Here is a 42,767-nt window from a genome sequence, read left to right on the forward strand (position 1 = left end):
ATAGTTCGCGTCGACCAAAAGATACCAACAAATTTGGCCAACATGCGTTCCAGTCGTAATGTGCAAAAGATAGTTATTTTTTTCGGTATCAAATGAATATGTTTTTACAAAATCATATAGCGCACCATAGACCTCGGCAAAATCCCAAGGATCACGAATACTCACTCGATAACCTGATATTGTTGTTGATGGAGACACATTCTTTGCGTCTTCAGCAATAAAATTCACCAAATTATGATGTTGTCGATCATGCAATAAGACCAGTTCATCTACAATTAGATCTTCATGCATCAATAGACTCAAGGTGGGACGCCAACGTTGCCAGCGATCAGGACGTTTTCCTTGATCTAAAGTAGAGCCTACAAAGCCAATCACAACGGTTTTTTTATTCATTTAAATCTATCATGTTGAATATTTAAAATAGCTTGATATTTCCCTGATTCAGGAAGAAAAGCCTTAAACTGATTATTTCCAATACCTATCCATAATCGCCCACATTGCGTACATTCATACATATCTGCAGAATATCTTATAAACCTATCTATAATCTGCTCAGAAAATGTCTCTTTATGATTTAAAGAAGTATTCATCGTGTCATCTACTGCATCATAAAAATCAAATAAATCAACATCAGTAATAAAAGAAGCTTTGTATGGAATTTGATCTGTCTGATCAACAATCACATGACCACATACACATCCTAGTTTACTCATTTGAGGCTATGCCCTTAAATCTTTTTATTGATCTTATGATCTTTGCACATCATTTTCTATAAAATTTTATAGTTTCATATACAATGACCTTTTCATTAAAAAATACCAACAAGATGCTTCATTTTACTTTTTTAGGCACATCATCTGGTGTACCCACACTGACACGCAACGTTTCTGGTTTAGCCATCCGCAACAGCAAGAATAAAGACTGGATATTGGTCGATGCTGGTGAAGGCACACAACACCGTATTCAACAAGCCAAACTTTCTTTACAAAATCTGATTGCGGTCTGTATTACCCATGTACATGGCGATCATTGTTATGGGTTGGTCGGCTTATTGGCAAGTGCTGGCATGAATGCACGTACTGCTCCCATAACGATTATCGCCCCCAAAGAAATTCAAAAATGGTTTGAAGCAACTACAGAACTCACCGATCTCCACCTTCCGTATCCGCTCAACTTTATTGATGTGAATGAGGCGACTCAAATACAGCAATTGACGGATGAACTTTCAATTCAAGCCCACCCACTTAGCCATCGAGTACCCAGCTTTGCATTTAGTATTATCACGCAACACACCCAAAATAAATTAGACACACAGGCTTTAATTCAACTTGGTGTACCTAAAGGTAAAGCTTGGGGTGATTTGCAACAAGGTAAAGATATCCAGTTGAATGATCAAACCTTAAAAGCGAGTGATTTTATTCAAATGCATATACAGCGCGTTCACGCGATTGTTGGTGGTGACAATGATCGTCCTGAGTTATTAGCTCAGTCATGTCAAGATGCTCAACTGTTGATTCATGAAAGCACCTATACTCAAACAGTTCTAGATAAAGTGGGGCAAGGTCCGATGCATAGTTCGGCAAAAATGGTGGCTGAATTTGCCCAACAACAAGGATTAAGCAATCTCATTCTCACGCACTTTAGTCCGCGACATCAAGATAGTGCTGGGCAGCAGGCCATCGCGGAGGAAGTCAGAGCGTTTTACAAAGGCAATTTTTATTTAGCACATGATTTTGACCAATTTAGTTTAGATGAAACTGGTCAGCTTTTGAAAATCAGCAAATCATCTTGATGGCATACCGACCTAACTAAAAACACACATATATCTATAAAGATATTTTAATATCTTTATAGATATATTTTTATTTATAAAAAACTTCACAAACTCCGTTTCAAAATCGATTTAAAATATTTTATTTATAATTATCAATGCATTAAAAGTATATAATTTCATTTTTATAAAGTTGGCACAATCACTGCAACAATATAAGCACACAACATCATTGGGATCTTGTGAATAACACCTGCCTGCAAACGCTTGGCAGGCAGGCTTTGAAAGGAAATATGAAAATGTCTGTCATTGAACAAGTCAATCAACAAGCTCAAATTGAACAAGAACAGCAACAACGTGCTTATCAAGTTCTACATAGTGAAAAAAGTATGCCTGTGAAAATGTGGACCAACGGCGTACTTGTTGATGACAACTCAAAACAACAATTACTACAAACTGCCCAAATGCCCTTTATCTATAAATGGATGGCGGTAATGCCAGACGTGCACTTTGGTTTAGGGGCAACCATTGGAAGTGTGATTCCAACCAAAGGCGCGATTATTCCTGCGGCTGTTGGCGTCGATATCGGTTGTGGAATGATGGCAACTCGTACGAACTTAACCGCTTCTGATTTACCAGATAACTTACACGGATTACGTACTGAACTTGAACGTTTAATTCCTCATGGAATGACTAAAGGCCGAGGACGAGATCGTGGGTCTTGGGAAAACCCACCTGAAATGGTGGATCAGGCTTGGGCGGACTTAGTGGCTGACTTTGAGTTGATTTGTGCGAAGCACCCTCGCCTTAAAAACACCAACAATCGCAAACAATTGGGAACTTTAGGGACGGGAAATCACTTCGTCGAAGTCTGTTTAGATGAACATGATCATGTTTGGATTATGTTGCACTCAGGCTCTCGCGGTGTAGGTAATGCCATTGGTAATCATTTTATCGAACTGGCTCGTAAAGATATGCAGAAGCACTTTATTGATTTGCCGAATAAAGACTTGGCTTATTTAGTGGAAGGAACAGAGTATTTTGATGACTACTGGTTTGCTGTGGGTTGGGCTCAACGCTTTGCCATGAAAAACCGTGAAATTATGATGCAGTCAGCCATTAAAGCTTTAGCCATGATTATTCCAAAGCCGTTTAATGCCAAATTGGAAGCGGTAAACTGCCACCACAACTATGTGGAAAAGGAAGAACACTACGGCGAAGAAGTGATGGTGACACGTAAAGGCGCTGTAAGTGCCAAACTTGGACAATATGGAATCATCCCTGGTTCAATGGGTGCTAAGTCTTTCATCGTTCGTGGGCTTGGAAATCAGGAATCGTTCTGTTCGTGTTCGCATGGTGCAGGTCGTGTAATGAGTCGTGCTGAAGCAAAACGTCGCTTTACCGTAGAAGATCAGATTGCTCAGACTGAAGGTGTGGAATGCCGTAAAGATGCTGCTGTAATTGATGAAATTCCATCAGCTTATAAACCAATTGAAGATGTGATGAATGCGCAAAAGGATTTAGTTGAAGTGGTTTATACATTAAGACAAGTGGTATGTGTTAAGGGGTAATGATGGATGAAAAGGATTGTTTAGATATTCGGAGCTATAGAATCAGGGCAAATGAAGAAGCTCATCTCGTACTACCTAAGCAATCCTATTACATCATTCTGATTGTGGGTAGTAAGCAAATCCTGTCTGAATGGCGTAATTGGATTTGTGAGCAGATTGTCTATTCAAAACTATGCACTCAAGCAATGGTGACAGGATATGAGTGCTCTATTTGGGATGATGTCATAGATGAAACATATCTAGGTTTTTATAACTATCAACCACCAGCCAATAATTGCTTCATGACAACTTGGCATGAAAATGAAACTTTAGATGAAGTTATGGAGTTTGCAAAATTTAGTATGGAATTGGAAGATGTTTCAAACTTAGTTATTGTACATATTGAATAAAAGGTAAATAAAATGAAACTCGCAGAAGCACTTTTACTGCGAAGCGATCAACAAAAAAAGCTCGCTTCATTAAAACAACGGATTAATGCAAATGTCTTGGTACAAGATGGTGATGAACCGAGTGAAGATCCAAATGAACTGATCAAACAAGTCTTTGCTTTAACCCAAGAAAGCAATCAGTTGATTTGTCGTATCCATTTGACCAATGCACAAGCAAAATTGGAGGATGGCAACATATTGCTGTCCCTATTAAGCTTACGTGATAGTTATGCTGAACAACATAAGATTCTCATTGATGCGATTGCAAATACGCATCGTGAGCCGGACCGTTATAGCTCACGTGAGATCAAATGGAAGAAGGTTATCCCTGTTTCTAGCTTGCAAAAACAAGCCGATGATATCAGCGCGAAACTACGCGATTTAAATATCAGAATTCAGGCTGCAAACTGGCAGATTGATTTAGTCGAATAGACAACAGATTTTGTGAATTTAGTTCACAATCACAGTTTGGACATACTGGGCGAGTACAAGATCCTGCATTACTCCGATCTGAGGGATTGAAAATAATTCAGGCGGCTATGGCAGTATGTGAGTCGTGCATCAATCTTCACTGATTAGGCTCAGCACCATGTACCTAATAAAACTTTGCCAAAAGCAAAGTCACGCGTTACTTCGCATTACCATGTACTGACAGTATGTTCATTTAAATAGAAAATAAGGAAAATAGAAGTGAATAAGGCTTTGGCAAATATGCCAGCAACCATCCAGATTGATGGTTCACAAGGTGAAGGCGGTGGACAAATTTTAAGGACCGCCCTCTCTCTTTCAATGATTACAGGTCAAGCATTTGAATTAATCAACATTCGTGCTGGGCGTAAAAAACCGGGCTTAATGCGTCAGCATTTGGTCTGTGTACAAGCATCCCAACATATCAGCCAAGCCTATGTGGAAGGTGCTGAACTTCATAGCCAGCGTTTGTACTTCGTACCACAGCATGTACAAAGTGGAAAATACCAATTCCAGATTGGTTCGGCAGGAAGCACGACACTGGTTTTGCAAACCCTATTACCTGCTTTGTTATTACAAAATGAAGCGAGTGAATTGACGATATCTGGGGGTACTCATAATCCACTTGCACCAACAGCAGATTTTATTGAGCATTGCTTTTTGCCTGCATTAGAAAAACTTGGAATAGAGGTCGAGTTTAAATTAAATAAAGCAGGCTTCTTTCCGATTGGTGCAGGTGAAATTCAAATCAAAATTCAGCCGTGGCAACATCGAAACAAGCTAAGTTTATTAGATCGTGGTGCTTTACAAAGTACTGGAGCTTTTGCAGCAGTATTGAATCTTTCCGAAGAAGCACAAATCGTACAACGGGAATTGGCAACTTTAAATAAAAAACTGAATTTAGACACTCAACAGCAATTCCATTTAAATGGGATCAGCCAAGGAAATACGGCGTATGTCAAAGTTGAGCACGAAAATCACGCTCAGCTATTCACTGCTTTAGGCGAAATGCGTAAAAGTGCCGAACAAATAGCAAATCACTTGTCAGAAAAAGTGAAGCTTTATCTTACTTCCAAAGCTGTCGTTGATGAGTTTCTCGCTGATCAACTCCTCTTACCTTTAGCACTGGGTCAAGGTGGTGAATTTACCGCACAATGTATGAGCGAACATACTCGTACACAAGCAGCAATGATTGAAAAATTTATTGATTGTGAAATTGACTTTATCGAGTTAGATAAGGATCTGTTTCAAATTAATGTAAAAGTTTAAGAAGCTCGCCCTTGAGCTTCTTCTCAATCATCTTTTTAAAATACCAACACTGAAATCTTAATCGATATCTTTTTTAATTGTATTTCTCAAAACCTATATATGAATTAGCCAGCATGCAGGTTCAAGTAACTAACTTTTCCAAACAAACTGAGAGAAACTATGCTCTGCTTTTAAACTATTTTCAACAGCTTGAGCCAACTGACGGATAATACTTTGTGTCTCAATCTTTTCAAACCAAGCTTGTTCTTGCTGAGGATTTGCTGTGATCTCACACAAAATATGCCCCTCAGTATCTTGTAGTGAGCATAAGATAGAAAGTGGTAACTGATGATTATCAATACACACCTCAATTTTTTCATGCTCATGACGCATATGTTGTGCATCAAAGCCATATTGTTCTAATTGTTTATATAGTAGTGCAGCCACGTATTCTTGCGTGATATAGCATTCATTGGGTGGATGATCAATTACCCCATGTTTAGGGCAATCTGCTATAAATTGCAGCTTTTTCATGGTATTCCCTCTTTTTTTATGTTTTTAGTTCTGGATCACAGACTAAAACCGACTAGTGCACTAAGGATTATTATATATACAATTGTCTTTAATTGATTAGCTGATTGTCTTAGTTCTCATATTAAATTGATAAATTTCGACCCAATTAGATATGTACATATTCAAACTGTTATTTTTTTATTCATCAGACTCTATTAGACCAACAGTATCATATGTTGCAACAGGTCATTTTGCTGATTGTGCCCCATTGAGATAAATGACACTCATTTTGAAAAAGCATCTTAGACGAACTTCTTGATGCGGTTATTCAAAATCATATATCAATCGAATTTCAAATATATGAAACAACAAAAAACCGAGCGTATTTTTCACTCGGTTTCTGCAATATTTACTTATTAAACAACTATTGTTAAAGCCCACGCCAATCGACTCGCGCATTACGCTCAGTGGCATAAATGCGTTGTACATATTGTCCAAGGGGCAAATCATTTAAGTCATCGTGATATTGTTTCAGCTCACCCGTGAGTAGATCAACATCTTCATTTTCCAGTTCCCAAGGCGTACCTTTAATCATCAATAAAGGTGCAAGCATTGAACAAACAGCAATATCAGCCAAACCAAGGCGATCTCCCACCAAATAGCGCCCTTGATTATCAATTAATCGCTGGTTTAAATCAGTGATGAGTTCGGTCATACGAATTTTTGATTGAGCGACTTTTTCAGGGTTCAGCTTATAATTCGTCGAGACTAAACTCTTTAAAATAGGTTTGGAAATCTTTTCAAACTGACGTAGATAGCCCTGCTCACCCATCATAATTTCAAGGGGATGATCCCCCACAGATAGTGCCTGAGCCAAAGACCAACGGCGTACATGGATACCAAGTTCTCTAGACAGTTCATCAATCTCCAAAGCTTGATCACGTAATTGTTCATCACGTCTTAACAGAGCATGTTCTGGATAAGTGGTATCTAAATACAAAGCAATTTGAGTTGAATCAGCGATCCACTGCTTGTCATCTTTTAACATCGGCAATAAATATTGCCCTGACTTTAGATAGGTAAACGCACGATGAAAACCAGGAATTAAATTATGTGCCACATAATCCAATTCCTTATGATCTAACAACCAGCGAGCTTTTTCACAATAATGAGATAAAGGAAATTGGTATAAAACCCGCATATATACTCCAAATTTATTTTTCTATTCAATCAAACATAAGGTTTTTCATACTTTAGAAGTAAAATCTAATGAATACAATGTCCTTTTCGCTCTATCTTTTTTTATTTTGGCTAAAATACTTTATATCTATTTCTGGAGAGATTATTCATTTCTTTCATAGAAAAATACTTTTCCGTAGTGACCAACCAAACATCACGCCTAATAAACAATTGTTTTAATTGAAAATTTAATATCACTTTTTCTGTTATTTTTCTCACAAAAAAAACTTAAGAATTATTGTGATATATAAGCCACAACTGATGGTTTAGTGGAAAAGTAAAATTTTTGTAAAGTCCCTCTTATCTATTAGAGGTGCTCACATGTCCAGTAATCCATCAGTGATCCAAGCTCCAGTACAACTGATTTCAAATGATCAGCAGGCCATCAATGCTGCCTATCAAGTTGCTGACTTTGCATTAGAAGAACGAAATGAACGTGATCAAGATCGTATTTTACCGACCGAACAAATTATTCGTTTTAGTCAAAAAGGTTTAGGCGGCATTCGTGTACCGCAACAATATGGAGGAGCTTTTGTATCCAATAAGACCTTGGCCCATGTGTTTCGTATTTTAAGTAAAGCCGATGCCAATGTCGGACAAATCCCGCAAAACCAATTCGGGCTGTTAAATTTTATTAATATCACAGGTTCAGATGCTCAGAAGCAGTTTATCTATGCTGAAATTCTTGCAGGCAAACGAATTGCCAATGGTGGGCCTGAGAAAAATTCTAAAGATACTAAAGCCATTCAAACCACTTTAACTTTGGAAAATAGTCAATACCTTTTAAACGGGGAAAAGTTTTACTCTACAGGAACCAGCTTTGCAGATTGGTTAGCGATTCGAGCACTACATCCAAATGGTCATACCGTACTAGCGATTATTGATCGATACGCTGATGGTATCGAGGTCACTAATGACTGGAATGGTTTTGGTCAACGTACCACAGCCAGTGGAACAGTTAGATTGAGCAATGTTATTGCAGACCCAGCCTTATTTTTTGATGAGCGCATTATTGCCGACACCCCAAATGTTCGCGGTGCGTATTCTCAACTTTTACAGGTTGCGATTGATGTTGGCATTGCCGAAGCCGCTTTTGATGACACCTTATCCAGCGTGCGTAAAGCTCGTCCGATTATTGATGCAGGCGTAGAAAAAGCCACTGAAGAACATTACACCCTACAAGAAGTTGGTAAGCTCAATATCCTGCTCGATGCAGCCATTTTATTACTAGATGAAGCTGCTGAATATCTGGATGAGCTTGATCAACTCACCGAGCTTTCTGCTAAGCAAGCCGCTCGCGCTTCTATTTTAGTAGCCGAAGCAAAAATCTACGCCAATGATGCAGCCCTGCAAATCTCCGAAAAACTATTTGAACTCGGCGGTAGTCGTGCCAGCTTAAGCAAACATCACCTCGATCAGCACTGGCGTAATGCCCGTGTGCACACCCTACATGATCCTGTGCGTTGGAAATCCCATGCGATTGGCGACTATTACCTCAATGGTACACACCCTGCCCGCCATGCTTGGATTTAAGGAGCAAATCACCGTGACCTCATATCAAGAATTACAAGGTTTCGCCAAAACCAATTTTAAAGCAGCTCATATCATTCAAAGTGATGCAGAAGCATTGGAAATTGCCACAAAGCTGAGTCAGCAGTTTAAACAAGCTGCGGTTGAACGTGATGCCAATCGGAACTTACCTTTTACAGAAATCGAAACCTATAGCCAATCAGGCTTATGGGCAATCACGGTACCGAAACAATATGGTGGTGCAGACGTTTCAAGTCTAACCGTTGCCAAAGTCATCGCTTTATTTAGTGGTGCGGATGGTTCAATTGGTCAAATTCCACAAAATCATTTCTATGCTTTGGAAGTGCTGCGTAATACAGGCGCGGAACAACAAAAGAAACGCCTATATCAAGAAGTATTACAAGGTGCTCGTTTTGGTAATGCACTGGCAGAGTTTAAAACCCGCACTTCTGCACATAAACAAACTACCTTAATCCCAAGCGAAAACGGTTATCTGATTCAAGGGGAAAAATTTTATTGCACAGGCAGTTTGTTTGCGCATCGTATTCCAACCTTAGTGGTGGATGAAACAGGTCGCGAATTTTTGGCTTTTGTACAACGAGACAGTCAAGGTTTAAAACTGATTGATGATTGGTCTGGCTTTGGGCAACGTACCACAGGTAGCGGCACAGTAAAGTTTAATCAGGTCTTTGTTGCCAAAGAGGATGTGATTCCTTTTGACACAGCCTTTAAGCAACTATCTTTAGTGGGTCCATTTGCTCAGATCATGCATGCTGCGATTGAAGTTGGGATTGCGCGTGCAGCGTTTGAAGAAACCCTAGAACGTGTCCGTGTGGCTCGTCCTTGGATTGATGCCAATATTGAATCCGCGACGCAAGACCCATTAACGCTGTCTGAACTCGGTCGCGTGGCAACCGATGTCAAAGCCAGCGAACTTTTACTGAAACAGGCAGCTCGATCAGTCGATGCGGCTAAATATGAACTCAATGCAGAGAGCTTAGCCAAGGCCTCGATTGATGTGTCCAAAGTACGTGCGCATAGTACTGAAACCGCATTAAAAGCCTCATCTAAGCTAATTGAGTTAGCAGGTAGTCGTGGTAGTCAACGAACGGACGGTCTTGATCGTCATTGGCGTAATGCGCGTGTACACACCTTACATGATGCTGCACGCTAGAAATATTACTTCATTGGCAATTATGTATTGAATGGCGTTCTGCCGCCTCGTCGGGGGACTTTGTAATGAGTCAAACGACTGCTAAAAAAATCTTGTTAAATGCCTTTGATATGAACTGTGTTGGCCATATCAATCATGGCTTATGGACGCATCCGCGTGATCAATCACATCGTTTTAATGAACTGAGTTATTGGACTGAATTGGCACAAACTTTAGAACAAGGTTTGTTTGATGGTTTATTCCTCGCGGATGTTACTGGGGTATATGATGTCTATCAAAATGGTATCGATCTGACTCTTAAGGAATCGATTCAATTACCAAGCCATGATCCCTCTACCCTAATTTCGGCCATGGCCTTGGTCACGCAAAATTTAAGTTTTGGTGTAACCTTCAATCTAAGCTATGAACAGCCTTATCAATTTGCACGGCGTTTTGCCAGTTTAGATCATTTAACCCAAGGCCGTTTGGGCTGGAATATTGTCACCGGCTATTTGGATAGTGCTGAACGTTTGATCGGTCAAAAAGGCTTAAAAGATCATGATGCCCGTTATGATCAGGCCGAAGAGTTTTTACAGCTTTGTTATAAATACTGGGAAGGTTCTTGGGAAAATGATGCTTTAAAGAAAGATAAGCAACAGCGTGTTTTTACTGATCCAAATAAAGTTCACTCGATCAATCATCAAGGGCAATACTACCAAAGCCAAGGTGTGTTTCAGGTTGCGCCGTCTGTACAGCGTACACCAACCTTATTCCAAGCAGGTGCTTCACCGAAAGGACTACAGTTTGCCACGCGCCATGCGGAATGTATTTTTATTGGTGGCGATCAACCCGAAAAGATTCGTCAACAAGTCAATAAAATACGACTACAAGCAAAGCAACAAGGCCGTGATGAGGATGCAATTAAAATCTTTGTCGGTATTACCGTTGTAGTCGCGGAAACACATGAACTCGCCCAGCAAAAACTGGCTGAATATCGCCAATATGCCAGCCCTGAAGCAGGATTAGCGCATTATGCCAGTTCCGTCGGCATCGACCTTGCTAAGTTTGAAGATGATGAAGCAATCCCTTATCAAAAGAGCAATAGCATTGCTTCCGTTAATGAGAAGTTTAAAGAACAACGTATCAGCAAAAATGATCTAAAAGCGCAGCATGTTCTGGGTGGACGTTATCCCCTGATTGTCGGTAGTGCTGCTGAAGTTGCGGAATATCTGATTGAGCTGCTCGATCAAGCAGGCATTGATGGTTTTAACCTGACCCGTACTGTTGCACCTGAATCACACCATGATTTTATTCGCCTAGTAATCCCTGAGTTACAGCAGCGTGGACGTTATAAAACTGAATATGCCACAGGTTCATTGCGCAATAAGCTTTTTGCTCAAGGTGATCATTTAGCAGCAAGCCATCCTGCCGATCAGTTTCGATGTAGCAAATATAAAAATAGCAACGAATTGAAAATAATTGAAAACCTAAGTGCTTAACTAAATAAAGAATTGGAGAAATATATGGCTCAAACAGCCTCTAAAAAATGGCTTAGTATCGGTCTTGTCGCAGTTGTCGTGATTGTTGCCTTATTGATTTGGAATAAACAAAGACAAAATCATAGCAGTGAGCTGGTGATTGGGATTAGCCCTTCTTTTGCACATCCACTACAAGCCGCTGCGGATGAAGCAAAACAACAAGGTTTGAATGTCAAACTCGTCGAGTTTTCAGATTGGAATACTCCTAATATCACCTTAAATCACGGGGATATTGATGCGAACTTTTTCCAGCATCAACCATTTTTGGATAACGCGATTAAGGAAACAGGTTTTAAATTAAAACCCTTTGCTGTGGGTGCGGCATCGCATGTCGGGTTGTATTCAAAAAAATATAAAAGTTTTGATGAACTTCCGAATGGAGCAACTGTTGCCATTCCCAATGATCCAGTGAATCAAGGTCGTGCACTATTACTATTGCAACAAGCGAAGCTAATTGAACTGAAAGACAGTAACAATCACCTTTCGGCACTCAAAGATATCACAGCAAATCCGAAGAACCTGAAATTTACTGAAGTTGAAGGTCCTCAGACTGCGCGCGCGATTGATGATGTTGATCTCGCTTTTGGCTATCCACATTACTTACGTTTAGCCAAAACGGCTGATCCTGAAAGTGCCTTATTGTTTGATGACAACACCAATAAGCGCTATGCGATTTTATTTGTGGTACGTGATGATTATCAGGACAAGGACAAAAAACTACAGAAATTTGTCGAGATTTATCAAAACTCACCAAAAGTTAAAGCAGCACTAGATAGTGATTTTGGTCCAACGCTCTGGTTTTCTGGCTGGAAATAAGGAGAACAATAATGGTGAGTTTTGGTTCACAAGTTGATTTTTCAGTTCCACATCTGAAAATACGCGGTTTAAATAAGTTTTATGAAGTACAAGGCCAACGCTTACACGCTTTAAAAGACATTAACCTCGATATTCCCAAAGCACAGATTGTTGGCATCATTGGAAAAAGTGGCGCAGGCAAATCCTCCCTGCTGCGTACCTTGAACGGTTTAGAGTCGATTGATACTGGCAGTATTTTGATTCATCAAAAAAATATCGCTGAACTGAATCATACCGAACTGATCAAAACTCGGCAGAAAATCGGCATGATTTTTCAGCATTTTAATTTAATGTCTGCCAAAACCGTTTGGGAAAATGTGGCTTTACCGCTACGTATCGCAGGTTATGCTAAGGCCGAAATTGAGCAACGGGTCAGTGATGTACTGACACTGGTTGGCTTAGAAGCAAAGCTCAATGACTATCCTGCTCAACTTTCTGGTGGGCAGAAACAACGTGTCGGGATTGCTCGTGCCTTGGTTTCTCAGCCAGAAATATTGCTCTGTGATGAAGCCACCTCAGCACTTGATCCTGAAAGTACTGCCAATATTCTGGCTTTATTAAAACAAATTAACCAAGACTTGGGTTTAACCATTGTCTTAATCACCCATGAAATGCAGGTCATCCAAGAGATTTGTGATCAAGTCATCGTGATTGATCAAGGTGAAATTGTTGAATCGGGGCAAGTCTGGTCAGTATTTTCCAATCCAAAACAACAGATTACGCAGGAATTACTCAAGCTAGAACAGCTCAATTTACCTTTTGAATTGAGCCAAACTTTTGATCAGCACACGACGCATCAAATTTTAAAACTGAAATATGTCAGTGAATCTAAATCGGTTCCTGATTTATATGAGTTACTCAACTTCTTTAAGCATCCTGTTCAGGTCTATCACAGTCAAATCAATACCATTCAGCAACATACGATAGGTTCACTGATCGTTGGTATTCACAGTCTGGAATTAGACTTAAAAAAGCTACACAAAGAAATGCATCATGCAATAACGCAACTTGAGGTGATCGGTTATGCACAATCAACTCATTGACCTGTTACTGATAGGCACAACCGATACCTTAGTGATGGTCGGTGTTTCCGCCATTTTTGCTTTTCTGATTGGTCTACCAATTGCCTTAATTTTGGTGAGTACTGCTGATTTTGGGATTTATCCTTCCAAGAAAATTAATCAGCCTCTAGGATGGGTGATCAACATTACCCGTTCTGTACCTTTTCTGATTTTAATGGTGGCTTTGATTCCGTTTACCCGTTGGATCGTCGGAACCAGTTATGGTGTGTTAGCGGCAATTGTGCCTTTGACCATCGCCGCGATTCCCTTCTTCGCCCGTATTGCTGAAGTCAGTCTTCGTGAAGTTGATCAAGGCTTAATTGAGGCAGCACAAGCCATGGGTTGTAATCGCAAACAAATTCTTTGGCATGTGTTACTTCCCGAAGCCTTGCCGGGCATTGTTGCGGGCTTTACCGTGACCATTGTCACCATGATCAGCTCCTCTGCGATTGCAGGCGCAATTGGTGCTGGCGGTCTCGGTGATATCGCCTATCGTTATGGTTATCAACGTTTTGATATGCAAGTGATGTTGGCGGTGATTGTAGTGCTAATCGTTTTAGTCATGTTGGTTCAAAGTACAGGCGATAATATTGCCAAACAGCTAGATAAACGCAAAGTTTAACCGCGAATTGATAATCCACTTAAGCCATGACCTGACTTTGTCATGGCTTTCATGTAAAATCAGCAACAATTTTTAAATAACACATTTGTGAGTGGTTTCATGGGTTTTAATTGCGGTATTGTTGGTCTGCCAAACGTAGGTAAATCTACATTATTTAATGCGTTAACAAAGGCGGCTATTGCTGCTGAAAACTTTCCGTTCTGTACCATTGAGCCCAATACAGGGATTGTTCCTGTTCCAGATCCACGTTTAGACAAACTTTCTGCGATTGTAAAGCCACAGCGCGTTATTCCAACCACAATGGAGTTCGTTGATATTGCGGGTCTGGTTGCTGGTGCATCCAAAGGTGAAGGTTTAGGAAACCAATTCCTTGCCAACATCCGTGAGACCGATGCGATTGCACACGTGGTACGTTGTTTTGAAGATGAAAATGTCATTCATGTAAATGGCAAAATTGATCCATTAGATGACATCGCAACCATCAATACCGAGCTTGCACTTGCTGACCTTGATACGGTTGCAAAAGCACTTTTACGTTTAACAAAGTCAGCTAAAGGCGGCGACAAAGAAGCGCTTGCAACCAAAGCTGTTTTAGAAAAAATCCAGCCTATTCTTGATGAAGGCAAACCAGCGCGTGCTGCTGATCTTTCTGATGATGATCGCAAATTAGTTCGTGGTTTTGGTTTAATGACCCTTAAACCAACCATGTATATTGCTAACGTGGCTGAAGACGGTTTTGAAAATAACCCACATCTTGACGCAGTACAAAAACTTGCTGCTGAAGAAAATGCAATCGTTGTTCCACTTTGCAACCAAATCGAAGCTGAGATTTCATTATTAGAAGATGAAGATCGTGCGGAATTTTTAGAAGCAATGGGCATGGAAGAACCAGGTTTGAACGTGGTGATTCGTGCAGGTTATAAATTACTTGGTTTACAAACTTACTTCACTGCGGGCGTACAAGAAGTTCGTGCATGGACCGTAAAAGTTGGCGCAACTGCACCACAAGCGGCTGGTGTGATTCACACTGACTTTGAAAAAGGCTTTATCCGTGCTGAATGTGTTGCTTACGATGATTTCATTCAATACAACGGTGAAAGTGGTGCGAAAGAAGCAGGTAAATGGCGCTTAGAAGGTAAGACATACGTTGTTCAAGACGGTGACGTGCTTCACTTCCGTTTTAACGTTTAAATGAGTTTTTGATTTTCCAAGCCGCTAATAAAGACCTTATTAGCGGTTTTTTTTGAATCTGTATTTTAAGAAACAATCTGCTGCTTCATATCCATCGCTGCACGTTTCATTTTTGCTTCTTTTAAAATACGTTGATGTAATGACTTGCGGAATCCGAGTAAGAAGATGAACTCTGCTAACACAAATAGAGGCCCAATTGCTAAACCAACTAAATCATCAACAAATGCAGGTTTTTTCTTCTCAAAATAATGTCCGACAAATTGAAATACCCAACCTACAACAAAAATACCGATACTCACACCTAACCAACTCCACATTGGTAATGCTGCTATTTTGACTGCAAGTGGATATGCTGCAATGAATATAATCAGCATTAGAATTCCAAACAACTTATCCAATGAAATATAGTAAATCGTACTTAATAAAATCAGTATCGATGCCAAAGTCACTGAAACGCCTGAAACTTCAACACCAGCACGTGCGGTTAAACATAAAATAGAAAAAACAATTAAAGGAATCCCTATAAAATGGGTCAAAATATTATTTCGATCTAAATGGTAAGCAGCATATTGACTGAGTAGACGTTCCAAATTTGTCATTATTTATTCCTCTTACAATTGGTTTATGCTGTTAATCTATAAGAAGTATCATCATGAAGTTGTAATGTAGCTGACAAATGGATTTATTTTTTGCAAAGGAAATTTTGTGTTAGAAGCAACTTACATCAAACATTTGCAGCAAAACTCATGGTTTAATCAACTTTCAGAAGCTTTCCAGCAATTTATTATTCAACATAGCCGAAAATATACGGTAGAAAAAAACGCTGCTGTGTTTAACGCTCAAGATCCTTTTGATGGTGTATATGCTGTACTGGAAGGTTCAATCAGCTTGGGTTATATAGATGTAAATGGTAATGAGGCGATTGCTGCCATTGCTGAACCGATTATGTGGTTTGGTGAAATTTCATTGATCGATAAACAACCGCGTTCACATGATGCAATAGCTCTCAGAAAAAGTGTAATACTACAAATACCTGCTAAGCCATTGAGTGATATCTTGGCGGAATATCCATACTATTGGTATTACTTTGCCTTACTCACCAGCCAAAAATTACGCTACGTCTTTTTAGAACAAATCGCAATTCAAACACAAAGTCTCACGCAACGCTTGGCGCAACGTTTACTGTTTATTTTGGAAGGCTATGGCAATCGTGCTTCTATTAATGATCTGAATATTCAAATATCTCAGGATCAGCTTGCCAACATGCTGACTGTTTCAAGGCAAACCATCAATCAAGCACTCAACCTGTTCGAGAAACAAAGCGTCATTCAACTTGGTTTTAAAAAGATTGAGGTGATTGATCTTGAAAAATTGATCGCATTAGCAAAAGTAGGTGATCTAAAAGAATAGAATCACCTACGCAAAAGAAGTCTAAAATATAGAAATAATAATGTGCTATTAGGCTAAATTATTTCAATGCCGATTTATATTATCGACATTGATGCTGTTACGATTGTGAAGGTGGGTCTAAATGAATACCCATTTTCCCAACACGTTTCTCCCACAACTGTCTTGCTAGTTTTTGCATATCCTCGACCTTGTCACCTTCATCAAGAATTTCAATACCAAGTAAAGTTTCAACCACATCTTCTAATGTGACCACGCCTTTGGTATCGCCATACTCTCCAACCACAAGTGCAATATGTTGACGTTGCTCCAGTAAAATTTCCATTAATCGAGATAAAGGTGTTTTTGCCATGACCGTTATGATTTCCCTGCGGAACTCATTAATCGAATGCCCACCTTGCCCGTGGTTCTTAGCAACCAACAAATCTTCACGTAGTACAAATCCAACCACACTATCCAAATCATTATCATAAATTGGTATACGTGAAAAATTAGAACTTGTCGGCATAGATAACACTTCATCGACCTTCAAATCTTTCTGTAGTGCAGAGACAACGATTCGTGGTGTCATCACCGTACTGGCATCAAAAGACTTAAAAAGAAAAAGGTTACGGATAATTTTAGATTCTCGATCATTCAACATCCCCTCTTCTTTACCAATACCTGCCATCGCAACAAATTCATCACGGCTAAATTGCTGAACTTTTTTTCCACCTGAAATTAACTTGGTTAGTTTTTCTGAAATGAGAATTAATGGATACATGATTTTGATTAGGAAATTGACATAAATCACTGTCAAACCAGCAAGTTGACGCCAATACACGGCACCTAATGTTTTTGGAATGATCTCTGAAGCAAATAAAATCAATAAGGTCATAACCGCGGAAAAAACGCCAAACCAGACTTGACCAAATACGGTGACTGCTTTTGCACCAGCACCAATCGCCCCTACTGTATGCGCTATTGTATTTACCGTCAGAATCGCAGCGAGCGACTGATCGATATTATCTTCTTTTAATCGTCTTAATTGTTCGGCTTTTTTAGGATCGGTTTCGTTTAAACCTGCGACATAACTCGGTGTGATACTGAGTAAAGTTGCTTCTGCAATCGAACATAGAAAGGAAAAGAATAATGCTAAAAAAACATATAGTAAAAGAAGCAATGCATCCCCACTAAGGGCGGAAGCGAAAGAGAATTGACCAACGGTTTCAGAAATTAAACTGGGAGTATCCATATGAGAACTTGGCTTTTAACCACAGGTTCCTTACGTAATTGAGGAAATTCATCCTACTTTTTCCCTTCAAATGAGTCAATGCCTTCAGCATTTTTTAAAGATTATTCTTTTACAATTTATGATTTTATTAAACCTCTCAGCATCAATAGCTCAGTTGACCTGTCTATCATTCGTTGCGTAATTGTCTAAAAGAACACACATACGGTATAAAACGTAGGCTATGGTTATTCGCTATTTTTATTTCAGCTTTATCCATAATAACGGCAGAACAAGATTTTTGTTCTGCCGATGAATCAATCAACAATATATATAAGCTATAAATCTGAAAATTGAGGAATGTAAGGGATTGCTAATTGAATGCTTAGCTTATTTAGGAGATGTATTCCCCAAAGCAGGATTATCAATCGCATCTTTGCATTGAGCTTTATCACGCTCATAGCTTACTTGCTTTTGCGTAGCGGCATTTGCATTATCTCTCACATCTCTTGCCCAGCTATCTAAACTGGTTAGAGCTTTACGACAGAGCGCGTATTTCCCTTCGGTGACTGAGTCTGTCATTTTGACATTGATCCGCCAATCTGTACTCAATTGACGTATAGGTTTTCTTACTTTTTCTTCGATATCATCAACTTGTTTATTATAAATAATAGGATCAATTTCATTGATCAGTTGCCATGCAGCATTTGCATAACTGGTTGCATCATTGGTCAGTTTCGGCGCAGGTTTAATCTCAACTCGTTTTTCGGTTTCGTTGTTTGAATTACCGCATGCAGCCAATAAAAAAGTGCTGCACAACATCATTGTCGCCACACGAGTTTTGCTATTAGACATATCAGATCGCCGATGAAACATTTGGGCTTTATGCTAGTCAATTTAAACAGAATTCTCAATCATTGTTACTTATTTACCAAGCGAACGATTCGCAGACTCAATTCACTGATTCTATGTTACTGTTTTCAATTCTTTTTCGACTTTATTAATTTTGAATAGACTTCTTTCATAAATCCCCTTGCGGAACTTCAATCGTTCCTCATTCTCCCGATGGGAAAAGTCCAAAGTGGCTAACAGAAGTTTAATCATCAGCGATATGTATAAACACAGTCACGGAGCAAATAAAAGATGTCCCAAATAAAAATTTATGCGTTGAATAAAACGATCATTCAATTTAGAGATCAACTTTCAGATGCCATCCATCAAGCTTTGGTGGCATGTTTGAGCTATCCAGTAGAAAAGAAATTTCAACGCTTTATTATTTTAGAGCAAGCCAATTTCATCTACCCTAATGATCGTAGTGACAACTATACGATTATTGAAATTTCAATGTTTGAAGGTCGTACAACTGAGGCGAAAAAGCGCTTGATCAAAACAATATTTGATAATATTCAACGACAATGCGGCATTCTTCCTCAAGATATTGAAATCACAATTTTTGAAACACCGAAATCTCACTGGGGAATACGGGGGCTAAATGCAGATGAATTACAGCTAAATTATCAAGTGAATGTCTAAAATGTCTAAACAGATCACAGTCATTTTAAGCTCTATATTTTGTCTAACAAAAAGCATGTTTTTTGTATCAATTAGAGCTTAATTTAACCTTAAGTTCTGCTATGCTTAAACACAAATTACTCAGGATAGGATTATTCGCATGAGCGTCACGCTAGGAACTCCACTTCAATCTTCGGCATTTAAAGTTTTAATGTTAGGTTCTGGAGAACTAGGTAAAGAAGTCGTCATTTCTTTACAACGCTTAGGGGTCGAAGTTCACGCCGCAGATCGTTATGATCATGCACCCGCCATGCAAGTTGCACATTTCGCTTATACCTTGAATATGGCTAATCCATCTGAATTAAAAAAACTGATTGCCAAAGTTAAGCCAAATCTTATTATTCCTGAAATTGAAGCTATTGCGACTGAAGTTTTAATTGAAATTGAACAAAACCAAACAGCAACAGTGATTCCTTCCGCCAAAGCAGTCAACTTGACCATGAATCGTGAAGGTATTCGTCGCTTGGCTGCCGAAGAACTCGGTTTACCAACCTCTGCTTACCGCTTTGCAAATACACTAGAAAGCTTCCGTGCTGCTTGTGACGATATTGGTTATCCAAATTTTGTAAAGCCAGTGATGTCTTCATCTGGTAAAGGTCAGTCTCGCGTAAAAAGCTTTGATGAAGTCGATACCGCTTGGGAATATGCGATGCAAGGTGGACGTGTCAATCAAGGCACGGTCATCGTTGAATCACAAATTGATTTTGATTTTGAAATTACCTTATTGACAGTTCGTGCTAAAAATCCAGAAACAGGTGAAATCGAAACTCACTTCTGCGATCCAATTGGGCATCGCCAAGATGCGGGTGATTATGTGGAAAGCTGGCAGCCTCAAGCCATGACTGCGGCTGCATTACAAGAGTCAAAACGGATTGCCAATAAAGTAACAACCGCTTTAGGTGGCTGTGGTATTTTTGGGGTAGAGTTATTTATTAAAGGCGATAACGTGTGGTTCAGTGAAGTCTCACCTCGCCCACATGACACTGGACTCGTCACTTTAGCATCACAATTTCAAAACGAATTTGAGCTGCATGCACGTGCAATTTTAGGTTTACCTGTAAATACGGCTCGTCATAGCATTGCTGCAAGTGCGGTGATTTATGCAGGCGTAGATTCAAATAATCTAAGCTTTACTGGCTTAAATCTTGCTTTAGCTAATCCAGATACTGACTTACGCTTATTTGCTAAACCAGAGGGTTTTAAACGCCGCCGTATGGGTGTTGTCACTGCTCGTGCAGAAAGTACAGATTTGGCGCGTGAACTCGCACAACACGCAGCTGACCAAGTGAGCGTAAAAACAAACGTTTAAACTTCCCTTGCATTGCAACAATCACAACTCGCCCTCTTGTATAAAGAGGGACTTTGATAGAAGACCATTTTCATGATCAATACTTCTCCATTGTTGAACTACGTCACCAGTCATCATGATATTCAAGCCATTAATCAATGGCGAAAAGATGTAGAAAAGCAATTACAAGAGAGTTATGAAAATGGTCAATCTATTCGTGACGTTATTAAAGCCCGTTCTAACTCGATTGATGAAGCACTGATATTTCTATGGAATCATGCTGGTCTCGATCAAACTGAATTAGGTTTATTTGCTGTCGGTGGTTATGGCCGTCGCGAAATGCTGCCTTATTCAGACACTGACATTATGATCTTGTCAGACGATGAGTTCAGTGAAGAACAAGAAAAGCTGATTTCTACTTTTATTTCATCGCTTTGGGATGTCGGTAATTTTAAACCGGGCATCAGCGTTCGTACGATTCAAAACTGTGTAGAACAAGCAACCAATGATTTAACCGTAGCAACCACGCTGATCGAAGCCCGTTTGATTACTGGAAATGAACAACTGGCAAAATGGCCACGTCGTATTGTTGCACAAACATGGACAGATCAAACCTTCTATGATGCCAAAATGGCAGAGCAAGCCAAACGCTATGCTCAACATAACAATACTGAAAGTAATTTAGAGCCAGATATCAAAAATGCACCGGGTGGTATCCGTGATATCAATCAAATTGGTTGGATTGCAAAACGCCACTTTCGTGTCAACCGTATCTACGACCTCGTTCATTTAGGCTTTATTACTGAATTTGAATTGGGTGTATTAGAGGAAGCTGAAAGCTTCTTATGGGAAATTCGCAACCATCTACACCGTTTAGCAAAGCGTGATGAAAACCGTTTGTTGTTTGACCACCAACGTGAAATTGCTGCAAAATTTGGCTACGTTCGTAAAGAAGGTCAGTCAGTAAATTTTGGCGTTGAACAGTTTATGAAGCGTTATTATCGTACCGCACAACAGGTTTCCACGCTAAGTGAAATGCTACTGGCATATTTCAACGAGTCAGTCATTACCCCTCGCTTGACTGAATATGACCGTCAAATTATAGAAATCAATGAACGATTTAAAATCGTAGATGGCAAACTTGCAGTTCAACATCATAAAGTTTTTTCCGAAACACCAAGCGCAATTTTAGAGCTATTCTATTTATTGGCAAATCACCCTGAAATCACAGGCATACGTGCTCGTACGTTAAGACTACTCGTGCTTGCAGCGAAACGAATTGATCAGCGTTTTAGAGATGATCCTGAACATCAAGCGCTCTTTATGTCGATTATTCGTTCACCCAATCGACTGTACGAAACAATGGTGTCCATGAAACGTTACGGCGTTTTAGGCAATTACATCCCCGCTTTTGGACAGATTACCGGATTGATGCAATACGACCTGTTCCACATCTATACAGTGGATGCACATACGTTATTATTGCTTCGTAATTTAAGCCGTTTTAAAGAACCAGAATTCGCCAAAGATTTTCCCGTTGTAAGCTCAGTTTTCCAACGGATTTCTAGACATGATATTGTCTACTTAGCTGCAATTTTTCATGATATTGCCAAAGGTCGTGGTGGTGACCACAGTGAGTTGGGTGCAATTGATGCAATTAAGTTCTGTCGAACACATGGTTTTACTGAGCGTGAATGCAAACTGGTTGCGTGGTTAATTAACAACCACCTACTCATGTCTCTCACCGCACAGAAAAAAGATATTTCCGATCCTGACGAAGTAAAGGAATTTGCTGAAAAAGTCGGAGATATGGAGCATTTAGATTATCTCTATACGCTAACTGTTGCTGATATTAATGCGACTAATCCAAACTTATGGAACACTTGGCGTGCCTCTTTGATGCGTCAACTTTATACCTATTCGCGTGATGTGGTACGTTCTGGTTTAGGGCGCCCAGTTGATTATCAAATGTTGATTGAAGACACCAAATTTGCTGCCAGCGAATTGCTCGTCAATGATTTCTCATTGGCTGAAGTTGAGAAAGTCTGGCAAGAGCTCGGCGATGACTATTTTGTCAAAGAGTCAGCAAACGAAATTGCATGGCATACACAGGCGATTTTACAGCACGGTGACAATCCTGAACCTTTGGTACTTTTACGCGCGCATCGTAATGCGGCTGAAGATGCAGTTCAACTCTTTATTTATACACGAGATAGACCTAATCTGTTTGCGACAACTGTTGCAGTATTGGACCGCATGAATCTCGATGTTCAAGATGCAAAAATTATCACCGCAAGTACAGCCTTTAGTTTAGATACCTATTTGGTTTTGGATCGTTTTGGTACTTTACTCACTGATCCTGAGCGTGAACACAAAGTAAAAACGGCATTGGTTGAAGCACTTAATCATTCAGACCAATACCCAGGCATTATGCAACGCCGTATACCACGTCATTTACGCCATTTTGATATACAAAATACGGTTGATATTGTACTTAACCCAACGTTACAACAACACATGGTCGAGATATCAACACTTGACCAACCGGGTTTACTTGCACGTATCGGCGGGCTATTTATGCTGCAGGGTCTAGACATTCACTCTGCTAAAATCGCAACACTGGGCGAACGTGCCGAAGATATTTTCTTTGTCACCAAGAAAAATGGTGTGTTGCTAACGGATGAAGAAGTTAAAGCGTTTGCGGAAATGCTCAAAGCAGCTTTGGACGAAGCATCAAATCAGATCTGCAATCCAACTTAACTTTTAATTTCCATCAATAATTGGGCGTATTCGATACGCCCCTACATGTGGTAACTGTTTAAATGAACTCAAGCTTGTCATTATTGCATCCCTATCCTTTTGAGAAGTTAACGCAACTTTTTAAAGATGTGCAACCTGCCAATTTACCGTTGATTCCACTCTCAATCGGTGAGCCTAAACATCCTGCTCCTGAGTTTGTTAAACAAGCGATTATTGATAATTTTTCACATTTATCGACTTATCCAAACAGTAAGGGCTTACCTGAACTGCGCCAAAGTATCGCAAAGTGGCTGACTCGACGTTTTAAATTGAATCAAATCAGTGCAGACGATCACATCTTGCCAGTTTCCGGCACACGTGAAGGCATCTTCTCTTTTGTTCAAGCATTGATTAAACGTGAAGATGCGCCCTATATCGTGATGCCAAATCCTTTTTATCAAATTTATGAAGGCGCAGCATTACTATCAGGTGCAAAGCCTTATTTTATCAATTGCACAGAAGAAAATGGATATTTGGGTGATTTTGACGCTGTACCTGCCGAAGTGTGGCAAAAAACAGCTTTATTATTTGTCTGTACACCTGGCAACCCAACAGGTGCTGTACTGTCTAAACAACAATTTAAAAAGTTGATTGCACTTTCAGATCAATATGATTTTGTGATTGCGTCTGATGAATGTTATTCAGAACTTTGGTTTGATCAAGCGCCAATTGGTTTGCTAGAAGTTTGTGCGGAAATGGGACGAGATGATTATAAAAACTGTATCGTGTTCCATTCACTCTCGAAACGCTCAAACTTACCGGGCATGCGCTCAGGCTTTGTTGCAGGTGATGCCGCATTACTCAAACCGTATTTGCAATACCGTACTTATCATGGTGCTGCGATGCCAGTACAGAATCAATTGGCTTCAATTGCAGCATGGAATGATGAAGCACATGTTGAAGAAAATCGTCAACAATACCGTGCCAAATTTGATTTATTCCAATCGGAATTGGGCCATTTACTGCCATTAAAAAAACCTGATGCAGGTTTCTACTATTGGCTAAAAGTTGATAATGATGAAACTTTTGCCAAATTGCTGATGGAAAAAGCGCACATTAAAGTTCTACCAGGTCGTTACTTATCTCGTGATACAGAACAAGGCAATCCGGGCGAAGGTCATGTTCGAATGGCGTTGGTTGCCGATTTAGCGCAATGTGAAGAAGTGGTTAAACGGTTAAAAGCGGTGCTTTAAATACAACCTCATCTAGAAGAATACAATTCTCTGTATTCTTCTAATTCTTAAGATAAAGTAAAACAAACAAATATATTTTTTTTAATGTAAGTAGACAACCCTGGTTATTAACCAATAAACCACCTCTAATAGACATAGATAGGTACTGGAATCACCGCTCATGACAAAATCAAAAATTTGGTTATCTATTCTTTTTACACCTTTACTTCTGCTTTCAGCATGTAACAAAGAACCAACTCAAAGTAATGTGCCTAAATCAACAGAACAAACAGCCAAAACACAACCCAACTGTGAGACAACCATAATTCAACTAACTCCGCCTCTGCGCGAAAAATATGCGCATCAGGTTGCCAATTACATCAACCAAAAAGTAAATAGTAATGACATTCAAATACAAAAAGTAATCGAAATTGGACTTTGGAGTGCCGCAAATATAACCACCCAAGTCAGTGACCCTGCATGGTTTATCTTTGAAAAAAAATTTAAACAAAAAAATGGAGAGCTGCAAGTCAAAGATGTTTGGGCAGGTATCGCTGAAGAAAGTGATCATCAAATGTTGATTGATCGGATCACCAAACTGGGCGCACCTGAAGATTTTGCCTATTGTTTTGCTGATGCTGTCATTCATATCAATACAAATGATGAGTATCAAATCGCTTTTTCTTTCCTACAGGATGCAGTGAAAAACAATGATAAACTCATTGTTGCAAATTATGGTTAAGTTCCGTTTGTAGTGATGAAGCATGTGAAAATAGCACTGTATTTGTCACAGCAATTCAACAGGTTAAAAAATAACGCTTCCAAATGCTTCTTCCCTTTAATAAGTTTAATGATCAGTAAAAGGAAGAAAATATAATAGACTTTTTGCATAAATCCCTTGTGTTTCTCCTGATGAAAAAAAACACAAAAAGGGTGTGAAGCGATGCTAAGCATAATCCCAAAAATCTCGAATATTCATTTCATTGACGATTGACCATCTGTTGAAATCTTGGTCTATACTTAGCCATCAAATTTTGGTGAACAATGGAAAAATGGTTTCTCAAACTCCTCAGAAAATAAATAAAAAAATTTGTCTCATTTTAGCAATCGTGATCGTACTGGTGATTATTTTAATCATTGTTCGGCAAATAGGCATTGCTAAAAAGCCAACGGACACAGACAAGAAAAAGGCACAATCAACTGAACAAAAGGCTGCGCTCACTGTTACAGTCGTGCCACCTGAACAACAGAACTGGAAACAAACCTTCACTGCAAATGGCAATGTTGCTGCTTGGCAAGAAGTCGTGATTGGCAGCGAACTATCTGGTCAACGTCTCACCAAAGTAAATGTCAATGTCGGAGATAAGGTAAAGCGTGGGCAAGTCCTTGCAGAAATTAATAGCGATACCATTCGAGCTAATTTAGCCTCGGCAAAGGCCAATTATGCTGAAGCGCAAGCCATACTCACCGACGCCATCACCAATCATAAACGCATCCAACAACTCAAAAACACTGGGGCTATTTCTGCCCAAGAATCCACACAATATCAAACGTCACAGACCACTGCACAAGCTCGACTTGATGCCGCTAGGGCACAAATACAAACCAATCAATTGCGCTTAGCACAAACTCAAGTGGTTGCACCAGATAATGGGGTGATTTCCACAAGAAGTGCCACAGTCGGTTCCTTGGCGCAAACAGGACAAGAGTTATTTCGTCTCATTCGAAATCACCGCTTAGAATGGCGTGCTGAAGTCACCACAACTGACTTATATAAATTAAAGCAAGGTATGACTGCTCGTATCTTTTCACCTGATCCAACTCAACCTGCGATCACAGGCAAAGTTCGAATGATTGCCCCTGTGATCGACCCACAAACACGTTATGGTTTAGTCTACGTTGATTTACCACCGACCGAAGCCGTTCGTATGGGAATGTTTGTCAAAGGTGAATTTGATTTAGGTGAAAAGTCCGCACTCACCATTCCACAAACGGCATTGTTATTACGTGATGGCTTTGCTTATGTTTTTATCGTCGATAAAAACAACCGCGTAACACAGCAAAAGGTGACTGTCGGACGTCGCTTAGGCAGTCGTGTAGAAATCTTAGACTTAGCAGCAAATGTAAAGGTCGTTTCCTCAGGTACTGGTTTCTTAGCAGATGGTGATTTAGTTCATATTGCCAAAGATATTCCAGACACGCCACTTAGCAAACAACTTGTGACGACACAGGAGCATTAAGATGAATGTTTCTGCTTGGTCCATCCGCAACCCTATTCCAAGTATTCTGTTATTCATTATGCTTGGCTTGGCAGGTCTTTTATGTTTTCACTGGATGAAAATCCAGCAGTTCCCAGATATTGAATTGCCCATGGTGACGGTGACTGCAGCTTTACCAGGGGCAGCACCACCACAACTTGAAACTGAAGTGGCTCGTAAAATAGAAAACTCGATTGCAACTTTACAAGGTTTAAGAAATCAATATACCAACATTCAAGATGGTGTAGTGAGCGTTACTGCAGAGTTTGAGTTGGAGAAACCGCTTCAAGAAGCTGTGGATGATGTTCGCAATGCGGTGTCACAGGTTCGCTCAGACTTACCAGCTGATTTAAGAGATCCAATAGTCAGCAAAATTAATCTGTCTGGTTCTCCGATCTTAACTTATGCGATTCAATCCCCCAAAATGGATGAGGAAGCACTGTCATGGTTTGTTGACTATGATATTGCTCGCGCTATGCTTCAAGTCAAAGGTGTCGGTGCAGTATCTCGTGTCGGTGGCGTCACACGTCAAATTGATGTCGAACTCGACCCTGAAAAACTATTGGCGCTCAATGCAACGGCGACAGACATTACCCGACAGCTACGCTTAATCCAACAAGATGCCTCAGGTGGCGAAACTAAAATTGGCGGTAGTGAACAATCTATTCGTACGATTGCGACAGTCAAAACAGCGGCTGAAATTGGTGCGATGAATATCGCATTGAGTGATGGTCGGCATATCCGCCTAGATCAAGTCGCAACAATCAGTGATGGAATAGCCGAGCGACGTTCTGCTGCCCTTTTAAATGGACAACCTGTTATTGGATTTGAAATCACTCGGAGTAAAGGTGCTAGTGAGGTTGATGTTGAAAAGGGTGTGATCATTGCTTTGGATAAACTCAAAGCTGCTCACCCCGACATTAAAATCACTGAAGCATTTAACTTTGTTAAACCAGTTGAAGATAATTACAAAGGTTCAATGTCTCTGCTATATGAAGGCGCAATTTTAGCAGTACTTGTGGTCTGGTTATTTCTACGGGATTGGCGTGCAACCATCATTGCTGCAACAGCTCTACCCCTCTCTATTTTACCCGCCATCATTGGCATGTATTACCTTGGTTTCACTCTCAATATCGTCACGCTACTCGCTATGTCTTTGGTGGTAGGGATATTGGTAGATGATGCGATTGTCGAAATTGAGAATATTATTCGGCATTTGAGGATGGGGAAAACCCCGTATGAAGCGGCCATGGAGGCTGCGGATGAAATTGGTCTTGCGGTTATCGCGACAACCTTTACCTTAATTGCAGTGTTTTTACCGACCGCATTTATGAGTGGTATCGCAGGTAAGTTCTTCGTTCAGTTTGGTTGGACGGCATCCCTCGCGATTTTTGCCTCACTCTTGGTTGCGCGTTTACTTACCCCGATGATGGCAGCTTATATTCTTAAACCATGGATTGGAAAAATAGACCATCCATTGCCGACCTCCTCGATGGAAGATCAAGGTCAAAGAGGTTTGGCCAAAGATCGTGAAAATGATGGTCGCGTCATGCGTATATACATGCGCTTAGTGACGTGGTGTTTAAATCATCGCTGGGTCACGCTATTTGGTGCAATCGTTTTTTTTATTGGCTCGCTCATGCTCATTCCATTGCTCCCAACAGGTTTCGTACCTCCCCCAGATACAGGACAAACCCAAGTTCGCGTGGAATTAACACCGGGTTCACAATTTTCTGAAACTTTAAAAACAGCAGAATACGCTCGCAACCTGATTAAAGACCATCCAGAAGTCAAAAGTGTCTATACAACTATTGGCGGTGGTGCAGCAGGTACAGATCCATTTGCTGGCGGCGCTTCCAGCGAACCTCGTAAAGCAACACTCACCATTCAAACCACCGAACGCTCTGATCGATCTGCGAGTTTGCAACAAATTGAAGATGAGATCAGACAACGTTTAGCCCCTCTCCCAGGCGCAAGGATCCAAGTCGGTATAGCTGGAAACAACAGTCAATATCAACTGGCACTTTCGGGTGATGATCCAGAAGCATTGATGGCGACTGCTCGTAAACTAGAGCGTGAACTACGCACCATTCCTAATATTGGTAGTGTGAGTTCAAGTGCCGCACTGATTCGTCCTGAACTGGTTGTTCGCCCGGACTTTGCCAAAGCAGCTGATCTCGGTATCACCAGTTACGACATTGCTGAAACGCTAAGAATCGCGACCGCTGGCGACTTTGATCAGAACTTGGCCAAGTTGAATTTGTCGCAGCGCCAAATACCGATTGTAATTAAACTTCCGTTGTCAGCACGTCAAGATGAAGCGCTCATTAAGCGCCTCATCATCAAAGGAAATCAAGGTCCAGTCATGTTAGGTAGCATCGCTGATGTAAATATTGAAAGTGGGCCTTCACAGATCGACCGATTTAATCGTATGCGTAATATCAACCTGAATATTGAGCTCAACAATCAACCTTTAGGTGACGTGACTGCACAAGTTGATCAATTACCGACCATGAAAAACTTACCGCCTAGCGTAACACGCACCAATATCGGTGATGCTGAAGTGATGCAGGAACTATTTTCAAGTTTCGGTTTAGCTATGCTCACAGGTGTACTGTGTATTTATGTGGTGCTGGTGCTTTTATTCAAAGATTTCTTACAACCGATTACCATTTTAGTCGCATTACCTTTATCACTTGGTGGCGCATTCGTTTTACTTCTTTTAGCGAAAAGTAGTTTCTCTATGCCAAGTTTAATTGGTTTGATTATGCTGATGGGGATTGCGAGTAAGAACTCGATTCTCTTGGTCGATTACGCGATTATTGCGCGCAATGAAAAAGGCTACTCTCGTTTTAATGCCTTGTTGGATGCATGTCATAAACGTGCGCGTCCGATTATCATGACAACGTTAGCAATGGGCGCTGGTATGTTGCCGATTGCATTGGGTATCGGAACAGATCCAAGTTTCCGCTCGCCAATGGCAATTTCAGTGATTGGTGGGTTAATTACCAGTACCTTCTTGTCGTTATTGGTCATCCCAGTGGTCTATACCTTTATTGATGATATCAATCGCAAGCTGCACAGCTTTAGGAAATCCCAACCCGTGACAACAAAATCGCCACACTAATGTAAAAAGACGGTCAAATGACCGTCTTTTCTATCACTATTTTTACTTCTTCGCCAAAGCTTTTTCAATATCGGCTTCCAAAGCTTCTGGTTTCGTCGTTGGTGCATAACGCCCTAAGACCTCACCATTACGCCCAACCAAAAATTTGGTGAAATTCCACTTAATATTACGGCTCCCCAAAATACCTTTGGCTTCTCGTGTTAAAAAACGAAAAATCACATGTGCTTCAGGTCCTTTTACATCAACCTTTGCGAACATCGGAAAATCTACACCATAATTGCGTTGGCAAAATGTCCCAATCTCCTTATTGGTACCTGGATCTTGTCCGCCAAACTGATTGCATGGAAAACCTAAAACTTCTAAGCCTTGAGATTTATATTTTTCATAAAGTTTCTCAAGCCCCGCAAATTGTGGGGTAAAGCCACACTTACTGGCTGTATTTACAATCAGCATGACCTTGCCTTTATAATCAGCGAGCGCTTTTATATCTCCCTCTAACAACTCAGCTTCAAACTGATAAATATTACTCATGGATAAGTTTCCTCGTCATTCTTTTCTTGTGTTTTAAGTTGTAATGATGCCGAATTTACGCAATAACGTAGACCAGTCGGTTGTGGGCCATCCTCAAAAACATGCCCTAAATGTGCGTCGCAATCATGGCAGACTATTTCTGTTCTGACCATACCATGAGACAAATCTTCGTGTTCTTCTACCGCAACGCTATCAATTGGGCGATAGAAACTAGGCCAACCACAGCCACTGTCAAATTTTGTTTCAGAAGAAAATAATTCAGCGCCACAACAACGACATATATACACCCCATGTTGCTTATTATTCCAATATTGACCTGTAAAAGCAGGTTCTGTACCTTTCTTACGGGTAATACGATATTCTTCTGGCGATAGCTCTCTTTGCCATTCTCGGTCAGTTTTATTAACTTTTCCCATGACAGATTCCTTCTTATTTCACTATTTAAAATAGAATAATCCTATATTTACGTCATTCATTATAAAATTTCTAGTCTTAACGAAATAAGTTACAAAACACCCATAATTAGAAAGCAAAAAGAGAGCATATCAATAAAATATGGTGAGCAATTTTATTTAACATGTGCTTTCAAGAAAGCAAAAACAATGTTAACCTTATTTCTATTCTTGCTTGAGATTAAAAAATGTCGCAAAAAAAAAGCGTTATTTTTAAAAGTCTACTGCCCGTGATTAAACAATATCAACAGGATGGATTTACGCATGAAAAAATTGTCACATTGCTTAGAGATCAACATGATCTTGATTTAGTCACAACTGAAACATTTAAAAGTTATTTATATCGCTATGCCAAAGTGAACCCCACTCTTTCCGAGAACACCAAGATGAATAACACGATTCAAACCCCACGAGAAATCAAAAAATCTTCTAAGCTCGAGCATGTTTGCTACGACATTCGTGGTCCTGTGTTACGAGCCGCCAATGAAATGGAAGAACAGGGTCATAAAATCATTAAATTAAATATTGGCAACCCTGCACCTTTTGGTTTTGAAGCGCCGCAAGAGATCATCAATGATGTCGCTTTAAACTTGCCAAATGCAATTGGTTATACGGATTCAAAAGGGATTTTCCCTGCGCGTAAAGCTATTTGTCAGTATTACCAACAAAAGGGCATTTTTGATATGCATGTCAATGATGTGTATGTCGGCAACGGTGTCTCTGAACTGATCGTGATGGCCATGCAAGGCTTACTGAACGATGGCGATGAAATGCTGGTACCCATGCCCGATTATCCATTATGGACTGCAGCAGTAAACTTATCTGGTGGTACCGCCATTCACTATAAATGTGATGAAGAAAATTATTGGTATCCTGACATTGCGGATATGGAGAGTAAAATCACGCCGAACACGCGTGGGATTGTGGTGATTAACCCAAACAACCCAACGGGCTCAGTTTATCCACGCCATGTTCTTGCACAAATTGTTGCGTTGGCAAAGAAATACGATTTGATTTTATTTGCGGACGAGATTTACGACAAGATTATTTATGACGGCATTGAGCATGTAGCCGTAGCCGCTTTGGCAGGTGATCAACTATGTGTTTCATTCAATGGTTTATCAAAAGCCTATCGTATCGCAGGTTATCGTGCAGGTTGGATGGCGATTACAGGTAATAAAGCACGTGCAGCAGATTATATTGAAGGCTTAGACATGTTGGCATCTATGCGTTTATGTGCCAACCATCAAGCGCAATATGCTATTCAAACGGCTTTGGGCGGTTATCAATCGATTAACGACTTAATCCGTCCGGGTGGTCGTCTATATGAACAGCGAAATATTGCTTGGGAAATGCTCAATGAAATTCCGGGCGTGAGTTGTGTCAAACCTGAAGGTGCGATGTATTGTTTCCCTCGACTTGATCCGGATGTTTATCCAGTTGAAGATGATGAGGCATTAATGTTGGATTTATTGAAAGCTGAAAAAGTATTACTGGTACAAGGAACAGGATTTAATTGGCCGACACCAGACCATTTCCGTGTGGTATTTTTACCCGCAGAAAATGAACTACGAGAAGCAATTAACCGCTTAGGCCGCTTCTTAGCCACGCGTCGTTAATCAATAAAATTAAGAGCAATGTCTAAGCTAGACATTGCTTTTTTATTTTAGACTACTCCGTCTGTAATTTGGAAAAATCGCACCAAGATGATGCAAAACTATGCATTGCATTATAATTTGATTGCAAACAACTGATATTGTTAGTTTTAATCCACTATTCAAACACTATTAATAAAATTATCCATTTAACTATTCGAGCAACTATTAGCCCTCGAAGCGCACCCCAATAAAAAATAAAATGCCAATGATTTAACGACTAAAAATTCAAATAATAGTCGCAATGTCTGGCATAGGCATTGTGTTTCAATGGAAGATAAAATACAGGATTGTCATTAATGATTAATAAAACGGTTAAATCATTAGGGTTAGGATTAACTCTACTTGCTGCATCGGTTTCATTGTATGCAAAAAATAATGTAGTCGTTATCGCAACAGGCGGTACGATTGCAGGTGCAGGTGCAAGTTCGACCAACAGTGCAACCTATACAGCAGCTAAAGTACCTGTCGATGCATTAATCAATGCTGTACCTCAAATTAAAGATTTAGCCAATGTAAGTGGTGTACAAGCGTTACAGATCGCCTCTGAAAATATTACGGATAAAGAGCTTTTATCTTTGGCACGACAAGTCAACGATTTAGTCAAAAAACCATCGGTGAATGGCATTGTAATTACACACGGTTCTGATACGCTCGAAGAAACAGCGTTCTTCCTAAACCTTGTTATTCATACCGACAAACCAATTGTTCTAGTCGGTTCAATGCGTCCATCAACTGCTCTTTCTGCCGATGGTCCTCTCAACCTTTATAGTGCTGTTGCCCTTGCTTCATCTAATGAAGCTAAAAACAAAGGGGTATTGGTTCTGATGAATGATTCTATTTTTGCTGCGCGTGATGTCACCAAAGGAATCAATATTCATACCAATGCCTTTGTCAGCCAATGGGGTGCATTAGGTACTTTGGTTGAAAAGAAACCTTATTGGTTCAGAAACTCATTAAAGCGTCATACTACGACATCTGAATTTAATATTGAAAATATTAAAGGCGATCAACTCCCTGTCGTTCAAATCGCTTATGGTTCTGACTCTATGATTACAGATGCTTATGTTGCTTATGCAAAAGCTGGCACCAAAGCAATTGTAAATGCTGGTACAGGAAATGGTTCGATCGCAAATTACATCGTACCAACATTAAAACAGCTACGTGATGAACAAGGCATTCAAATTATTCGTTCGTCTCGCGTCGCTCAAGGATTTGTTTTACGTAATGCAGAACAACCAGATGATAAATATGGTTGGGTCGCTGCACATGACTTAAATCCACAAAAAGCACGTATTTTAGCGGCTCTTGCACTCACGAAAACCAATGATGCAAATGAGATTCAACGGATGTTCTGGGAATATTAATTTAAGCCTGTAATATTTAAGTCGATGGAATTAAACCGATGTATATGTATAGATCACATATACATCGGTTTTTTCTTTGCTGCTTAAAATAAAAAGTAGATATGATCTTATTGCAAAAATATTAGACAACAGCCATACACAGAGCATGTTAGAATAATCGACGGTCGTGTTAAGGATAGATTTATGCAGTTTGTTCATCTTGGTATTCATACAGAATTTTCGATTACGGAATCGATTGTTCGCATACCTGATTTGGTCAAAGTTGCCGTAAAAGATGAAATGCCTGCACTGGCACTTACAGATTTATCTAACTTACATGCTGCTGTGAAATTTTATGAGGCTTGCCTAAAGAAAGGTATTAAACCAATTCTTGGCAGTGTGATCCGCCTCAATGATGCTGAACATAGAGCCACCCTATTAGCCATGAGTAATACAGGTTGGAGAAGTCTAACCGAAATCGTTTCTCGTGGCTTTATCGAAGGTCAACAGCTCAGCATTCCCTGTGTACAAAAAGATTGGATACTCGAACAATCTGAAGATTTAATCGTATTACTTGGGCAACGTAGTGATGTCGGGCAAATGCTCTGCTCATCCAACCCGCAAAAAGCTGAGCCATTATTAGAAGCTTGGATCGAAAAGTTTGGTAATCGCGTCTATTTGGCACTCACGCGCACTGAACGTGCTGGTGAAGAGGATTTTATTCAGCAAGCCCTTAAACTTGCAGAAAAATATCAAATTGGTGTGGTTGCACATAATGATGTGCACTTTATCGAACAACATGATTACGATGCGCACGAAGCACGTGTTTGTATCGCTGATGGTTATGTATTGGGTGATAATAAGCGCCCTAAAAACTTCAGTTCAGAACAATACTTTAAAACTGGCGAACAAATGTCTGAACTATTTTCAGACATTCCGAGTGCGATCGCTAACAGTTACTACATCGCGCAACGTTGTAATGTCGCGTTGCAATTGGGTACTTATTTCTTACCCGACTTCCCGATTCCAGATGGTTATACCATTGATAGTTACTTCGAACATTTATCTCGTGAAGGCTTAGAAGAACGCCTTAATCATCTTTATCCGATTACAGAGCGCGATGAAGACTGGACGGAAATTCGTAAGCCCTATGATGAACGAATTAAGTATGAAGTCGATATTATCCTGAAAATGGGTTTCCCCGGATATTTCCTGATCGTCATGGACTTTATTCAATGGGCCAAAAATAATGGTGTGCCTGTTGGTCCCGGACGTGGTTCGGGTGCAGGGTCTTTGGTCGCATATAGTCTAAAAATTACCGATCTTGATCCCCTGCGTTATGACCTTCTCTTTGAACGTTTCTTAAATCCTGAACGTGTCTCAATGCCCGATTTCGATGTCGATTTCTGTATTGCAGGTCGTGACCGTGTCATCGAATACGTTGCTCAAAACTATGGTCGTGAAGCGGTTTCACAGATTGCCACGTTCGGTACGATGGCTGCAAAAGGTGCGATTCGAGATGTCGCACGTGTATTAAGTAAATCGTATGGTCTAGCCGATCGTATTTCAAAAATGGTACCAACCAAACCGCTTGGTGTTGATTTGGCAACAGCCATCGACATGGAACCGCAACTTAAAGATATTGTCACCAATCCTTCAAATCCAGATCATGACGATGCCGCTGAAATTTGGGAAATGGCGCTCAAACTAGAAGGCATCACGCGTAACACGGGTAAACACGCTGGTGGTGTGGTGATTGCACCAGGGAAAATTACCGACTACTCGGCTGTTCTGTGTGAAGCTGATGGTACTGGTCGTGTTGCGCAATATGACAAAGATGATGTCGAAGCCGCTGGTCTGGTCAAGTTTGACTTCTTGGGTTTACGTAACCTGACCGTAATCGAAGATGCTGTTCAAAATATTAACAAACGCATTAAATCGGCAGTTCCGTTAAATATTGTTGATGTGCCATTGGATGATAAAGATGCCTATCTTGTATTTGCCAATGCAAATACAACTGCGGTGTTCCAGTTTGAATCCGTCGGCATGAAAAAAATGCTGAAGGAAGCGAGACCAAGCAAATTTGAAGAAATTATTGCCTTCGTTTCCCTATATCGTCCGGGTCCAATGGATCTTATTCCAGACTTTATCCATCGTATGCATGGCGGTGAGTTTGAATATCTGCATCCTTTACTTGAAGGCGTATTAGAACCAACCTACGGTATTATGGTTTATCAAGAACAGGTGATGCAGGCTGCACAGATCTGTGCAGGCTATACGCTTGGTGGTGCAGATTTACTCCGTCGTGCGATGGGTAAAAAGAAACCCGAAGAAATGGTAAAACAACGCCAAATCTTTACTGAAGGTGCAGGACAAAAAGGGATTGATGTCTCAACTGCAAACCATATCTTCGACTATATGGAAAAGTTCGCAGGTTATGGTTTTAACAAATCCCATGCCGCAGCATATGCCTTAGTTGCCTACCATACAGCTTGGTTAAAAGCGCATTACCCTGCTGAGTTTATGGCGGCTGTACTGTCATCGGAAATGCAAAATACCGACAGTATTGTATTTTTAATTGATGACTGTCGTAATAACAAATTAGACGTGCTTCCACCTTCGGTAAATATGTCGTTGTATCACTTCCATGCCAGTGATGAACAAACCATTGTGTATGGACTCGGTGCGATTAAAGGTGTCGGCGAACAGGCGATGCAGTCTGTAATTGACTCGCGCACCAAAGAAGGTCCTTATAAAGATTTATTTGATTTCTGTCATCGTATTGATCTGAAAAAAATCAACAAACGAACCTTGGAAGCTTTAATTCGTGCAGGTGCACTGGATTGTTTAGGTATTGAACGTTCAAGCCTCATGGCGCAACTTCCTGAAGCGGTACAAGCTGCTGAACAAGCGCGAAGCAACCGCGAAACAGGGATCATGGATTTGTTTGGTGAAGTTGAAGAAGTTCAGCGCAAACCCGCCAAACCCGTTAAACCGTGGGCTGATGAAGTTCGCTTAAAAGGTGAAAAAGATACGCTTGGTTTGTACTTAACAGGTCATCCAATTGATGTCTACCGCCCTGAATTAAAATCATTTGTACCCGCAAAACTCAATGAACTCACGCCAACACGTCGCGGTGTTACCACTGTTTTTGCTGGATTGGTTGTCGACATTGCAAACTTTCCAAACCGTATTATGATCACCTTAGATGATGGTACAGCACGTGTTGAGATCAGTTGTAATCACGAACGTTTTCAACGCTATAAAGAGATCGTTCGACCAGATCAGGTCGTGGTTATTGAGGGTGAAATTTATGAACGTGAAGGCTTCGACCGCCCAATGGCAAGGTTAAGCAAGGCATTTAGTTTAAATGAGATTCGCCAGAAACGTGCCCAAAGTATCCAAGTTCGCTTAAGCCACGATTTAATGACAAAATCATTGGCCAAAGATCTGCAAACTCTGCTACTACCCTATTGTAATATTGATATGTGCCAACATATTGGCCTACACATACAAATTGAACAAAGCTTTGCAACCGCAGAATTACACTTAGGTGCGCAGTGGAAAGTTGCACCTCTAGATGAATTGCTGGCCAAGTTGCGTGATTATTTTGGTAAAGATGCAATTTTTATTGAATATCAAGTGAAATCAAAAGCAGCAAAAGTGGCTGAAGCACCTAAAGTCAGTGTTGTTGCCCCACCACCTGAAAATATGTCAATGGATGAAGCTTTAGATCTTTATCAAACTGAAATCTCTCAATATTCTTAAATTTGGATGATATATGAACCTGTTTGACTCAAACAACGTGTCCAAACATTTGGATCATGTGCGTATTGTCATGGTCAATACGACACTACCTGCAAATATTGGTAGTGCGTTACGTGCAATGAAAACGATGGGGTTAGCTAAACTTGTCTTAGTTGCGCCCAAAACTTATCCGCATCCAGATATTGATGCGTTAGCAGCAGGTGCACAAGATTTAATTGAACAGATCGAAATTGTGGACACTTTAGAAGACGCGATTCAAGACTGTCATTTGGTGTTTGGTACCAGTGCGCGTAGTCGCACGATTCCGTGGCCTTTACTCGATGTTCGACCTGCTGCAAAAGAAGCATTGCAAGCAGCAAAGCAACAACAAAATATTGCGATTGTCTTTGGTCGTGAAGATCGTGGCTTGACCAACGAAGAATTGGCTTTAGCAAATTACCATTTAACCATTCCTGTCGATCCTGAATATGGCGTGCTCAATGTGGCTCAAGCGATCCAAGTGGTTTGTTATGAGTTGCGTATGGCTGCACTTGAACAAAATACTCAAGCGCTCAGCATGCCTGATGACCACATGCAACTCAAACAACAACAAAGTATGCAGTGGGATGAACCTCTCGTAAATCAACAGCAAATGGAAGAGTTTTACCCCCATTTAGAAAAAATGCTCACAGAAATTGAGTTTTTAGACCCAAATAATCCCCGTTTACTTCCATTACGCTTGCGTCGTTTATTTGGAAGGATACAATTAGATCGTATGGAATATCATTTATTACGCGGAATATTTAGTCGAGTGCAAGCACTTGCGAATGGTTCGTGGAAAAAAAACACGAAGGAGGATCAGTCCAATGATTAAACAGCTTAAAGAAGATATCGAAGCTGTATTTGCACGTGATCCTGCTGCACGCAATACACTCGAAGTTCTGACCACTTATCCGGGTATTCATGCATTGATTATGCATCGCATGGCACATGAGTTATGGAAAAAAGAATATAAAGGCACTGCCCGCCTGCTGTCGTCTTTTAGTCGATTTGCAACAGGTATCGAAATCCATCCGGGTGCGAAAATTGGCAAACGTTTCTTCATAGATCATGGCATGGGTGTTGTGATTGGTGAGACTGCTGAGATTGGCAATGATGTAACCCTATACCACGGTGTTACTTTAGGTGGTACGACATGGAATAAAGGCAAACGTCACCCTACTTTAGAAGATGGTGTTGTGGTTGGTGCAGGCGCAAAAATTTTAGGGCCTTTTACTGTACATAAAGGCGCAAAAGTTGGTTCTAATGCGGTCGTGACAAAAGAAGTCCCTGCTGGTGTAACCGCTGTAGGTAGTCCTGCTCGTTATATTTTCAAACAACCAGCAACAGTAGAACAAACAGAGCAAGAAGCCCTGCGTCGAGACTATGCAGAGAGTATTGGGTTCGAACCATATGCAACAACTGAAGAGCAGGCTGATCCAATTTTAGAAGGTATTCGTGTTCTACTAGATCGTATGCAGAACAATGAAAAACGCATGAATACGCTCTGTCAACGACTCTCGCTACTTGATCCAACGTTTAAAGGTCAAAATTCTAAAACTCAACCGTTTAGTAAAGAAGAGTTAAAAATTATTGAAGAAGTTCGACGTGAATGTGAAGCGCAAAGTATTCCATCAAAAATGGAGTAAATTATAAAAATACAACATGTCATACATTGCAAGTTGGTTTCGCTTTTCCTAGACTAGCGAAATCAATCTCTTTTATCACCTTACTAAAATTAATGGATATAGATCATGAATTTTAAGCCTTTGGCATTACTCGTACTTTCAACCTCATTTCTAACCGCATGTGGTCTTGCACCAACAAAAAAAGAAAGTGTTGCTGAACCTTTTGTATTTAAAGAACCTGATCCTACTCCAGCTTTCTATGCTTTAAATCCAATCCAGTATGATGCACCGCCAAGCTTTGAAATGGCGATTAAAGATGCCACAGCTCAACCCGTGACCAAAATGGTTGTTTCATTGCAAAATGATCCATCTAAATCAATGACTTTGGATGTAAACAAACTTATTGTCCCAACAATTGATAGCAAACAACACAGCATGAAATATGCTGTACTCGCTGGCGATAACGAAATTGATGTCACTGAAATTGATGATTTTTTACAATTGGTTGAAGGTAAAGCACGCCATTACCCTCCACGCTTCCCTGATCGCCAAGAGCGCAAAGGCTATGAAGTAAAACTGAAAGAAATCACACATAAACTTGATGCTTTAGCAGAAAAACCAAATGCATCATTTGATGTATTAACCCGTGCGTTCAAAGCTAGCGTGATGGCGCGCAACTTAGATTTGGGTACATCTTATACTTCTAAATCTTTAAATTATGCACAACGTATTCTTGCCATTAGCCCAAATGATCCTGAAATCAATTTCTGGTTCGGTTTTGGCTTATCTGAAGGTGGCGGTCAACGTGAAGCAATTCCGTATTTAGATAAAGCAATCAAAGGCGGAGTTCAAGAGGCTTATCTTTCTGCCGCGAATAACTATCTTTGGTTAGAACAGAAGAAAAATGCAATTCAAACCTTAAAGAACTATAAAATTAAATTTCCAGATGAAGCAGAAGTGGCTGACCGCTTAATTCATGAAGTCGAATCTGGTAAACGCTGGAATGTTTGGCAAGTGATGAACTAAATTCATCTCCGCGTTAAATATAAATAGGCTGTTTGTGTACAGCCTATTTTTTATTCATTGAAAAAACATCTTATTTCAGTATTATAACTATAATCATTATCACGACCTATACTGATCCAACATGCAAGCATTTACCTCCAATAAACGTCTATTTGCTATCAGCTTGCTCAGTTCCCTCATGTTCAGTGGCTGTCAGGTTGTCAGCCTAAAAGAACAAGCTTTGAATGTCACCATTGCCAATGAACGCAACAGTATTTTGACACAAAAAAAGCTCAGTGAAGCCAGCCTCAATGTGCTTTCCATGTCTGGCAAAGCCGCTAAGATTTGTATGGAAACACCCAATGAATGCGTCGCTGATTTACATGAAATCCCACAGATCTTGGATGAACAATTACTATCAACCGCAAGCGAGTTATATCTCGCTAAAGCCATGGCATTATCAGAGTCATCTGCATGTAAAATCAGTAAACTGACCAAGCATAAAGCTGAAGAAGAACAAAAAGTTATCCAAAAAGCCTATGAGCAATGTTTAGATCAAGAACTCGATGCTTTGGATAAAACAATTCGTTATAGTTATGCTTATTTATTTAAAACGACTCGCCAGCCACAAGAACGCCTATTTGATAACCGCCAAGTACAAATTCGAGATTTTTATAATCAAGCTTTAGCTAGACTGATACAAGTTCACAAAAACCGATATCCGAAACAAGCACTTGAACCTACGATTAAAATCGGAAAAAGCATCTATTCACTTGATTTAAGAGAATACCAGCGTTTACTAAATGAAAACTTAGAGCAGTTTATTTCTAGCTATAACATGAATTTTTCAGGCTTACGCGCACTTAACCGTCGTGATGGCTTTGGTTCTGATTTTGTTGCAGTCTTTGCCACGTCAGATCATCAACATGATAATCAATATATACTCGACCCATTAACTCATAACTTCCCTAACGGAATAAACCCCAATATCCACCCAGCACGTTATTTGGCTTCGACCATTATTGCCCAACCCAAAAAAACTGCTGTGACTATCAAAGATGTATTGACCAGTCCTGACTTTGAAATTAAAGCTTATGACCCCTATAACACAGAAAAAGTAAATATTGCAGGTAAGCCCTACTCGCTTGCAGCGAACTTCTCTGCACCGTATGGACTTTGGTTGGCAGAAAATAATTTAGGTGCGGCAGCATATTTAAGCTTGATTGATCGAGATCAGCGTTTAACCATGCCACATCTATACATGTTAGAACCGTACAATCCAAATAAGAAAATAATTGTGCTCGTTCATGGTCTTGCAAGTAGTCCTGAGGCTTGGATTGCGGTAACCAATGATATTATGGGTGATACGGTTTTACGTGAACAATATCAAGTATGGCAAGTTTTCTACTCAACCAATATGCCAATCTTAGAAAGCCGTTTCCAGATTTATGCATTATTAAAACAAGCATTTTCTTCATTAAGTCCTAAAGATGCCGCAGCAAAAGATGCTGTTCTCATTGGTCATAGTATGGGCGGGATTATTAGTCGACTTCTGGTCAGCGATGTTGATCTATCCAAACAAGCATTAGCAATGATGAGTAGTCGCCAGCAAACACAACTGAGAAAACATCCCGCGATTAGTGAACGGCTCAGAATGAAACCAATTACAAACTTTGATCGAGCCATTTTCTTGGCTTCACCACATCGTGGTACTGATTATGCCGATCGTTGGTTTACCTTAGCTGCGCGTAAAATCATTCGTTTACCCGCAACGTTCTTAACTACTTTGGCGGATACTTTAACCAGTGATGATATGGAACTTAAAGATTTTGTCAAAACGCTAACCAGTGATGTTATTCAAAATGGCCCAAGTGATTTAAGCAAAAAATCAAAATTCATGGAACTGACTGCCGATATTCCCCCTGAAAAGGGTTTAGTTTTCCATTCAATTATGGGCAATGTTACCAAAAGTGACGATCCCAATATCATTACCGATGGCATCGTCCCTTATAAAAGTGCGCATTTAGATGGTGCGGTCTCTGAAAAGATCTTACCCGGTGGACATTCAATACAAGAAACACCTGAAGCAATTTTAGAATTACGTCGAATTCTGCGTCAGCATCTTGTTGATCATGGTTTATATAAACCTTAACGCAATAAAAAATGCCCAAACAAGTTTGGGCATTTTTATATTCACAAGCTCACGAACAATTAACTGCCAGAACGAATCATATAATCAAAAGCAGAGAGTGAAGCTTTAGCGCCTTCACCCGTCGCAATGATGATTTGTTTATAAGGCACAGTGGTACAGTCACCCGCAGCAAACACACCTTTAACATTGGT

Annotated in this window: 35 protein-coding genes and 2 pseudogenes (1 of these 37 cut by a window edge); 27 read left to right on the forward strand and 10 right to left on the reverse strand. The window is 40.2% G+C overall.

The features are described from left to right. Together rtcR and EAH57_RS12300 are read right to left on the reverse strand one after the other, a co-directional pair. A protein-coding gene (gene rtcR / locus EAH57_RS12295) for an RNA repair transcriptional activator RtcR (RefSeq protein ID WP_121930291.1) crosses the window boundary here: on the reverse strand, nt 1-393 show its 5' portion. It extends 1,200 nt beyond the left edge of the window; the window shows 393 of its 1,593 coding nt (coding positions 1-393); the start codon lies at nt 391-393; its stop codon lies beyond the left edge, outside the window. After that, on the reverse strand, nt 390-713 hold the full coding sequence (locus EAH57_RS12300) for a hypothetical protein (protein ID WP_004879948.1): 324 nt from the start codon (nt 711-713) through the stop codon (nt 390-392). The genes rtcR and EAH57_RS12300 overlap by 4 nt, the downstream gene beginning before the upstream one ends. A gap of 113 nt (nt 714-826) precedes the next feature. Between EAH57_RS12300 and EAH57_RS12305 the strand changes: the two genes are divergently transcribed. The 5 genes from EAH57_RS12305 (at nt 827) to rtcA (ending at nt 5,507) form a co-directional block, all read left to right on the forward strand. After that, on the forward strand, nt 827-1,792 hold the full coding sequence (locus tag EAH57_RS12305; protein WP_121930331.1) for a ribonuclease Z: 966 nt from the start codon (nt 827-829) through the stop codon (nt 1,790-1,792). Between the two features lie 278 nt (nt 1,793-2,070). Then, nucleotides 2,071-3,342, forward strand: a complete 1,272-nt coding sequence (locus EAH57_RS12310; protein ID WP_121930292.1) for an RtcB family protein — start codon at nt 2,071-2,073, stop codon at nt 3,340-3,342. Nucleotides 3,343-3,344: 2 nt separating this feature from the next. Further along, the gene (locus tag EAH57_RS12315) at nt 3,345-3,731 is read left to right on the forward strand and encodes a hypothetical protein (protein ID WP_121930293.1); all 387 of its coding nucleotides are present in this window, start codon (nt 3,345-3,347) and stop codon (nt 3,729-3,731) included. A 12-nt stretch (nt 3,732-3,743) separates the two neighbouring features. Then, nucleotides 3,744-4,202: a DIP1984 family protein gene (locus EAH57_RS12320; RefSeq protein ID WP_121930294.1), complete on the forward strand. Its 459-nt coding sequence runs from the start codon at nt 3,744-3,746 to the stop codon at nt 4,200-4,202. Nucleotides 4,203-4,460: 258 nt separating this feature from the next. Then, nucleotides 4,461-5,507: an RNA 3'-terminal phosphate cyclase gene (gene rtcA / locus EAH57_RS12325; RefSeq protein WP_121930295.1), complete on the forward strand. Its 1,047-nt coding sequence runs from the start codon at nt 4,461-4,463 to the stop codon at nt 5,505-5,507. A gap of 129 nt (nt 5,508-5,636) precedes the next feature. On the opposite strand, the gene EAH57_RS12330 is transcribed toward rtcA, so the two are convergent. Next, nucleotides 5,637-6,020, reverse strand: coding sequence for a hypothetical protein (locus EAH57_RS12330; protein WP_121930296.1), 384 nt, complete (start codon nt 6,018-6,020; stop codon nt 5,637-5,639). Nucleotides 6,021-6,429: 409 nt separating this feature from the next. Continuing rightward, nucleotides 6,430-7,200, reverse strand: a complete 771-nt coding sequence (locus tag EAH57_RS12335; protein WP_121930297.1) for a glutathione S-transferase family protein — start codon at nt 7,198-7,200, stop codon at nt 6,430-6,432. A 359-nt stretch (nt 7,201-7,559) separates the two neighbouring features. Between EAH57_RS12335 and EAH57_RS12340 the strand changes: the two genes are divergently transcribed. The 7 genes and pseudogenes from EAH57_RS12340 to ychF all read left to right on the forward strand — a co-directional run bounded on the left by EAH57_RS12340 (nt 7,560) and on the right by ychF (nt 15,188). Then, the gene (locus EAH57_RS12340) at nt 7,560-8,771 is read left to right on the forward strand and encodes an SfnB family sulfur acquisition oxidoreductase (RefSeq protein ID WP_121930298.1); all 1,212 of its coding nucleotides are present in this window, start codon (nt 7,560-7,562) and stop codon (nt 8,769-8,771) included. A gap of 13 nt (nt 8,772-8,784) precedes the next feature. Further along, nucleotides 8,785-10,008 (forward strand): annotated as a pseudogene (locus EAH57_RS12345) (SfnB family sulfur acquisition oxidoreductase). Beyond that, nucleotides 10,008-11,420: an LLM class flavin-dependent oxidoreductase gene (locus tag EAH57_RS12350; RefSeq protein WP_121930299.1), complete on the forward strand. Its 1,413-nt coding sequence runs from the start codon at nt 10,008-10,010 to the stop codon at nt 11,418-11,420. Before EAH57_RS12345 ends, EAH57_RS12350 begins: the two are co-directional and overlap by 1 nt. 24 nt (nt 11,421-11,444) lie before the next feature. Further along, nucleotides 11,445-12,275, forward strand: coding sequence for a MetQ/NlpA family ABC transporter substrate-binding protein (locus EAH57_RS12355; protein ID WP_121930300.1), 831 nt, complete (start codon nt 11,445-11,447; stop codon nt 12,273-12,275). A gap of 11 nt (nt 12,276-12,286) precedes the next feature. Continuing rightward, nucleotides 12,287-13,357, forward strand: a complete 1,071-nt coding sequence (locus EAH57_RS12360) for a methionine ABC transporter ATP-binding protein (protein WP_121930301.1) — start codon at nt 12,287-12,289, stop codon at nt 13,355-13,357. Next, nucleotides 13,338-13,997 carry a methionine ABC transporter permease gene (locus tag EAH57_RS12365; protein ID WP_121930302.1) on the forward strand — a complete coding sequence of 220 codons (660 nt, stop codon included), beginning with the start codon at nt 13,338-13,340 and terminating at the stop codon, nt 13,995-13,997. Before EAH57_RS12360 ends, EAH57_RS12365 begins: the two co-directional genes overlap by 20 nt. 99 nt (nt 13,998-14,096) lie before the next feature. Beyond that, nucleotides 14,097-15,188 (forward strand): redox-regulated ATPase YchF, encoded by a 1,092-nt coding sequence (gene ychF, locus EAH57_RS12370; protein WP_121930303.1) that lies wholly within the window; start codon nt 14,097-14,099, stop codon nt 15,186-15,188. Nucleotides 15,189-15,253: 65 nt separating this feature from the next. Here the strand turns inward: ychF and EAH57_RS12375 are convergent, their stop codons facing one another. After that, nucleotides 15,254-15,787, reverse strand: coding sequence for a DUF962 domain-containing protein (locus tag EAH57_RS12375; protein WP_121930304.1), 534 nt, complete (start codon nt 15,785-15,787; stop codon nt 15,254-15,256). A 106-nt stretch (nt 15,788-15,893) separates the two neighbouring features. On the opposite strand from EAH57_RS12375, the gene EAH57_RS12380 reads away from it, so the two are divergent. Further along, nucleotides 15,894-16,598, forward strand: coding sequence for a Crp/Fnr family transcriptional regulator (locus tag EAH57_RS12380; RefSeq protein WP_121930305.1), 705 nt, complete (start codon nt 15,894-15,896; stop codon nt 16,596-16,598). 97 nt (nt 16,599-16,695) lie between these two features. Here the strand turns inward: EAH57_RS12380 and EAH57_RS12385 are convergent, their stop codons facing one another. Together EAH57_RS12385 and EAH57_RS12390 are read right to left on the reverse strand one after the other, a co-directional pair. Next, entirely contained in the window at nt 16,696-17,829 is a 1,134-nt protein-coding gene (locus EAH57_RS12385; RefSeq protein WP_121930306.1) for a CNNM domain-containing protein, read from the reverse strand. A 366-nt stretch (nt 17,830-18,195) separates the two neighbouring features. Beyond that, nucleotides 18,196-18,660 (reverse strand): hypothetical protein, encoded by a 465-nt coding sequence (locus tag EAH57_RS12390; RefSeq protein WP_121930332.1) that lies wholly within the window; start codon nt 18,658-18,660, stop codon nt 18,196-18,198. A gap of 288 nt (nt 18,661-18,948) precedes the next feature. Between EAH57_RS12390 and EAH57_RS12395 the strand changes: the two genes are divergently transcribed. The 7 genes from EAH57_RS12395 (at nt 18,949) to EAH57_RS12430 (ending at nt 30,021) form a co-directional block, all read left to right on the forward strand. Then, nucleotides 18,949-19,338: a tautomerase family protein gene (locus EAH57_RS12395; RefSeq protein ID WP_121930307.1), complete on the forward strand. Its 390-nt coding sequence runs from the start codon at nt 18,949-18,951 to the stop codon at nt 19,336-19,338. Between the two features lie 130 nt (nt 19,339-19,468). Next, nucleotides 19,469-20,686 carry a formate-dependent phosphoribosylglycinamide formyltransferase gene (gene purT / locus EAH57_RS12400; RefSeq protein WP_171407462.1) on the forward strand — a complete coding sequence of 406 codons (1,218 nt, stop codon included), beginning with the start codon at nt 19,469-19,471 and terminating at the stop codon, nt 20,684-20,686. A 72-nt stretch (nt 20,687-20,758) separates the two neighbouring features. Further along, entirely contained in the window at nt 20,759-23,425 is a 2,667-nt protein-coding gene (gene glnD / locus EAH57_RS12405) for a [protein-PII] uridylyltransferase (protein WP_121930309.1), read from the forward strand. A gap of 62 nt (nt 23,426-23,487) precedes the next feature. Next, entirely contained in the window at nt 23,488-24,657 is a 1,170-nt protein-coding gene (dapC, locus tag EAH57_RS12410) for a succinyldiaminopimelate transaminase (protein WP_121930310.1), read from the forward strand. A gap of 160 nt (nt 24,658-24,817) precedes the next feature. Continuing rightward, complete coding sequence (locus EAH57_RS12415) at nt 24,818-25,378, forward strand: hypothetical protein (RefSeq protein WP_121930311.1); 561 nt, start codon at nt 24,818-24,820, stop codon at nt 25,376-25,378. Nucleotides 25,379-25,688: 310 nt separating this feature from the next. Beyond that, nucleotides 25,689-26,876 (forward strand): efflux RND transporter periplasmic adaptor subunit, encoded by a 1,188-nt coding sequence (locus EAH57_RS12425; protein WP_121930313.1) that lies wholly within the window; start codon nt 25,689-25,691, stop codon nt 26,874-26,876. A gap of 1 nt (nt 26,877) precedes the next feature. Then, nucleotides 26,878-30,021, forward strand: a complete 3,144-nt coding sequence (locus EAH57_RS12430; protein WP_121930314.1) for an efflux RND transporter permease subunit — start codon at nt 26,878-26,880, stop codon at nt 30,019-30,021. Nucleotides 30,022-30,063: 42 nt separating this feature from the next. On the opposite strand, the gene EAH57_RS12435 is transcribed toward EAH57_RS12430, so the two are convergent. Both EAH57_RS12435 and msrB read right to left on the reverse strand, forming a co-directional pair. Further along, nucleotides 30,064-30,552, reverse strand: a complete 489-nt coding sequence (locus tag EAH57_RS12435; RefSeq protein ID WP_004671491.1) for a glutathione peroxidase — start codon at nt 30,550-30,552, stop codon at nt 30,064-30,066. After that, a complete protein-coding gene (gene msrB, locus EAH57_RS12440) occupies nt 30,549-30,968 on the reverse strand; it encodes a peptide-methionine (R)-S-oxide reductase MsrB (protein WP_121930315.1) in 420 nt (139 codons plus the stop codon). The genes EAH57_RS12435 and msrB overlap by 4 nt, the downstream gene beginning before the upstream one ends. Before the next feature lie 224 nt (nt 30,969-31,192). On the opposite strand from msrB, the gene EAH57_RS12445 reads away from it, so the two are divergent. From EAH57_RS12445 to EAH57_RS12475, 7 genes are all read left to right on the forward strand, one after another. After that, nucleotides 31,193-32,623, forward strand: a complete 1,431-nt coding sequence (locus tag EAH57_RS12445) for a pyridoxal phosphate-dependent aminotransferase (protein ID WP_004671494.1) — start codon at nt 31,193-31,195, stop codon at nt 32,621-32,623. A 335-nt stretch (nt 32,624-32,958) separates the two neighbouring features. After that, entirely contained in the window at nt 32,959-34,026 is a 1,068-nt protein-coding gene (locus tag EAH57_RS12450; protein WP_121930316.1) for an asparaginase, read from the forward strand. Nucleotides 34,027-34,209: 183 nt separating this feature from the next. Continuing rightward, on the forward strand, nt 34,210-37,773 hold the full coding sequence (gene dnaE, locus EAH57_RS12455) for a DNA polymerase III subunit alpha (protein ID WP_121930317.1): 3,564 nt from the start codon (nt 34,210-34,212) through the stop codon (nt 37,771-37,773). A gap of 13 nt (nt 37,774-37,786) precedes the next feature. After that, nucleotides 37,787-38,626, forward strand: a complete 840-nt coding sequence (locus EAH57_RS12460; RefSeq protein ID WP_121930318.1) for an RNA methyltransferase — start codon at nt 37,787-37,789, stop codon at nt 38,624-38,626. Further along, complete coding sequence (gene cysE, locus EAH57_RS12465) at nt 38,619-39,440, forward strand: serine O-acetyltransferase (RefSeq protein WP_121930319.1); 822 nt, start codon at nt 38,619-38,621, stop codon at nt 39,438-39,440. The genes EAH57_RS12460 and cysE overlap by 8 nt, the downstream gene beginning before the upstream one ends. Nucleotides 39,441-39,545: 105 nt before the next feature. Further along, a complete protein-coding gene (locus EAH57_RS12470) occupies nt 39,546-40,445 on the forward strand; it encodes an ABUW_2363 family tetratricopeptide repeat lipoprotein (protein WP_121930320.1) in 900 nt (299 codons plus the stop codon). 121 nt (nt 40,446-40,566) lie between these two features. Then, complete coding sequence (locus EAH57_RS12475; protein WP_121930321.1) at nt 40,567-42,576, forward strand: esterase/lipase family protein; 2,010 nt, start codon at nt 40,567-40,569, stop codon at nt 42,574-42,576. Between the two features lie 59 nt (nt 42,577-42,635). Here the strand turns inward: EAH57_RS12475 and EAH57_RS12480 are convergent. Next, nucleotides 42,636-42,767, reverse strand: a pseudogene (locus tag EAH57_RS12480) (pyridine nucleotide-disulfide oxidoreductase); the annotation flags it as partial.

This window comes from Acinetobacter sp. 2JN-4, assembly GCF_003687745.1.
GTDB classification, from domain to species: domain Bacteria; phylum Pseudomonadota; class Gammaproteobacteria; order Pseudomonadales; family Moraxellaceae; genus Acinetobacter; species Acinetobacter halotolerans.

What these genes read in the sequence shown, in the direction of transcription:
- cysE (WP_121930319.1), top strand. Translation starts at nt 38,619, where the DNA reads ATGATTAAACAGCTTAAAGAAGATATCGAAGCTGTATTTGCACGTGAT.
- glnD (WP_121930309.1), top strand. Translation starts at nt 20,759, where the DNA reads ATGATCAATACTTCTCCATTGTTGAACTACGTCACCAGTCATCATGAT.
- EAH57_RS12365 (WP_121930302.1), top strand. Translation starts at nt 13,338, where the DNA reads ATGCACAATCAACTCATTGACCTGTTACTGATAGGCACAACCGATACC.
- dnaE (WP_121930317.1), top strand. Translation starts at nt 34,210, where the DNA reads ATGCAGTTTGTTCATCTTGGTATTCATACAGAATTTTCGATTACGGAA.
- EAH57_RS12475 (WP_121930321.1), top strand. Translation starts at nt 40,567, where the DNA reads ATGCAAGCATTTACCTCCAATAAACGTCTATTTGCTATCAGCTTGCTC.
- EAH57_RS12335 (WP_121930297.1), bottom strand. Translation starts at nt 7,200, where the DNA reads ATGCGGGTTTTATACCAATTTCCTTTATCTCATTATTGTGAAAAAGCT.
- EAH57_RS12390 (WP_121930332.1), bottom strand. Translation starts at nt 18,660, where the DNA reads ATGTCTAATAGCAAAACTCGTGTGGCGACAATGATGTTGTGCAGCACT.
- EAH57_RS12395 (WP_121930307.1), top strand. Translation starts at nt 18,949, where the DNA reads ATGTCCCAAATAAAAATTTATGCGTTGAATAAAACGATCATTCAATTT.
- EAH57_RS12340 (WP_121930298.1), top strand. Translation starts at nt 7,560, where the DNA reads ATGTCCAGTAATCCATCAGTGATCCAAGCTCCAGTACAACTGATTTCA.
- dapC (WP_121930310.1), top strand. Translation starts at nt 23,488, where the DNA reads ATGAACTCAAGCTTGTCATTATTGCATCCCTATCCTTTTGAGAAGTTA.
- EAH57_RS12430 (WP_121930314.1), top strand. Translation starts at nt 26,878, where the DNA reads ATGAATGTTTCTGCTTGGTCCATCCGCAACCCTATTCCAAGTATTCTG.
- EAH57_RS12315 (WP_121930293.1), top strand. Translation starts at nt 3,345, where the DNA reads ATGGATGAAAAGGATTGTTTAGATATTCGGAGCTATAGAATCAGGGCA.
- EAH57_RS12320 (WP_121930294.1), top strand. Translation starts at nt 3,744, where the DNA reads ATGAAACTCGCAGAAGCACTTTTACTGCGAAGCGATCAACAAAAAAAG.
- EAH57_RS12460 (WP_121930318.1), top strand. Translation starts at nt 37,787, where the DNA reads ATGAACCTGTTTGACTCAAACAACGTGTCCAAACATTTGGATCATGTG.
- EAH57_RS12355 (WP_121930300.1), top strand. Translation starts at nt 11,445, where the DNA reads ATGGCTCAAACAGCCTCTAAAAAATGGCTTAGTATCGGTCTTGTCGCA.
- EAH57_RS12450 (WP_121930316.1), top strand. Translation starts at nt 32,959, where the DNA reads ATGATTAATAAAACGGTTAAATCATTAGGGTTAGGATTAACTCTACTT.
- EAH57_RS12415 (WP_121930311.1), top strand. Translation starts at nt 24,818, where the DNA reads ATGACAAAATCAAAAATTTGGTTATCTATTCTTTTTACACCTTTACTT.
- msrB (WP_121930315.1), bottom strand. Translation starts at nt 30,968, where the DNA reads ATGGGAAAAGTTAATAAAACTGACCGAGAATGGCAAAGAGAGCTATCG.
- EAH57_RS12435 (WP_004671491.1), bottom strand. Translation starts at nt 30,552, where the DNA reads ATGAGTAATATTTATCAGTTTGAAGCTGAGTTGTTAGAGGGAGATATA.
- EAH57_RS12360 (WP_121930301.1), top strand. Translation starts at nt 12,287, where the DNA reads ATGGTGAGTTTTGGTTCACAAGTTGATTTTTCAGTTCCACATCTGAAA.
- EAH57_RS12375 (WP_121930304.1), bottom strand. Translation starts at nt 15,787, where the DNA reads ATGACAAATTTGGAACGTCTACTCAGTCAATATGCTGCTTACCATTTA.
- EAH57_RS12305 (WP_121930331.1), top strand. Translation starts at nt 827, where the DNA reads ATGCTTCATTTTACTTTTTTAGGCACATCATCTGGTGTACCCACACTG.
- EAH57_RS12470 (WP_121930320.1), top strand. Translation starts at nt 39,546, where the DNA reads ATGAATTTTAAGCCTTTGGCATTACTCGTACTTTCAACCTCATTTCTA.
- EAH57_RS12300 (WP_004879948.1), bottom strand. Translation starts at nt 713, where the DNA reads ATGAGTAAACTAGGATGTGTATGTGGTCATGTGATTGTTGATCAGACA.
- EAH57_RS12310 (WP_121930292.1), top strand. Translation starts at nt 2,071, where the DNA reads ATGTCTGTCATTGAACAAGTCAATCAACAAGCTCAAATTGAACAAGAA.
- EAH57_RS12350 (WP_121930299.1), top strand. Translation starts at nt 10,008, where the DNA reads ATGAGTCAAACGACTGCTAAAAAAATCTTGTTAAATGCCTTTGATATG.
- ychF (WP_121930303.1), top strand. Translation starts at nt 14,097, where the DNA reads ATGGGTTTTAATTGCGGTATTGTTGGTCTGCCAAACGTAGGTAAATCT.
- EAH57_RS12445 (WP_004671494.1), top strand. Translation starts at nt 31,193, where the DNA reads ATGTCGCAAAAAAAAAGCGTTATTTTTAAAAGTCTACTGCCCGTGATT.
- EAH57_RS12425 (WP_121930313.1), top strand. Translation starts at nt 25,689, where the DNA reads ATGGTTTCTCAAACTCCTCAGAAAATAAATAAAAAAATTTGTCTCATT.
- EAH57_RS12330 (WP_121930296.1), bottom strand. Translation starts at nt 6,020, where the DNA reads ATGAAAAAGCTGCAATTTATAGCAGATTGCCCTAAACATGGGGTAATT.
- EAH57_RS12385 (WP_121930306.1), bottom strand. Translation starts at nt 17,829, where the DNA reads ATGGATACTCCCAGTTTAATTTCTGAAACCGTTGGTCAATTCTCTTTC.